Origin of the sequence: Wenzhouxiangella sediminis, assembly GCF_003410055.1 — a bacterium.
Lineage (GTDB): Bacteria > Pseudomonadota > Gammaproteobacteria > Xanthomonadales > Wenzhouxiangellaceae > Wenzhouxiangella > Wenzhouxiangella sediminis.
Map to the genome: position 1 here is coordinate 1 of NZ_QUZK01000045.1, position 43,365 is coordinate 43,365.

The following is a 43,365-nucleotide window of genomic DNA, read 5'->3' on the forward strand; positions in this document are numbered from 1 at the left end:
CCGGGACCTCCCCACCGAAGGCGCCAACCGATGGAAGGCCCCGGCTCAAGGCCGGGGCGACGATGTGGTTATCTTTTCCTGAAACCTGAAACTGACCCGAAGCGTCATCCCGGCCGCAGCGAAGCGTCGTCCCGGACCCCGCAATCCGACGCGAAGCGTCGTCCCGGACTCCGATCCGGGACCTTCCAACCAAAGGCACCAATAGATGGAAGGCCCCGGCTCAAGGCCGGGGCGACGATGTGGTTATCTTCTCCTGAAACCTGAAACTGACGCGAAGCGTCATCCCGGACCCCGATCCGGGACCTCCCAACGCCGCGCCAGCGGCCTACCCCCGCTCCACCGAAACCTCCTCGGCCTCGATCAACTCGGTCAGGGGCAGGTCCAGCCGCCCGGCCAGGGTCACCGGCTCCACCCACGGCGTGGGCTTGATGCGGCACCAGCCGTCGCGGCCTTCCTGCTTGACGTAGAGCAGGGCCTTGTCGGCAAGCGTCACGGTCTGGTGCCAGTCCAGGGCCGAGGGCGTGTCGCGGAAGGGCGGGTACTCGGCCAGGCCCATCGAGGCGGTCAGGCGCAGGATGCGGCCGCTGTCGATCACGAACTCGTGAGTGCCGATGGCCTCGATGATGCGCGTGGCCACCCGAGGCACTTCCTCGGCCGGCATCGGCCGGAACACGATCAGAAACTCCTCGCCGCCCCAGCGCACCACGTAGTCGCCGGTGCGCACCAGGTCCTGAAGCAGCTGCGCGAACTGCTGGAGCACTTCGTCGCCCACGTCGTGACCGTAGCGGTCGTTGAACTCCTTGAACAGGTCGATATCGACGATGGCGAAGGCCATCACGGAACCGCTGAACTGCGGCTTGGAAAGCTCGCGGTGGAAGTGCGCCAGGTCGGCCGGCAGCTGGGACTGGAGGTAGCGGCGATTCCACAGACGAGTCAGCGGATCGGTCATGCTCGCCGTTTCCAGGCGGGCGCTGTAATCACGCAGGTGTTCATTGGCCACGCGCAGTTCCTCGGTGCGCTCGGCCACCGTGGCCTCCAGCTCGCGCCGGTGGCGCTGCAGTTGCCGCAGCCGGTAGTTGAAGCCCAGCCAGATCAGGAACAGCACGATGAACAGCATCAGGGTCTGGAACCACACCGTCTCCCAGACATAGGGCTGGATGCGGAAGCTCAGCGCAGCCGGCTCCTCGATCCAGACGCCGGCGTTGTTGCTGGCGCGCACCTGCAGCGTGAACCGCCCGGCCGGCAGGTTGGTGTAGATCGCCTGGCGCTGCATCGGCTCGTCGAGCCGCTGCCATTCGTTGCGGAAACCTTCCAGGCGGTACTCGAGTTGCACGCTGGTCGGGTCCTGGTAGCTCATCACCGCAAAGCCGAAAGCCAGGTCGCGATGGTCGGCCGCCAGATCGAAGGACTCGCCCGGCTCGATCGAGCGCCACTGGCGCATTACGCGAACCCGGTCGACGTGCACCAGCGGCGGCTCGGGATTGCGGTGGATGCGCTCGGGCACCAGGTGCACGATGCCGCCGCGGGTGGGCAGCCAGAACTCACCGTCGTGCATGAAACCCTTGGCGTTGCCCGCGCCGTTGCAGCAATAGCCCTTCTGGGCGCCCGGCACGTCACCGCGCTCGTGCAGCACCATCCGCCCCGGCAGCGCGTCGATCTCGCCGTCGATGTAGCGCTGGATCGAGTCGAGTTCCAGTTCGTAGATGCCCCGGATACCGGCCACCCAGAGCCGGCCGTCGGCTTCACCCAGCGCAAAAGGGCTGTTGACCGGCAGGCCGTCGTCTTCGTCGAACTCCTGCCACGTCCCGTCGCGGCCCACGTAGAGCTTCTCGTCGAGCGTGCCCACCACCATGCGCCCGTCCGACATTTCCTGGATGGCCGTCACGTCGCGGCCCTCGGCCACGCCGCGCATCTGCAGGAAGCGCCCGTGGTGCCAGTACAGCAGCCCGCGCCGCGTGCCGGCCAGCAGTTCGCCGTCCCGGGTCTCGTAGAGCAGGCGCACGTCGCGACCGCCCAGGTCGCCGCTGGGCGCCATGCGGTGCATCGCCTCGCCGTCCCATCGCCAAACGCCTTCGGTGGTGGCCAGCCAGTACTCGCCGTCGCGCGGAATGATGCCGTTGACCTGCGCGCTGTCGAGCACGCCGAAGGCCGGCGGCTTCTCGACGCGGGCCTGTTCGCGGTTCCACCAGTACAGGCCGGTTCGCGTGCCCACCCACACCCGCTCCTTTTCGGGCAGCAGGGTGTAGGCGTGCGGATGCGGCTGTTCGCTGCCGGCCACCAGTTGCTCGAAGCGTCCGTTGCGCATCACCGCCAGGCCGTCCATGGTGCCGGTCCAGACGCTGCCCTGCTCGTCGCGCGCTACCGACCACACCAGGCTGTTGTGCAGCCCCTCGGGCTTGTCGTAGCGGAACACCCAGCCGTTCCACAGCCGCGCCAGGCCGTCCCAGCGCGAGCCCAGCCAGAGATTGCCCTCGTGGTCCTCGGCGATGGCCAGTACGCTGCCGTGCGCGTAGGCCGTTTCGTCGGAGATCGACTCGACCAGCTCCCGGCCCTGAATGCGCAGCAGTTGCCCGGCCGCGCCCAGCCAGAAGTTGCCGTCGCGGTCGACGTGCAGGGTCTCGATCACCAGGTCCTCGAGACGACCGGGCACTTCGAAGCGCTGCCAGGCCTCGTCTTCGTCGAGATAGAGCAGGCCGCGCGTGGTCGCCGCCCAGATCCGGCCGTCGTAGTGGGCGAAATCGTTGACCAGCGCCGAATCGAGCGCCCCGTCCAGCGGAATCGCGCGCCACTCGCCGTCGCGCAGGACATGAATCACGCCATAGCCGCCGGCGAAAATCCTGTCGTCGTGTGTGAACACCGAGCGCAGCGGATCCCCGGGATCGCCGGCGAGCTGCTTGAAGGCATCGCCGGCCAGGCGCATCAGGCCCTGGTCGGAGGCCAGCAGGAGCTCGCCGTGCATCGTCTCGGCGAACTGGAAGACGTCGATCTCGCGCCCGAAACCGTCGTCGACACCGTGAAAACCGCCGTCGCGAAACACCGCCGCGCCCTTGTAGGTGCCCGTCCAGATGCGGTCCTGCGAATCGACGAACAGCGCCTGGATGAACATGCCCGGCATATCGGGCGAGGAACGCGGATCGTAGCTGGTGAAGCGCACGCCGTCGAAGCGCGCCACGCCGGCCTGCGTGCCTGCCCAGATATAGCCGTCCGGCCCCTGCACCAGGGCGGTCACCGAAATCTGCGGCAACCCCTCCTCGATGCTCCAGGTGTCACGAACGTATTGGTGAAAGGCCTTGTCGGGCGCCAGGGCATGTGCCGGCAGGCAACCCAAGGCCGCAACGATGCCCGCGAAAACCGCCAGCAATGACGCGAAAAACCGGACCAACCCTGGCTCCCCTCCAGACCTGTTGACCCCCTCACCCCGGCTGCCAAGCCGATGGATTGAGCATACCCCAAGCGGGAATCCCGCGCGAGGGCGCGGGGGAGGTTTCAGGGTTGAGAAAGGTTTCAGGTTTCAGTGTTCAGGTTTCAGGGGCGGGCGCCGATAGGCTTGGTGGGCGGCTTCGCCGCGAAAGCTTCCCACTCCGTCGTCCCGGCCCCCGAGCCGGGACCTTCCCACCGAAGGCGTCAACCGATGGAAGGCCCCGGATCAAGTCCGGGGCGACGAAGTCGATTGTTTTTCCTGAAACCTGAAACCTGAACCCTGAAACCTAAAGCAAGCGACTAAAGCTTGCTTTCCAACTCCGGCACCAACTCGAACAGATCCCCGACGAGCCCCAGATCCGCAACTTCAAAGATCGGCGCTTCGGGGTCCTTGTTGATGGCCACGATCGTGCCGGCGTCCTTGATGCCGGTGAGGTGCTGGATGGCGCCGGAGATGCCGATGGCGAAGTACAGGTCCGGCGCGATGATCTTGCCGGTCTGGCCCACCTGCAGTTCGTTGGGCACATAGCCGGCGTCCACCGCCGCGCGCGAGGCGCCCACGGCCGCGCCCAGCTTCTTGGCCAGCGAGTAGATGATGTCGAAACCCTCACTGGATCCCATGGCACGGCCGCCGGAGACCACGATCGGCGCGGTCGACAGGTCCGGGCCTTCGCCCTCGCCGCCTTCGACGCCGATCCAGCGCGTGTGGCCCGGGTCTTCGGCCTGGGCATCGCGCGATTCGATCTCGGCCGAGCCGCCCTCGCCCGCGGCGGCGAACGACGCCGTGCGGATGGTGGCGACCACCGGCTGACCCTCGTCGACCTTGACGGTGACGATGGCGTTGGAGGCGTAGATCGGGCGCTTGAAGGTGCGCTCGTCGATCACTTCCTGGATGTCGGAAACCTGGTTGACGCCGATCAGCGCTGCCGCGCGCGGCAGCACGTCCTTGCCGTAGGTGGTCGACGGCATCAGGATGTGGGAATAGTCCGCAGCCAGCGCCTTGATTTCCGGCGCCAGGCGCGCGGCCAGGAAATGCTCGAAGTCATCATGGTCGATGCTCAGCACGCGCGTCACGCCCTCGAGCTTCGCGGCCTGTTCGGCCACGCCCGACGGGTCGGCGGCAAACACCGCGATATCGATATCGGAAACACCCAGGCCCAGCGCCCCGGTCAGGGTCTTGGCCGTGGCCGGGCTCAGGTTCTCGCCGTCGTGTTCGGCAATGATCAGTACTCTGGACATTACAGCAGCCCCTTCGACTTGAGTTCGGACACCAGCTCGTCGACGCTCTCGACCACCTTGCCGCCGCCGCGCTGCGGGGGCGGTTCGTAGGACACGGCCTCGATGCCGCCGGCGCGTTCGACGCCCAGGTCTTCCAGCGACAGGGTCTCGAGCGGCTTGCGCTTGGCCTTCATGATCTCGGGCAGCTTGACGAAGCGCGGCTCGTTCAGCCGCAGGTCGGAAGTCAGCACCGCCGGCAGGTCCACCTCGATGGTCTCCAGGCCGGAATCGACCTCGCGCGCCACAGTCGCCTTGCCGTCGGCCAGCTCGACCTTGGAGGCGAAAGTGGCCTGCGGCCGGTCCCACAGCGCGGCCAGCATCTGGCCGGTCTGGTTGGCGTCGTCGTCGATCGCCTGCTTGCCGAGGAACACGATGCCGGGCTCTTCCTTCTCGACCAGCTTGAGGAAGGTACGCGCGGCGGTCAGCGGCTGCACGTCGCCATCGGCCGAAACCTGGATGGCGCGATCGGCGCCCATCGCCAGGCCGGTACGCAGCTGCTGCTGCACCTCGTCGCCGCCGATCGAGGCCACGATCACCTCTTCGGCCTCGCCACGCTCCTTGATCCGCAGCGCCTCTTCCAGCGCAATCTCGTCGAACGGGTTGATCGACATCTTCACGCCGTCGGTCTCGACACCGCTACCGTCGCTCTTGACCCGCACGCGCACGTTGTAATCCACCACCCGCTTGAGGGTGACCAGAATCTTCATGGGCGTCTTCCTGTTTGGGCTCGAAACTTGGGAAGCGCACATTGTAACGGCTTGGCGTTGAAGAAGGTTTCAGGTTTCAGTGTTCAGGTTTCAGGCGGCACGTTGGGGGATGCGGGGCGGCTTCGCCGCGAGGGCTCATTGACCGCCGTCCCAAACGGATCAACCACGACGACCCCATCCACATCCTGGCCGCTCTGGAGATCTTCCGACAGTAGGTAATCGCAGCGCAGGTGGCAGGCGGCGGCGAGGATCATCGAATTCCACCACGAGAACCCGTATCGATCCTCGATGGACCAGGCTTGCTCGAGCACTTCCGCCGACACGTCTAAGGGGCGCCAGGTCAACAGGTCGCGGATGTCTGCGCGGGCGTCCTCTCGAGACAGCCCGGGATTCAGGCGCCGGGTGACGACCTGGTAATACTCCTTGAGCACCTGTGTGCTCAGCCGGCCGGTTCCAGTGGTCCAGAGGTGCTCCACCCACTCGCGCGCTCGGCTGTGTCTGGCCGGCTCACTACAGTCGCGCGCGTAGACGAAGACGTTGGTGTCAACGAAGTACGTCGCGGTCATAGAGACTCTCGCGCGTGGGATAAGAATCTTCTGCACGCTTCATTCGCACCGGCGCGCGCCCCAGAAACCGTCGCCCCGCCGTCTCGAAGCGCTCTTCGAGCTCACGCCGCTCGCGCAGCATCTCGCCGACCAGCCTGGAAACACTCGTCCCCCGCCGCGCCGCCTCGATCCGCGCCCAACGGGCCGTCTCCTCATCAAGCGTAATCGTCACGTTCTTCATACACACGAATATAGTGCAACACGAATTTCGTGTCCATCGCCACCCAGGCCGACGCGAAGCATCATCCCGGCCCCCGCAAGCCGACGCGAAGCGTCGTCCCGGCCGCAGCGAAGCGGAGAGCCGGGACCTCCCCACCGAAGGCACCTGAACCGACGCGCAGCGTCGTCCCGGACCCCGATCCGGGACCTCCCCACCGAAGGCGCCAACCGATGAAAGGCCCCGGATCGAGTCCGGGGCGACGGCGTAGCCATGTTTTCCTGAAACCTGAAACCTGAAACCTGAAACCTGAAACCTGAAACCTGAAACCTGAAACCCGAACCCTGAACCCTTTCTTGAACCTAGCCACCCACCAACCGCTAATGTATTCTGTATGCGGCAAAAGGGTGATAACCAGGCAACACCGAGGGGCAGACCATGCAATATCAACGCCTGTGGCGGGCGGTTTTCTGTCGACCCAGCCAGGAGCGGCGGGCCGAAGCACACCTGGAAAACCAGGGTTTCGAGGTTTTCCTGCCGCGCATCCGAATGCGCACCCGATCGCGCGGGGGCTCGCGCCTGCGCGTCATGCCCATGTTCCCGCGCTACCTGTTCGTGAACCTTCGCGCCTACGCCGAGGACTGGAGCACCATTCGCTCCACGCGCGGCGCCATCGGCCTGGTGCGATTCGGCGACCGCGTTCCGACCGTGCCAAGCGAGTTCATCGACTACCTGATGGAAACCCACACCGACCTCGGCGCCGTCGACATGAGCCGCGCGATGGAAATCCGGCCCGACGACGAGGTCGAAATCACCGACGGCGCCATGGCCGGCCTGCGCGCCGTCTTCCAGGCCAAAAGCGGCCAGGACCGCGTCGTCGTCCTGCTCAAACTGCTCGAGCACGAAAGAAAAGTCGAACTACCGGCCGATACGATTCGGAAGGTGGTTTGAAGATAGGTTTCAGGTTTCAGGGTTCAGGTTTCAGGAAAACCAACGGCACACCCGATGTAGGAGCGGCTTCCAAGCCGCGATGCCAGGGGCAATGGGGCTTTGCGATCTGGAGATCGCTCCCACAACCCGGAGATCGCTCCTTCGGTTCGATACCGCTCCAAACCCAGCCCCCAGCCGCGATACACTTCAAAAATAGACGCGTTCAGCAAGGGGCAACGATCCGGACGACCCTCTAAGCTTTCATAGTGGCACTCCGCCCCCCTGAAACCTGAACTCTGAACCCTGAAACCCAAAAATTTTTCAGGAGAAAAATCTTTCATGTGCGGAATCGTAGGCGCCACCTCGGCGCGCAACATCACTCCCATCCTTCTCGAAGGCCTGCGCCGCCTGGAATACCGCGGCTATGACTCCGCCGGCGTTGCCGTGCTCGAAGGCGAGGCCATCGAGGTGCGCCGCGCCGTCGGCAAGGTCCAGGCCCTGGCCGACGCGCTCGAAGCCGATCCGCTGGAATCGCACACCGGCATCGCCCACACACGCTGGGCCACGCACGGCAAGCCCACCGAGGCCAACGCCCATCCGCACCGCTCGGGCCACCGCCTGGCGGTGGTGCACAACGGCATCATCGAGAACTACGAAGCACTGCGCCGAGAACTGAAATCCGCCGGCTTCCAGTTCGCATCCGAGACCGACACCGAGGTGATCGCCCACCTGATCGCCCGCGAGATGGACCAGCACGACGACTTCGCCAAGGCCTTCTCGCACGCGGTGGGGCACCTGGAGGGCGCCTACGCCCTGGCCGCGGTGACGCCCAGCGATCCCGAGGCGCTGTACCTGGCGCGCATGGGTTCGCCGCTGGTCATCGGCATCTCGACGGAGGAAAACTACATCGCCTCCGACCCCCTGGCCCTGCTGCAGGTCACCGACCGCTTCATCCACCTGGAAAACGGCGACCTCGCCCGCGTCGACCGCCAGGGCGCGCACCTGTTCGACCTCAAGGGCAAGGAACTGCAGCGCGAACCCGAGCGCTTCGCCCACGAAGACCAGGTGGCCAACAAGGGCGACTACCGCCACTTCATGCTCAAGGAGATCCACGAGCAGCCCGAGGCCGTGGCCAACACCCTGGCCGACAAGCTCGGTTCTCACGGCGTGCTCACCGAATCCCTGGGCCCGGAAGCCAACGCCATCCTGCCGAAGATCGAGAACATCCACATCATCGCCTGCGGCACCAGCTACCACGCCGGTCTCGTGGCGCGCTACTGGATCGAGTCGATCTCCGGCATCCCGGTCAACGTGGAAGTCGCCAGCGAGTACCGCTACCGCGAGCCCGTCGCGCCGCCCAACACCCTGTTCATCGGCATCTCGCAGTCCGGCGAGACCGCCGACACCCTGGCGGCGTTGAGATTCGCCAAGGAGAACGGCTACCTGCAGACCCTGGCGCTGTGCAACATGCCCGGCTCCACCCTGGTGCGCGAATCAGGCCTGCGGCTGCTTACCCAGGCCGGCATCGAAATCGGCGTGGCCTCCACCAAGGCCTTCACCACCCAGCTCACCGCCCTGTACTGGCTGGCCCTGGCCCTGGGCCGCGCCCGCGGCCGCCTGGACAAGGCCGACGAGGAAAAAGCCGTCGCCACCCTGCGCGCCCTGCCGCGCCACATGGAAGTCGTGCTCGAGCTCGAAGACGAGGTCAAGCACATCGCCGAGGAATTCGTCGACAAGCAGCACGCCCTGTTCCTGGGCCGCGGCACGCACTACCCCATCGCCCTGGAAGGCGCGCTGAAGCTCAAGGAAATCAGCTACATCCACGCCGAAGCCTACCCCGCCGGCGAACTCAAGCACGGCCCGCTCGCCCTGGTCGACGAAGACATGCCGGTCGTCACCGTCGCCCCCGACGACCACCTGCTGGGCAAACTGCGATCCAACCTCGAAGAAGTCCGCGCCCGCGGCGGCCAGCTGATCAACTTCATCGCCGAGAACGTCGACATGCAAGCCGGCGAAGGCGTCATCAACCTCAAGATCCCCGGCATGAACGACGGCACCAGCCCCATCATCGCCACCCTCCCCCTCCAACTCCTCGCCTACCACGTCGCCCTGCTCAAGGGCACGGATGTGGACAAGCCGAGGAATCTGGCGAAGTCCGTAACCGTTGAGTAGGTGAAGACGGGGTTGGGAAGAAGGTTTCAGGTTTCAGGTTTCAGGAAAAACACACCAGGCGTCGCCCCGGACTTGATCCGGGGCCTTCCGTGGATTGGTGCCTTCGCTTGGGAAGTCCCGGCTATGCGCTTCGCTGCGGCCGGGACAACGGATTGGGTTTTCCGGAACCCCGAACACCCCGCCCCAAAACCCTCGCGGCGAAGCCGCCCACCACTGGTCGACGGATGCCGCCTGAAACCTGAAACCTGAAACCTGAACCCTGAAACTGACGCGAAGCGTCGTCCCGGCCTCCGAGCCGGGACCTCCCCACCGAAGGCACCAACCGATGAAAGGCCCCGGATCAAGTCCGGGGCGACGCCGTAGTTGTTTTCCTGAAACCTGAAACCTGAAACCTGAAACCTGAGACGCGCAGCCGCCCACAATCGCGGACGGCTGCCAAGTCGGAAAACGCCGCCCCAGCGGCCGCAGGTCAGTTCCTCTGGAAAGTCGTCACCATATTCGCCGGATCGGCGATGGAATAGCCGGTTTCGGTGGCATTGTTCGGTGCATACACAGCTGCCGGGTCGTTGCCCGCCGAATTGTTGCAAGCGCCGTTCACATAGTCGAAGTACGACGCGTAGGCGAAATCAGGCGTGGCGGCCGCGTCGTCCACGTAGTACACCGTGCCGCTGGCCTGGAATATCTCGCCCGGAAGCGCGACCCCGCCAAAGCCCGCATCGGCATAGACGCGTACCGTTCCGGTGCAATTCGCCCCCGAATACAGCAGATAGGCTTCCTTGAGCGCGCCGTCGATGATCTCGAACTGATAGTTTGTGTTCGTCAGGAAGGCCAGACCGTCGCCGGTGTAGCCGATGTAGGCCAGGTCCTGCGAGGCATCGTCGATCGAGGTGCCATTGATGAGCACGTCGAAGTTGCGCCCGGACGGTCCCGTCGGGCCGGTCGGGCCGGCTGCACCCGTCGGCCCCTGCGGACCGGTCGGGCCCTGGGCGCCGGCGGGACCGGTATCGCCCTGCACACCTTGCGGCCCGGGCGGGCCCATGGGACCGATCGGCCCCGGCGGTCCGGGCAGGCCCATGGGACCCATCGGACCCATCGGCCCGGTATCGCCCGTCATTCCCTGCGGTCCGGTCGGCCCCTGAGCGCCGGCAGGGCCGGTATCGCCCTGAATCCCCTGCGGTCCGGTCGGGCCCGTCGGACCGGCAGGACCGATTGGCCCGGTCGGGCCCTGAACACCCTGCGGCCCCGTCGGGCCCATGGCGCCGGTCGGCCCCATTGGGCCCGTCGGGCCCTGCGCACCGGTGGGCCCCGTCGGGCCCTGCGCACCGGTCGGCCCCGTGGGGCCCATCGGACCGGTCGGGCCCGTGGGACCAGTCGGCCCGATTGCAGCGGTGGCGGTACACGGCCCGAGCACACCGGTGCCGGCCTCGAAACACAGCACGGAAGTCTGCTCGGTATCACCCTCGATGCCCGGCAGGATCAGCGTGCCATCGTCGTTGACTTGCAGATAGACGGTGTTGCCCGCCGAATCCTGGATCTGCACCGTGCCGCCCGGCGGCGCCTGAACGACCACGTCGTTCTGCGCGCTGGCGTTGTGGGCGAACAGGGCGGCGGTCATGGCTGCCGCCAGCGGGGTATAGCGCAAGGCTCGTTTCATGGAATCAATCCCTCTTTAAATCGATACGGGTCAGGCGCCGCCGCGGCGCAATAGCGCCACGCCGAAGAACGCCAGGATCAGGAGAATCAGGCCACCCAGCGACAAGGTGGGCACGGCCAGGATGCCGATGCCGAACCAGCCGAAGGCATTGCCGGTGCCGCCCTGGTTGCTCTGCTGGGGCGCCAGGTGCTCACCCGTGGCGTGAACGTCGGAAACCCCGACGTTGGAAATGTTCTGGCTGCCGCCGCGCTCGAGCACCAGCTCGGCCGCCTGCGGTGGATTGCTGCTGCGGATCTGCACCGGCGAGCCGCTGCCCTGGATGGTCAGCGAAGAGAGCACGCGCTGAGCCTGCCCGCTTTCGAGCACGAAGGCGCCGCCGGCCGAACTGGTCATCGACAGCGCATGGAAGGTCGAACTACCGCCCACCTGCGCGGTGGAACCGGTATCGTCGAGCAACTGCACCGAACCGGTGCCGGCATTGAAGCTGCCGTTGTTGATCCAGTCGCCCAGCACTTCGAGCGGACCGCTGCCGCCCTCGAGCGTGCCGTTGATCAGGACATTGCCGGCACCGAACACCGAGCCGCCGGCCACGTTGAACTGCCCGTCGATGGCCAGGTCGCCGCCGCCGAGATCGATTGTGCCCTGCCCCAGGGAAATGGAACCGCCACTGCCGACGGAAACACCCGCCCAGCAAGGCGCGGCAACCGACAGAGCGAGCGCGGTCGCCAGAATCAGAAATCGCTTGGTCAAGACTATCCCCTTGCGTTGAGTACCCTCTGCAATAAGACTATCCGAACCGACTCGACCAGACAAGACAACACGCAACAGCATGGCGGCCGCCCGACAACCCGACATCTGCCTGGTAATGATCGTGCGAGACGAAGCGCACGTCATCGAGCGCTGCCTGAAGTCCGTGCGCCCGCTGATCACGCGCTGGTGCATCGTCGACACCGGGTCGGCCGACGACACCGCGCAGATCATCGAGCAGGCCCTCGCCGACCTACCCGGCGAACTACACCATCGCCAGTGGGTCGACTTCGGCCACAACCGCAGCGAAGCCCTGGCGCTGGCCCGCGGTCAGGGCGACTGGCTACTGCTGATCGACGCCGACGAGGAACTGATCGTCGAAGACGACTTCGCCATCCCCGACGAGGCGCGCATCCAGGCCTGGCAGATTCGCCAGCGCCCCGGCGGCGGCAACGAGTTCTTCCTGCCGCGGCTGCTCCAATCCGGGCATCCCTGGCGCTTCGAGGGCGTGCTGCACGAACACCTGGCCAGCGACGAGCCCTTCGAACAGGCGCCCATCGAAGGCCTGGCGCAAGTGGGCCACTTCGACAGCGCGCGCAACCGCCAACCCAAGCGGCAGAAATACCTGAAGGACGCGGAAATTCTCGCCCGGGCCCTGGAGACCGAACCCGATAACGCTCGCTACCAGTTCTACCTGGCCCAGAGCCTGCGCGACGCCGGCGAAGACCAGCGCGCCCTGGCCGCCTACCGCAAACGCGCCCAAATGGGCAGCTGGGACGAAGAAGTCTATTGCGCCTTCTACGAGGCCGCCCGCGCGCTCGAACGCATCGGCGCCGCCCATGCCGAAATCGTCGAAGCCTACCTGGCCGCCTGGAACCAGCGCCCGCAACGCGCCGAACCCCTGGTTGAACTCGCCCGCATCCACCGCCAACGCAACCAGCACGCCGCCGCCCACCTCTTCGCCCGACGCGCCGCCGCCACCCCCCGCCCCGACGACATCCTCTTCGTCGACGCCGGCGCCTACCAATGGCGAGCCCACGACGAACTTGCCGTAGCCAGCTACTGGCTTGGCGACACAGAAACCGCCCGAACCCTCGCCGAACAACTCCTGAAAAACCCCAACCTCCCAGAAACAGAACGCCCCAGAATCCAAAAGAATCTCCAGTTCTTCCAAAACCCCTGAACCGACGCAAAGCGTCGTCCCGGACTCCGATCCGGGACCTCCCCCACCGAAGGCACCAACCGATGGAAGGCCCCGGCTCAAGGCGACGCACAGCGTCGTCCCGGACCCCGATCCGGGACCTCTCAACCGAAGACGCCAGCTTAGAGAAGGCCCCGGATCAGGTCCGGGGCGACGAAGTCAAATGTTTTCCTGAAACCTGAACCCTGAAACCTGAAACCTACCCACTCCATTGACACCCCAATCCCAGCTGCCTAAACTGAACCCGGCGCTGGAAAAAACGGGGGGACTTCCGAGTCCAGCGTTTTTCCTATTTCAATCAGAACATCCGCATATTCATCCCCCCGGTGTTACGCCCGGGTTTGTTCAACCTTGAACAAACCCCGAAAATTGCACACAATGAAGCTTTGCAAAACGTAGCGAGCGGGCGGCTGACGGTGGCCGCCGGAACGCAGGGACCGGAGTGTATGTAGAAATACATGAGGATCCCGAGTACCGCCGGACGCCGTCAGGCGCACGCGCAGTAGTTTTGCAGAGCTTCATTTCCGAGGGCCATTGGGGCCGCACCCAATGGCGGTAGCGTGCCCGAAAGCCCTTCCCCCAGTCCCGAAACCCGTTTCCAGATCCTCCGCGCCCTGTCGCGCCATCCGGAAATGACCCAGCGCGAGCTCGCCGGCGAGCTCGGCATCAGCCTGGGCAAGGCCAACTACTGCCTGCGCGCCCTGGTCGACAAGGGCCTCATCAAGACCGCCAACTTCCGGCGCAGCCAGCACAAGGCCCGCTACTTCTACCAACTGACGCCACACGGCCTCAAGGAAAAAGCCGGCCTGACCAAACGCTTCCTCAAACGCAAGATCAAGGAACACCAGGCCCTAACAGAAGAAATCGCCCGCCTCCGCGAAGAAATCACCGGGTAGGCGGATGCCGCGGAGGCACGCTGGTTGTCGCTTGACAACCCCCTTTAAGTGGCCTCACTATACGGATTGAGAAAGAGCCACCCCAACAAAGAGATCGAGCACGCCATCAGGCATGCCGAGTCACAAGGATGGCGCATCGAGCTGAGCAAAGGCGGCCACTGCTGGGGCCGAATGTTCTGCCCATACAACGACCCTGAGTGTCGCTGTGGCGTTTTCTGCATTGCCAGCATCTGGTCGACGCCGAGAAACCCGGCGGGCCACGCGAAACAGATTCTTCGAGTGGTCGACAAATGCACAGGATCGGATGAAGAGGAGCCAGACTCATGATGTACAACTTCTCACTGATCTACAGGCTTCCTGAGAAGCTCACCGAAACGGATGAGTTGATCGAGACCCTGGCAGAAGCGGGCTGCGACGATGCGATGATCGGCCTTGGGCACCCGGGCCGCATCGCGCTGGAATTCGATCGCGAAGCCAACAGCGCAATGGATGCCGTGAACTCCGCCATGCGTGACGTCGAGTCCGCACTTCCAGACGCAGAGCTCATCGAGGCGACCCCTGACTTGGTCGGCCTGACTGAAATCGCCGAAATCGCAGGCATTTCGAGACAAGCGCTGCGCAAGCTCATGCAGTCAAGGCACGACTTCCCGCGCCCGGCACATTGCGGCAACCCGTCCCTCTGGCACTTGGCGCCCATGCTGGATTGGCTCGATCATGAAAGGCGGTACGAAGTCACCGAGGCACTACGCGCCATATCCCAACAGACGCTTCGCCTGAATACGCAAATTCAGAACCAGCAAGCCCAGATTTACGCACCGCAACAAACCGCAACAGCCTGAAACTCGCTGACTCAGAAGAGCTACCTGAAGGCTTCGACGAAATGGGCCGCAATCAATTCGAACCGGGGGCGCTTTGACGTCAACACACTCTCCGGCAAAGCCAAAGGCGAGCCGAGCCTCATTTTCCGGAACCCCGAACCCGGAACCCCTGGTTTTTCTGAACCCTGAACCCTGAACCCTGAAACCTGAAACCTGAAACCTGAAACCTGAAACCTGAAACCTAACCCCGTGCCCAACCCGCACCACCACCCAACCGGCCACCAGCGCCCAGTCGAAGCCCCCGATGTGGACCTCGACCTAAGCCCCAGCCACCTCTGCGACCTGGAGCTGCTGACCAACGGCGCCTTCACCCCGCTGACGGGCTTCCTGAACCGGGCCGACTACGAATCCGTGCTGGCCGACATGCGCCTGGAAAACGGCGCCCTGTGGCCCATGCCGGTGATGCTCGACATCCCCGAGACCACCGCCACCCGCCTGGACGCCGGCCAGACCCTGGGCCTGCGCGACCGCGAGGGCGTGCTGCTGGCCACCCTGACCGTCGGCGACATCTGGCAGCCCGACCTGAGGGCCGAAGCCGATGCCGTGTTCGGCACCACCGACAGCAACCACCCCGGCGTGGCCCGGCTGCTCGAGCGCACGCATTCCTACTACGTCGGCGGCAGGGTCCACCTGGTCCAGCCGCCCCTGCACTACGACTTTCCGCACCTGCGCCACACCCCGGCGGAGCTGAAAGCCCTGTTCGAAAAACGCGGCTGGGAACGCGTCATCGCCTTCCAGACGCGCAACCCCATGCACCGCGTCCACCAGGAGCTCACCTTCCGCGCCGCGCGCGAGATCGAGGCCAACCTGCTGATTCATCCGGTGGTGGGCCTGACCCAGCCCAACGACGTCAACCACTACACCCGGGTCAGGTGCTACGAGCACATCCTCAAGCGCTACCCCGAGCAGACCACCGCCCTGTCGCTGCTCAACCTGGCCATGCGCATGGGCGGCCCCAGGGAAGCCCTGTGGCACGCGCTGATCCGCGCCAACCACGGCTGCACGCACTTCATCGTCGGCCGCGACCACGCCGGCCCGCGCAACCCGGCCACCGGCGAGGGCTACTACGGCCCCTACGACGCCCAGGAACTGATCACCGAGCACCGCGACGAGATCGGCATCGAGATGGTGCCCTTCCGCGAAATGAAGTACCTGGAAACCCGCGCCCAGTACGTCCCCGTCGACGAGATCGGCCCCGACGACCAGGTACGCGAGATCTCCGGCACCGAAGTGCGCCGCCGCCTGAGCGAAGGCCTGGACATCCCCGAGTGGTTCAGCTATCCGGAAGTCGTCGCCGAACTGCGCCGCACCCACCCGCCGCGCGCCCAACAGGGCTTTACCGTGTTCTTCACCGGCCTGTCGGGCTCGGGCAAGTCCACCCTGGCGAATGCATTGCAGGTCAAGCTGATGGAACTGGGCGGGCGCCAGATCACCCTGCTCGACGGCGATATCGTGAGAAAGAACCTCTCGAGCGAGCTGGGCTTCTCCAAGGAACACCGCAACCTCAACATCCTGCGCATCGGCTTCGTCGCCAGCGAAATCACCAAAAACGGCGGCATCGCCCTGTGCGCCCCCATCGCGCCCTACACCGCAACGAGACGCGAAGTGCGCGAAATGATCGAACCCCACGGCGGCTTCATCGAAGTCCATGTGGCCACGCCCCTGGAAGTGTGCGAACAAAGAGACCGAAAAGGCCTCTACAAGAAGGCAAGACAAGGCATCATCAAGGAATTCACCGGCATCTCCGACCCCTACGAGGAACCGGAAAACCCCGAAATGCAAATCGACACCACCGAAATGCACCCGGAAAAAGCCGTCCAGCAAATCCTCCTCAAACTGGAACACCTGGGCTACCTCGCTGTCGATACAAACCCATAACTCGTAGGATGCGTGAAGCGCAGCGCAACGCATCACCCCGGCAAAGCCGCAGGCGAGCCGAAGAGAAGTTCCTGAAACCTGAAACCTGAAACCTTCGCCCACCGGCGACACCAATGAACCAAAAAACCAAAACACCAAAAAACCAAAACACGCGCTCGCAACGAACGTACTCGTTGCGGAAGCAAATGGTCGTCACCGGCGGCGCCGGCTTCCTCGGCAGCCACCTCATCGACAAGCTGATCGCCCAGGGCCACGACGTGCTGTGCATCGACAACCTGTTCACCGGCACCAAGGACAACATCCGGCACCTGCACAACCACCCGCATTTCGAGTTCAAGCGCCACGACGTGACCTTTCCGCTCTACGTCGAAGGCGACGAAATCTGGAACCTGGCCTGCCCCGCCGCGCCCGTGCACTACCAGCACGACCCGGTGCAAACCACCAAGACCTCGGTCCACGGCGCCATCAACATGCTGGGCCTGGCCAAGCGCCTGAAATGCCCGATCTTCCAGGCCTCCACCTCGGAAGTCTACGGCGACCCCACCCAGCACCCGCAAACCGAGGACTACTGGGGCAACGTCAACCCCATCGGGCCCCGATCCACCTACGACGAAGGCAAACGCTGCGCCGAGACCCTGTTCTTCGACTACCACCGAGAACACGGCCTGGCCATCAAGGTCGCCAGAATCTTCAACACCTACGGCCCGCGCATGCACCCCAACGACGGCCGCGTGGTCTCCAACTTCATCATGCAGGCCCTCCAGGGCGAAGACATCACCATCTACGGCGAAGGCAGCCAGACCCGCTCCTTCTGCTACGTCGACGACCTCATCGACGGCTTCATCAAGCTCATGAACAGCCCCGCGGACATCACCGGCCCCATCAACCTGGGCAACCCCAGCGAAATCACCATCCGCGAACTGGCCGAAACCGTCATCGACCTGACAGGCTCCAAGAGCAAACTCGTCCAGGCCCCACTCCCGGCCGACGACCCCGTCCGCCGCTGCCCCGACATCACCCGGGCCAGGGAAAACCTGGACTGGCAACCCAAAACCGACCTCAAAACCGGCCTACGCCACACCATCGAATACTTCGACAAACTCCTGGCCGACAGCCAGGCGGCGGCCGGACCGGCGGCTTGAGCGAAAACCGTTCCAGACAATAGAACAGTCGTGCTAGAATTTAGAACACTATGGATCCGGCAGCATCAGTACTGTTCGGCAAGACACGACAAGCCGTGCTCTCGGCCCTGTTCGAGCGGGGCGCCGAGGGCATCTACGTGCGCGAACTCGAGCGGCAGACCGGCATCAGCACTGGCGCTCTGCACCATGAGCTTCGCCAACTCATGCAGGCCGACCTGGTGGAAAAAAACAAGGACGGCAATCGCGTCGTCTACCGCATCAATGACTCGCACCCGATCTACACCGAGCTGCGAGGGATCATCGAGAAGACATGCGGCGTCCCCGCACAAGTCCGAGCGGCACTCGGCGACCTGGAATCCGACATCGAGTTCGCGGCCATATTCGGTTCCACGGCCCGCGGTACAAGCCACGCCGGCAGCGATATCGACCTGCTTCTGGTGGGCGAATTGACCCAATCGAAGCTGATCGACCGCATCCAGCCCCTTGAAGAGCGGCTCCACCGAGAAATCGGCTTCCGCCTGTACACCCGGGACGAATTCAACAAACGGCGACAATCAGACCCGTTCCTCACCCGAGTACTGTCCAGACCGCTCATCCCGATCCTCGGAACAATCGATGACGGCCAGGAAGAGGCAATTTCAGGAGCAAGTCTCCATTGAAAATGGAGAGGTCGGACGTAGCCATGAAATACGCGATTGTCGTTGAATCTGCACTCGGCAACTACTCCGCCTACGTCCCTGATCTCCCGGGGTGCGTCGCCACAGGAAAGACCGTGGAAGACGTTGAACAGCAAATTCGCGAAGCAATCGAGTTCCATCTGGAAGGCATGCGAGAAGACGGCGACCCCATCCCGCCTCCGAGCAGCCACGTCGAGTATGTGGACGTCGCCTGACAACTCGCTCAACGCGGACGCCGGCGAAGCCGGCGCCGGTTAGCTCCAGTTCAAACATTTCGACACCTGGGTTCAATTGGTGCATGACCCCCATAACACGCTTTCAGGACATCCAGGCTTGGCAGGAAGCCCGAACACTGGTCTCCCAAATCTACAAGGCCAGCCAGTCAGGCCAGCTCGCAAGAGATTTCGGCCTCAAGGACCAGATACAACGATCGGGCGTATCCATCATGGCCAACATCGCCGAGGGATTTGGCCGTCGAGGGCGCCAGGAATTCGTTCACTTCCTCAAAATCGCGAGGGGCTCGTGCTCCGAAGTCCAGTCACACCTCTACGTTGCACTGGACAACGGTTCCATTGACGAACTGACGTTCCAGGACCTGCAAGCCCGCTCCGAAACAGTAGGCAGAAAGATCTCAGCCTTCATCGCACACCTAAAACGAACCACCAGTTGAAGGCGACAGGCACAGACCAATGAACAGCCACCCACCAAAAAACCAAAACACCAAAGCACCAAAAAACGGGCCGATCCTAGTAACGGGATCGGCGGGCTTCATAGGCTCCCACGTAACCCGAAGACTCCTAGCCGACGGACATGCCGTGGTCGGCCTAGACAACCTAAACGAATACTACGACCCCAAACTAAAGTCGGACCGCCTGGCCCTCTTCGCCAAGCACCAGAACTACAAACACGTCACCGGCGACCTGGCCGACCGAGACCTAATCGAAGCCGTCTTCGACAAACACCAACCGAAGCGAGTTGTCCACCTGGCCGCCCAGGCCGGCGTGCGCTACGCCGCCGAAAACCCGCACGTCTACGTCAGCTCGAATGTCACCGGCACTCTCCACATCCTGGAAGGCTGCCGCCAAACCGGCGTGGAACACCTGGTCTTCGCCTCGACCAGCTCCGTCTACGGCGCCAACACCAAAATGCCGTTTTCCGAGCACGACAGCACCGAACACCCGCTAACCCTGTACGCGGCCACCAAGAAAGCCAACGAGATGATGGCCCACTCCTACGCCCATCTCTACAACATCCCCAGCACGGGCCTGAGATTCTTCACCGTCTACGGCCCCTGGGGCAGACCCGACATGGCCCTGTTCCTGTTCACCAAGGCCATCCTGGCCGGCGAACCGATCAAGGTCTTCAACCACGGCAAACACAGAAGAAGCTTCACTTATGTGGATGACATCGTAGAAGGCATAGTCAGAATCCTCAAAAAACCGCCAAAGCCGACCGAAGACTCAACCAAAACACCAAAAAACCAAAGCACCAAAACACCCGACCCTGCGTCGAGCCGGGTCGCCCCCTACCGCATCTACAACATCGGCAACGAAGAGTCTGTAGAGCTAATGCGCTACATCGAGGTGCTGGAAAAGGAGCTGGGCAAAAAGGCAAAAATGGAAATGCTCCCCCTACAACCCGGCGACGTCCCCGACACCGAATCGGACGTCACCAACCTGACCGAGGCCATCAACTACAGCCCCCAGGTCAACGTAGAAGAAGGCGTAGCCAACTTCGTCAAGTGGTACCGCGACTACTACAAGGCTTAAAGACCGAAAAAGCTCCGCAGCCCCGTAGGATGCGTGGAGCAAAGCGCAACGCATCACCCCGGCAACGCCGCAGGCGAGCCGAACTTTGTTTTCCTGAAACCTGAAACCTGAACCCTGCAACCTTGTAAATTTAATGAAAAAAGCACTACTCACAGGAGTCACCGGCCAGGACGGCGCCTACCTAACCGAACTGTTGCTGGAAAAGGGCTACCAGGTCCACGGCATCAAGCGGCGAGCCTCGCAGTTCAACACCCACCGCATCGACCACCTCTACCAGGATCCGCACGAGCCCGATCCGCGGCTGGTGCTGCACTACGGCGACCTGACCGACTCCACCAACCTGATCCGCGTCGTCCAGGAAGTCCAGCCCGACGAAATCTACAACCTGGGCGCCCAGAGTCACGTGGCGGTGTCCTTCGAAAGCCCCGAATACACCGCCAACAGCGACGCCATGGGCACGCTGCGGCTGCTCGAGGCCATCCGCATCCTGGGGCTGGAAGACGAGGTGCGCTTTTACCAGGCCTCCACCTCGGAGATGTTCGGCAAGGTGCAGGAAACGCCTCAGCGCGAGACCACGCCCTTCTACCCGCGCTCGCCCTACGGCGCGGCCAAGCTCTATGGGCACTGGATCACCGTCAACTACCGCGAGTCCTACGGCCTGTACGCCTGCAGCGGCATCCTGTTCAACCACGAATCGCCCCGGCGCGGCGAGACCTTCGTCACTCGCAAGATCACCCGCGCCCTGGCGCGCATCTACTTGGGGCTCGACGACTGCCTGTACCTGGGCAACCTCGACGCCCTGCGCGACTGGGGCCACGCCCGCGACTACGTGGAAGCCCAGTGGCTGATGCTGCAGCAAGACCAGCCCGAGGACTTCGTGATCGCCACGGGCGAGCAGCATTCGGTGCGCGATTTCGTCAACGCCGCCGCCGCCCGGCTGGAGATTCAGATCGACTGGCGCGGCAGCGGCCCGGAAGAGCACGGCGTGCTCGCCAGCGCGCCCGAGGACTGCGCCACCAAGCCGGGCACCCGCATCGTCGCTGTGGACCCGCGCTACTTCCGCCCCGCCGAGGTCGACACCCTGCTCGGCGACCCGAGCAAGGCAAAGGAAAAGCTGGGCTGGCAACCGAAGACCACATTCGACGAACTGGTCTCGGAAATGGTGGAAAAGGACCTCGAACGCGCCCGGCGCGATGCATTGATCGAAAGCGAAGGCTACCGCGCTTACCGCTTCAAGGAATGACCATGGACCAAAACAGCCGCATCTTCGTCGCCGGCGGCCGCGGCATGGTCGGCAGCGCCATCTGCCGCGCCCTGGCCGCCAAGGGCTTCGACAACGTTCTCGCGCCCACGCGCGACGAGCTGGACCTGGGCAATCAGGCCGCCGTGGCCGAGTGGTTTGCCCAAAACCGGCCCGAATACGTCTTCCTGGCCGCCGCCAAGGTCGGTGGCATCCACGCCAACGACACATACCCGGCCGAGTTCATCCATGACAACCTGGTCATCGAGACCAACGTGATCCACTCGGCCTGGCAGAACGACACGAAAAAGCTGTGCTTTCTCGGCTCCTCGTGCATCTACCCCAAACACGCCCAGCAACCGATGAACGAAGATCAGCTGCTCACCGGCCCGCTGGAACCGACCAACGAGTTGTACGCCATCGCCAAGATCGCTGGCATCAAGCTGTGCCAGGCGTACCGGCGCCAGTACGGCTTCGACGCCATTAGCCTGATGCCCACCAACCTATACGGCCCCGGCGACAACTTCCACCCGGAAAACTCCCACGTGATCCCCGGCCTGATCCGGCGGTTTCACGAGGCCAAACAAGAAGGCCGCGAAAAAGTCGTCATTTGGGGCACCGGCACGCCGAAAAGAGAATTCCTCCACGTCGACGACCTGGCCGATGCCTGCGTTTACCTCACGCAGAATTACTCCGACGAACAGTTCGTCAACATCGGCGTCGGCGAGGACACCTCCATACTGGAGCTCGCCAAACTGATCGCCAAGGTCGTCGGCTACGAGGGCAAAATCGAAACTGACCCGAGCAAGCCGGACGGTACGCCGCGCAAGTTAATGGATGTATCAAGAGCGCACGAGCTGGGTTGGCGCGCAGCGACCGGTCTAGAGGAGGGCCTTAAAGAAACCTACGAGTGGTTCCTGGAAAATCAGAAGGCAGCGCGGCTTTAGGAGTTACGGAAGGTTCATCCCCAAAATGAAGTAGTTGCGTATTTATCCGACAGTCGCCCCTGCTGAGAGCTAGTCAGGGGCGACCACCGGGGTCTCCGGTAGACTCTATTGTATCCCGACAACGCATAGACAAGGAGAACACCCGATGACCATCGTTTCACAGAGCACCAAGAGGAAGCTTTCTTTGCTTCAACTGGCCCAGGAACTCGGCAACGGCTCGAAAGCCTGCCAGTCACGGACTACCACCGAGACACCTTCGACGAGGTCCAAAAGGCCTTCAAGGTTGGCGGTGTCGCCGCCCTGGTCGAGCAGCGCCGCGGACCCAGGAATCCGCACCCAAACCGGGTGCCGGAAGCGACCGAGAAGCGCATTCTTGAGTTCTGCCTGGCCAAGCCGACCTACGGCGCCCAGCGGGTTGCCAACGACCTGCGGCTGGAGGGCGTGGACGTCAGCCCTTCCGGCGTGCGCGGCGTCTGGCTGCGTCACGATCTGGAGACTCGATACAAGCGCCTGCTGAGGCTGGAAGCCGAGGCCCAGGAGCAGACCTTCGTCCTGTCCGACGAGCAGATCCGGCTGCTGGAACGCCATTCTCCGGAGTTCCGGATGCGCCACGTCGAAACCACAGCGCCCGGCGAGCTACTCAACCAGGACACGTTCTACTGGGGCCAGCTTAAGGGCGTGGGCAAGATCTACGTCCAAGTCGTGATCGATGCCTTCTGTTCCCTCGCCTTCGCCAAGGTTTACACATCGAAGATGCCGATCACCGCGGCCGATTTGATCTACGACCGCGTGCTGCCGTTCTACGATGCACTCGGTGTCACCATCCAGGCCGTCCTGACCGACAACGGCCGGGAGTTCTGCGGGAAGCCCGAGGGCCATCCCCACGAGCTGCTGCTGGCCCTGCACGACATCGAGCACCGCACCACCAAAGTCAGGTCGCCGCGAACCAATGGTTTTGTAGAGAGGATGAACCGCACGCTGCTTGACGAGCACTTCCGCATCAAAGGCCGAGAAAACTGGTACGAATCAGCCGACCAAATCCAGGCCGATCTCGACGAGTTCCTGGCCTTCTACAACCTCAAGCGCACCCACCAGGGCTATCGATTGAAGGGCCGAACACCGGCTCAGGCACTGCGCGATGCGTTGGGCCGAAAGAAGTTGCCGCCGATCGTTCCCAAGGAACCTACAACCGAGGTTGCTGAGGCGGCATAATCGGAGCTATCGCAGACCCCGAGTGTCGGGTAATTACTCAACTTGTACAGCCCCAAAACCCCGAATGAACCACTCAATCAAAGCCGACACGCTAATTCAGTTGCCTGGTAAAGATAGATTCCTTGCACGCAAATTCATTCAGGCCCTCGGCCTGCGCATTTGTGTCCTCTTGGTTGGCTTCGCGACATCCGTGCTCCTAGCACGAATCCTGGGCCCAACTGAATTTGGCTACTATCTCTTTGCTTTTTCCTTGATGACACTGATTGCTATTCCTGTTCAAGCCGGAATGCCAATGCTTATCACCAAGAAGCTCCCCCAATATGATCATGGAGAGCAACACCCGCTGATAAAAGGTCTCTTGATACAGTGCGCCTTCCTGATCGTTATCTTTTCCGCCATCGCCATTGCTGGGATAAACACCTTCAACCTTTGGTGGTTCAGAACTTCAGGCGGCTATGAAGGCATGGAAGTCGTAGTCTGGGGTTCACTGCTTATACCGTTAATTGCTTTTGCGACGCTCTCAGGCGCCGCGATCCGCTCGCTACAAAGGCATTTCGTAGGACAGGCAGTAGAGACGGCTCTCCGCCAAGCCCTTCTGTTAGCCTTGATCGGCAGCCTTAGCATAATATTTAACAGCGCATTCTCGCTTGACGCCACGCAAGCAATGATTCTCCACATACTTGCAGGCTTGGCAACAGCGCTAATTGGCTGGCTCGCCCTTGCCCACACTTTCACCTTTGACTGGCACAAAGTATCAGTCCATTTCAAAACCCGACAATGGCTCAAAAACCTGGCCCCACTTGCAGTCATCGCGGGTATGACAGTGATACTCGGAAAGACCGATATCATTATGCTCCGCATTTTAGCAGGAGCGGACGAGGTAGCCCACTATTACGTTGCGGCTCAATTTGGAATGCTCGTTTTTATTTCCGCCCAAGGCGTACGTCTGGTTAATGGACCACTCCTTGCCCGCGAAGCGAAAACTGGCAACCGCCCCTATATGCAACGGATATACAGCCAAGGAGCGCTGTTCGTATTTCTGACGACGATTCCAACGGCAATGATCCTCATTCTATTCGGACGCCCTATCATCGAACTTATATTCGGCGCCCCATTCATTGCTGCCTATGCAGCAGTCATCGTTTTTTCAGTGGGATACATGCTGCAGGCCTTGTTTGGAACAACGGAAATCATTCTCAAAATAATGGACCACGAGGCGACCATAGTGCGTGCGTTTGCGGTTGCGATTGTTGCCAACATACTCATCAACGCTATATTAATCCCACCCCTTGGGATATTCGGCGCGGCGCTCGCATCAATGACCGTCACCATCGCCTCGAAACTATATCTGTCACTGCAGATCTATAGAAAGATTGGTATCAGAGCATTCGCAATCATTCCGAGGGCGTCGCTTAGTGGGCCAGGCCAATGACTATAGCATTCCATCAGCAAAGCCCAAATCCCCAACTGCCTACTTCAAAGGCCATTAAGGGTCAGAAATACCTTACAAACGCCGCGTTATCGACGTCATTAGTAGCGATTGTAACGGCATTTATTTGGCTTAGTGCAATAGAGAGCTCCTCGGCACTGGTGAACACGATGAATGCTTTAGTGCCACTATATTTCCTGCTATTCTTCTCTATTTTTGGCTATCACATTCTACGCACCGACGCGACGTTAATCTGGACTCCCATTTTCCTATTTCTCGCCTATACCGCGTTGTTCAAAGGGCTCGGCCCGCTTGTTTATGTCTTTGGTGATTCAGAAACAACAGCCGCCATTGAACATGGATTGTGGGCTCGTACCGATGCTGAACAACTCCAAACCAATTTATTGAACTCTGTTGCAACCGCAGTCATTCTTTCAGTGATGGCGTTACTGCTGCGAACGCAATGGGCTCGGCGCATAGCCCTCGGGGAACCACGCAAACATATTTCGGACCGCAGCGTACCAATTGCAACTGTAGCTATCGTCTTCCTCTTGCTTGGCGCAATTATCCGCTACATATTTATTTTGCCGTATTCGTTTGGCATGACAGACTCTGTCCCGCCTGGATTAGCTATGACCTTTGGAAACCTGATTGATCTCGGGTTCGCGCTAATCGCTTACCTGGCAGCCACGCGTCGCGGTCGCTGGATGATCTTGTTCTGGATTCTTTTCCCACTACATGCAAGCACTCTCTTCCTCGAGTTCCGCAAATCTACCGTTGTTCTGGCTCTCCTACTTCCGGCCTTCACAGCCTTCCTTGCTCATGGAGACCGGAAGCGTCTTTCTGCCTGGTTAATTGCCACGTTGATGATCTATTCTGCAATGACACCGATCGCCAATTACGGTCGCGCGGAGATCGTTGAGAGGGGTGGAAACAATGTGTATAGCGCTACGTTCGTTGAACGTCTGGAGATCCTCCATCATGCGCTAACTCGAGACCGGGAAAGTATAATTAAAAACCGCGGGGGCGGGGAGCAGGCTAGCTGGCTGCGGCTTGACTACTCTGGCCCGATGGCCTTTGCAATGAACTCTTATGATCGTAGCTATACTAACCCAACCATCAAGGATGGGCTATGGCGCCTTGTCCCACGCGCCGTGTGGCCGGACAAGCCCACGATATCTGGGCCGGGCCGGGACTTCTATCAACTTGTATCTGGTACGGATCGACAAGCGCGCGTCGGAATCACGTACTACGCAGATGCATATTGGAACGGGGGATGGCCTATGGTAGTCGTAGTTTCGTGCCTGATTGGATTATTCTTTGCCATAGCAAGTGCGTACGCTTTGCGCTGGATTCGTACCAAGAACTTCGTGATGTTCCCCGCGATTCTCTTAGTCGCAGATTTCGCACTGCGCGGCCTCAATGGTTGGGTCCAGAATGGCTTTGCTCTAATCCCTTACCTGCTGGCCTATGCCCTTTTTATCCAAACGCTCCGTCTTTTCTATATTCACAAAGTCAAAAGAAACCTTGCTGCTGATAGGTTAAGCGTAGAACCGCATGCTAATCCCAGACCTTGAATGCGTCTTCGTGCATGTGCCAAAGACCGCTGGACAGAGTATCGAATCGGCTTTCCTGGAGTTTCTTGGCGAAACATGGTTGCACCGCGAGCCTTACCTTCTATTCGAAAACACCAATCCAGAGATTGGCCCGCCTCGGATGGCTCACCTTACGTCACTCGAATATACGACCCTCGGCCATGTCGGCGCAAATGAGTGGGAGCGCTTTTTTAAGTTTGGCTTTGTACGCAACCCGTGGACAAGGCTAGTGTCTGAGTACCGTTTCCGCGCATCAAGAATTCGCTCGCCGTTCCGGGAGTGGGTACTAGAGCATTTTCCTCAACCAGGTTGGAGTGACATGTGGCGACATGTGATGCCACAAAGTGACTATCTCTTTGATAGTCGCGGTCGCCAAATGGTAGATTTCATTGGTCGCTTTGAGAATCTCTTAGAAGACTACGGGCTTTTACAGGAGCATTTGGGTGTCGCCCTTCCAAAATTAAGGAAAGTTAACGCCACCAACGAAATTGGCTTCATGGAGCGCGCGCGAACTCAAGGCTTGGCGCACGGAATTCGGGGTGCATTGTCCCGACGTTTGGCCAAATCCCGCGTGAGGAGGCCAGCTGATTGGCGTACTTATTATGATAATGACACAAACGCGTTTGTTGAGCGCTTTTATGCTGAGGATATCGAACGGTTTGGGTATTCGTTCGATAGCTGACTAAATGGCAACGTAACTTTTCTCTCGGACACAGGTCATTATTGCCGTCTAGAACACAGCATAAATAGCAATGGGGTATAGCATGTGGGATTATGTGATGCCGCGTATTCCTCCGAACCTGCGCACATTCCTATCCGGCGATAGATAACTCACGCTAAAAAATCGAAGGCACTGTTATTATTCGCAGAGGCTCCTATTAGAGATTGCTTGAAAAAGTGCTAGACCAACTTAGCATCAGGATAGACGCCCCTCGAAAGGTCAAGGTCACCTGTTTGGAGAACTACTGCCTATACATTGTCCGAGGCAAATCTTGGGATTCAATGCCGGAAACTTGTCAGACGCAAAGCTGCTATGCCTTTCGTACACGTTTGTAGCCAACGACAATCAGTAAAATGACAGGGGATCCCGATGAAATGACAGAACCCGTCGACAGGCAACTCCCAAATTTTTTCCTAGTGGGCGCACCTAAATGTGGAACAACGTCGCTGGCGAGCTGGTTGAATGAGCACTCTGCCGTTTTTATGTGCAAGCCCAAGGAGCCGTTTTTCTTCAGCCGCGACATCCAGTCACCACGTGCTGCAGAAAGCTGGAGCGACTACAGGCGCCTTTTTAAAGGAGCGCAACCTGGCCACCTTGCAATCGGTGAGGCGTCGACTACATATCTTCGAAGCCAGGTAGCAGTGCCAGCCATTCTGGAGCGTGTGCCTTCTGCGCGATTTGTTGTTTGCGTACGAAACCCCGTGGAAATGGTATCTTCCGTTCACGGACAACTGATTCGAAGCGGGCGGGAGGATGTCTATGATCTACGCAAGGCTTGGAACCTACAAGGTGCCCGCCGTGCCGGCCAGGCCCTTCCCCCACTCACCACTGAGGTTGGGGATCTACTCTACGGCGAGGTATGTGCTCTAGGTACACAGTTGAAGCGACTCTTAAAATATGTTGATCGTGCTCAAGTGCTGGTGCTTTTTCTCGATGATCTCCGGCAAAAGCCGGATCGAGTCTGGAGTACATTAACTTCATTTCTCGGTATCCCTCATGACGGACGTCAGACATTCTCGAAGAAGAATGAACGCAGGATTCCAAGGTCGATGAGGCTCACTCGGTTCGTTGCACTGGCCCACCGGACTAAGAACTGGCTAATGCCTAGACGCACCTTGGGAATTGGACCATGGCTGAGAGAAGCACTCGTCCGCGCACCGAGTGAAAGTGAATTTTGTATTCCAGACGACCTTCGCCGCGAGTTGAGATTATTCTTCGAACCGGAAATCACAATGCTTGAGGATCTTACTGACAAGAATCTGTCGAGTTGGCGTCGAAACGACAAATGACCAAACCGAATTTCTTTATCCTCGGCGCACCGAAATGCGGAACGACTTCCGTGGCTACATGGTTGTCGCAACACCCTGAAGCTTTTGTATCAAACCCAAAGGAGCCACGCTACTTTAATTCGGACTGGAAGCTGCCCTTCCGGATCTCGGATGAAGCCTCCTACGAACGACTTTTTGAAAGTGCAGCGGGGTACTCTGCCATCGGAGAAGCGACAACCGGATACCTCGTATCGGACGTCGCAGTGCCTCACATTTTGAAGTATCGTCCAGATGCCCACTTTGTAGTCTGCTTACGGAATCCGGTTGATCTCTTTTTTTCTCTCCACGCGCAACGTCTCAAAGAAGGAATGGAGTCGTTGGCTGATCCCAAATCCGCCTGGGATGCTCAGACTGAGCGCATTCAAGGCAAGGCCATCCCCGTCGGTTGTCCAGAGCCGAAGTTGCTCCATTACGACCGCTATTGTCGATTGGGGACGCAGATGGAGCGACTGCTCGAGCAGATTGAGCGCCCCCGCCTCCACGTTCTGTTTATCGAGGATCTAAATGATAACGCAAACAGGGCTTATAGGCGGCTATGCACTTTTCTAGGCTTACAGCCCTATTCCCTACCCGAGTACAGACCGAGAAATCGCCGCAGCATTCCGAGATCTTTGCTATTAGCGCAGCTATTGCGTGTATCTGGGGTTCTCAAAAGGCGAGTTGGACTTCCACCACTGGGCATAGGAGAGCGCATCCGAAATTTGAATCAAAGAGATTCAAGAATTGCAGTCGAGCCACGGTTCCGCAGTCTACTGGTTGAACACTTCTCCGACGAAGTTACACGCTTGGAACGGCTATTGTCGCGAGATCTTTCGCATTGGCGCGAAGTCAGATCAGGTCCAGCTCTTCCTTATACTTCTCCTGATGAATGATCGGCTAGATGGGCCCGCCATGAACGACCTGCGGGTAACACAGTTTTCTCGGCGAAAAAGCTCCAGCACCTTCAGCATTGAGCGCGTATTTTCTGACGTCCGAAACGCAATGCCTGCGCATGTGATCGTGCGCGACGTGCGCAATGCTAATTTTTCCAAAGGCGCCATCCCTCGCCTTCGAGACGCCTGGGCCGCCCGTCGGCACGCTGGACATGTAAACCATATCACTGGAGACGTACATTATCTCAGCTATTTTTTGCCCAAACGGCACACGATCCTCACCGTGCACGATACGCTATTTGTTGAGCGAGCTCGAGGGATAAAGCGGCTCTTGTTATGGTTTTTTTGGCTATGGCTTCCAATTAGACGCTGTCAGCTTGTAACCGCAATATCTGAAGAAAGCAAACGGCGAGTCCTTCAACTCGTCAGGACTGAACCTGAACGCATTAAGGTTATACCTGATCCCGTCTCGCCCACCTTCAATCCTTGTGAGCCAAATAGACTCACAGGAGCATTCCGTTTGCTGCACGTCGGAACAAAGCCAAACAAGAACCTGGAGCGAATTATTTCGGCGCTCGAGGGGCTTGATATAGAGTTAACAATAATTGGGCGGTTGAATGATGTTCAACGACAGCTACTGGTGAAGCACCGCGTTTCGCATCGGCCATTGGCAAACTTGGACGAAGAACGATTGCACAGCGAGTACTGCCGATCAGACGCTCTTATTTTTGTCTCGCTTGACGAAGGGTTTGGTTTGCCCATCCTTGAAGCGCAGGCGACCGGCAGGCCAGTCATTACCAGCGGAAAGCCTCCCATGGATGAGGTTGCTGGGGACGGCGCTTTGTTTGTTAACCCAAAGAATGTTGCTGAAATACGAGCGGGCGTTGAACAACTGATGCACAATGCCGAACTGCGCTCAACCTTGGTAACCTCCGGATACAAGAACGTGGAAAAATACAAGGCAGAGAGTATTGCTGCTGCTTATGCAAGTCTCTATCAAAGTGTCTGGATTCAAGCCCAGTGAATGTTTTGCACATAGTAGCAGGACTACATCCCGAGAGTGGCGGCCCATCGCGGACAGTTGTTCAACTTTCTGACACTTTGGCAGAAATGCCCGGGTTGGCAGTCCAATTGGTTAGCCAGGGCCGGCCGGGCGATCCCCAAGTAGTTTCTGCACAGGCGGGGGTGTCCCGGCACATCGGCTTGGGAAGCCGACGAATTTCCGCAGGGCTTGCATTGCCCGGCCGAAGAGCGCTACATGATGCGATTGCGACCAATCCCCCACACCTGATGCACAATCATGGGATCTGGAGTCCGTTGAACCACTGGGCTGCGCGTGTTGCCAAGGATAAAGACATTCCGTTGCTGGTTCAGCCTCGAGGCATGCTGGAACCTTGGGCACTAGCCTGGCGCAGCTGGAAGAAAAAGCTCGCCCTGTGGGCATACCAGCGGCGCGACCTCGAAAGTGCCAGCGTTCTCGTCGCGACCGCAGAGCAGGAAGCGGAGGGTCTCCGATGGCTCGGTCTTCGGCAACCGATTGCCGTGATACCCAATGGCGTTGAGTTTGATTTCGCTTCGGCGCCTAGACAGCAGCACGAGAGGACAGGTTTAACAACGCCACGCAGGGCCCTGTTCCTGAGTCGCATTCACCCAAAAAAAGGGTTGTTGAACTTACTCGAAGCCTGGGCCTCCCTCGATTCGCCAGACTGGGTCCTTCAGCTCGCCGGACCGGACGAAGGTGGTCACTTGGCTGAAGTGCAACAAAGCATATCAGCCCTTGGTCTACAGAACCGAGTTCAATACCTAGGATCTATTGACGATAAGAACAAATCGACAGTTTATGAGGCGGCGGATCTCTTCATTTTACCGAGCTTCAGCGAGAACTTCGGAGTTGTGGTAGCTGAGGCGCTCTCTCACGGCTTGCCGGTAATCGCGACACATGGCACCCCTTGGCAGGGCCTAGAACTGCATCGATGTGGTTGGTGGGTAGAGCCCACAGTGAACGAGTTGGCTTCAGCACTGCGAGATGCATTCTCGAAGGATCCCGGGGAACTGTATGAGATGGGAGCTCGTGGGCGCGAGTATGCACTCGAGTTCGAGTGGGACAGCATTGCGCGCCAGACCGCAGATGTCTATCGCTGGATTCTTGGGGAGATGGGGCGTCCGGGGTGCGTGCATCTTGACTAACAGCCATAGGAGACCATGAGCAGGGTCCGCCTCAAACACCATCATATTTCCACGCGCAATAGAGCCGCACGCGTTGTTTGGCAGCTCGTTTGGTTGCTACTCTTTCGCCCAACACCCCGGGTGATGCACAAGTGGCGTCAATTCCTGCTCCGACTGTTTGGCGCACGAATCGCCGGGCCGTCCTATGTTTACCCGTCTGCGCGTATTTGGGCGCCTTGGAATCTAGAGCTTGGAGAGCATGCCACCATAGGTGAGAATGTGGACTGTTACTCGGTTGCAAAGATACGCATAGGCGCCTATTCCACCGTCAGTCAATACAGCTTCCTGTGCTCTGCCAGCCATGATTTCCGCGACCCTGCTATTCTCCGGGGCCCTGAAATGCCACTGGTAGCGGCACCAATAACGATCGGCGAACGGGCTTGGGTTACCGCCGATGTTTTTGTGGCACCGGGCGTCACAATTGGTGACGGCGCGGTCATACTAGCGCGATCTACAGTAGTCGAAGACGTTCCCGCATGGACGGTGATGGGGGGGAATCCGGCAGCACCGCAGGGCCCGCGCAAGCTCCGTTCTTCTACCCGCAGAGAGGATCTTCCAGAGTGAACTTTTCATCGCCATTTTTTGTGAAACTTCGAGCCGTAACCCGACGCCTTGGCCTGAACCGGCTTGCAGCGAGTGTGCTGTTTCGCGGAGACTACGAAGATCGCTTTGGCCCACGGCTGCTCGATGAGATTAGAGCATCTGATACGGTTTGGGATGTGGGGGCGAACGTAGGGCTCTACACATCACAGTTTGCGCAGCGTGCTGGGGACGATGGACGGGTCGTGGCGTTCGAACCGGTACCAGCGTGCTTCTCAGCTCTGGAGAAGGTAGCGATTGAGAGAAGAATAATCCATCCGGTGAATGCTGCCTTAGGCGCGGAAGATGGCTATTTGACAATGGCGCTGGAACCAGACGCGCTGGCGGCCACCCATAGAGTGGTAGAGGAGACGGGTGAGCGCGGCGATGGCGCGTTCGCCCAAGTACCTGTCCGTTCCGGCGAAGGCTATGCGGCACAGCACCCGGATTTCTTTCCCAATGTCATAAAGATTGACGTCGAGGGATTCGAAGGCGAGGTTTTCCAAGGCCTGAGAGCACTTCTCGACGACAAAAGGCTTCGTTGCATCGGAATTGAAATGCATTTTGGATTGTTGCAGCAGCGAGGAGAGTCGGACACACCCAGGAAACTTGAAGATGAGTTGAAAGAGCATGGCTTTCGGCTCGAGTGGACGGACCCCTCACATTTGCTCGCGCTTCGCTAGACGAAGAAATGCAACGAATCTCCCTCGCAGGCACTTCACTTGACGTTTCCCGTCTGGGCTTCGGCACGGCCTCATTGCACCATCTATTGCGGAGGAAGGATCGTGAAGCGTTGCTGGGTGCGGCGTTGGACAGCGGGTTTACACACTTCGATACCGCACGCATGTACGGGGAAGGCACGGCGGAGCGGACCCTTGGCCAATATTTGGGATCCAGGCGCCAACAGCTAACTTTGGCAACCAAGTTCGGAATCCCTGCAGATCCTTTCTTGGAGAAGGCGCCGATCCTCATTTATCCAAAGCGGGCGCTCGGGAGGGTGACTCGAAGAATTTCGCGACAGCGCGATCATAAATCTGTCCGCTGTCTCACGCGGCGATGCCTCGACGAAAGCCTCCGCTTATCGCTGCGTGCCCTGCAAACCGATTGGATCGACATCCTGTTTGTTCACGAGCCACGCCCAGAAGATCGCGAATCGCTGCTCGCTCTTGCTGAACACTTGGACCGCGTTCGAAAGTCCGGAATGGTACGTTACCTGGGACTTGCAGGGAAGGCGACTGACTGCGTGGAGATCGCGAATAGTGTGGAGGGGTTGTTTGATGTACTTCAGGTCGAAGATACGCTGGAGAATCATGAGGCGGACACACTTGGCCAGGCCGGCAAGCCCTTGCAGATCACTTACGGCTATTTGCGCAGAGCCGAGCACGTTCCCCGTTACGTCGGAGCTGGTGACTTGGTCAAGCGGGCACTTGCTAGAAACGCTCATGGATGTGTGCTGGTATCTAGCCGCAATCCCGAACGTGTGCGCGCGCTTGCCAGGTGCGCAGCATAGGTTTGGAGGCAGGAATCGATGCTTCATGACTTGGTAAAACTGACCGAAGCAGCGCCTGTCCAAAGAAAGGCCCAAATATGCATTATCGGGGCCGGAACAGCAGGCTTGTTCCTGGCGCAGCGTCTTCGTCAGCGAGGGATCCGGGTAGTACTGCTAGAAGCGGGAGGCCAGAAATCGAGCCCTCCCGAGGCTGTGGGTCAACAATGTGTGCAGCGTGGGCTCAAGTATCGTGGCGCGCAATCTGGCAGGGCTTTCGGCTTGGGCGGCACATCGGCGCTCTGGGGCGGCCAGTTCATCCCCTTGACACCCCAAGATTTCGGACCGCGGAAGGCCGTTGGTTTCGAACCCTGGCCTCTTTGTTACGACGATCTGGTGCCGTTTTTCAGCGAGGTGCGTGAAGTTCTTGGACTCTTAACACCAGGCCCGGCGCAGAAAGACGACCGCATCGAAAAACGGTTTCGACAGCTCTCGAAGCTGGATCCAGATCTTTTGTTGCGGGTGTCTGAATGGCTTCCTTTCGCCAAGCGAAACTTCGCCCAGCTGTTCGCGCAGAAGCTTAAGGACGACCCGGAATTGGAAGTGTGGCTGAATGCCACAGTCACCGTATTGGAGGTTGAAGCCGGAGATGCTGAATCCCGCTTGCGCGAGGTTCGCGCGAAAGGACCCCACGGACAGAGCCTTCGGATTTGCGCGCAACACGTGGTGGTGAGCGCGGGCGCGCTGGAAAGCACGCGCCTGATTCTGGAAATGAACGAAAGCGTGGCGGCGGGCGGCATGGACGAATCGTCACCACTCGGACGCCATTTTTCGGATCATTTGTCGGTAACTGCTGGCAAGTTCCGATGCGTTGATTCGCGCGGCTTCAATCATGCCATCGGGCCAGTGTTTCAGCGGGGCATCATGCGCACACCTCGGCTTGAGATCTCCCCCGCCGCACAGGCCCGGGAGGCGTTGACCAGCGCTTTCGCCCATTTCACGTTCGAGACCGATGGAACTTCAGGATTTGACCTCGTTAGGAGCTGGCTGCGCAAACGTCAGGGAGAAGCTTTAAATGAAGAGCTGACCCCGGCCAATTTAGCGAAGGCGAGCCGTGATATGGCAAAGCTTGGATTCTGGAAGACGGTCCACCGGAGACTGTGGATTCCGAATGAAGCCAATTTGTTGCTTCAAGTTGATATAGAACAAATCCCTAATTGGGAAAGCCGGCTGACCCTGGCCGATGAGCGTGATGCCTATGGTCGCAAGCGTCTTTCGATCGATTGGCGCATCCATCCGGAAGATATGGGGGCTATTCGACAAGTAGCACACAAAGTGTCACACGCTTGGCAGAACAGCTCTCTCTCACAAGTAGCTAATCTGGAGTTGGAGCCCCTCGACCAGATCGATGGCTTTGACTCTCTCTACGATGTCTATCACCCGACCGGAACACTGCGCATGGGCGTCAGCCCAAGAGACTCCGTAGTGGATAAGAACCTGCGCTTGTGGGGCTTTCAGAACTGCTATATCTCAAGCACTGCAGTATTTCCTTCTGCCGGTAGCGCAAACCCTGGATTTACACATCTTGCACTTACAGCACGTTTGGCAAAGCACCTTGCAGAGCGTCTCGACGCATGAGGGAGAAGAATGCCAATTGGCCGCTGGCTCTTACGGATAAACTTTTCCCTGCAAATGAAGGCTCTATCGGGGATTTTCTGAAAGTCTATGACTCCCGAGCCATTGAAGCATTTGCGACGCCGTGAACCTGACTGCCATCATCCTCACGCTAAATGAAGAACAGCACCTGCCGCGCTGCCTGGAAAGCCTGCGCGACGTTACAGATAGCGTGCTGGTAGCAGACAGCTTTTCTTCGGACAGGACCGTGGCGATCGCCGAGGCTCAAGGGGCGCGGGTGGTTCAGCATCCTTTCGTGAACCACGCCCAACAGTTCAACTGGGCCCTGGCGCAGCTGGATCCATGTACGGATTGGGTGCTGCGCATCGACGCGGACGAATATCTCACTCCCGAATTGGCGGTGGAGATTCGAGAGCGGCTGGAGGGCCTCAGGTCTGAGATAGACGGGGTGCTCCTCGAAAGGCGCATGACCTTTCAGGGTCGCATGATCCGATTCGGGGGAGTGTTCCCCGTGCAGGTGCTACGCCTGTTTCGTTACGGCCGTGGCGAGTGCGAGAATCGCTGGATGGATGAGCACATTAGAGTTTCAGGGGAAACAATCAGATTCGTTAGCGAATTAATTGACGATAACCTCAACTCACTCACTTGGTGGATTGACAAGCACAATCGGTATGCCAATCGAGAAGCAGTGGAAATGCTAAATCTGGAGTACGGTTTCATGCCAAGTGGCTCTGCCACTAACCTTCGGAGTGGCACGCAGGCCGGCCTCAAGCGCTGGCTTAAGGAGCGAGTGTACGCGAACTTGCCCGGCGGGGCTCGGGCGACATTTTATTTTCTCTACCGTTACATTCTCCGAGCGGGCTTTCTGGATGGACGGGCAGGCTTTGCTTTTCATTTCCTACAAGGTTTCTGGTACCGCTATCTGGTCGATGCGAAAGTGGCGGAGGTTCGGCGCCACATGGCAAACACGGGATCACCTATCCAGAAATCAATACTGGCTGTTTTAGAAATTGATGTTGGCCATCGGCCCAAGTCAGAATGAAGATTTCCGTTATCACAGCCACCTATAACTCGGCTGCAACCATCGACGAGTGTCTTGGCTCCATTGCTGCCCAGGATTGGCAGGATGTCGAGCATATCGTGATCGACGGCGGTAGCACCGATGGCACGCTCGAAGTGCTGGAGCGCACCGGCAGCCGGATTGCACAACTGGTCAGCGAGCCTGATGACGGCATTTATGACGCGCTGAACAAGGGCATCGGGCTGGCAAGCGGTGATGTTGTAGGGTTTCTCCATGCCGACGACGTTCTCGCGTCAGACGATGTGCTCTCGCGCATTGCTCGTGACTTTGAGGGTGGGAACTTCGGCGGGGTCTACGGGGACCTGCAGTATGTACGGAACGACGATTCCGGTGCCATTGTTCGTCACTGGGAGGCTGGCAGTTTCAGCTCAAGCCGGCTTCGGTGGGGCTGGATGCCGCCGCATCCTGCGCTCTACGTCCGGCGCGAATGGTACGAGCGGCTGGGCGCATTCAATACCCGCTTTCGAATCGCCGCCGACTACCTCTGTATGCTCAAACTTTTCTCCCACCCTGAGTTTCAGGCTGCCTACCTGCCAGATGTGCTTGTCCGCATGCGAGTCGGGGGCGCAAGCAATCGCTCGCTGAAGAACATCATCCGCAAGTCCAGAGAGGATCTGGAGGCGTTGAGAGCGACGGGAGTGGGGGCCTGGGGTGGATACGGTGCCCTGGCCTGGAAGAATCTTTCGAAGATTAAGCAGTTTTCTCGGGCTAGGAAGTTTCGATAGACAAGGTTTCAGGTTTCAGTAAGATTCTAGGGTCTAGGTGAATTTTTCTGTCACCAGCAGTGTGCTCGCTTTACGAGCCTCGAAACTTGGGCTTGCTTCGTAGGGGATCAAGACATTTTCGGCGGCTGATACTTGGGCGCCTTTTTCTGAATCGAGCGCGCCGGAGGCCAAGCTGAGTATTCTGGGTTGTTCATTACCTTCGAATGCCAGCGTTTCGCCTTCTTGGAGATTGATTTGGCGTAGTCGGAAATCTTTGCAATCGGCAATGACGCGCTCGCCGGATTCGGTAAACGGCTGCAACGGATCGGGCTCGATGTCTTCGAAGTCGGTGGATTGCAGGCTTTCTTTGACGTGGAGCTGGCGTGGCTTGCCGTCCAGGCCCTTACGGCCCCAGTCGTAGACGCGGTAGGTGGTGTCGGAATTCTGCTGGATTTCCAGGATCAGGTTGCCGGCGTCGATGGCGTGCAGGCGGCCGGATTCGAGGAGCATGGCCTGCCCTGGTTGAACATTGAATCGATGCAGCAGTGGTTCCAGGGCTTGCTCATCGATGGCTGCTTCGAAGGCTGTTCGGGTAACGCCCCTCTTGAGGCCGACGATCAGCGCCGCGTCGTCGCGGGCATGGGCGATGTACCAGCATTCGGTTTTCGCCTCGCCGCCGAGGCGGCGCGCGACTTCCTCCGGCGGGTGAACCTGTAGGCTCAGGCGCTGGCTGCAGTCCAGCCACTTGACCAGGATGGGGAATGGTTTAGAGGAATCGTAGCCAGGCCCCATGATGGCTTCACCGTCGCGCTCGAGCAGCTCGCGAAGCGTCAGGCCGGTTCTTTCGTCGACGGACTGGGCTTCGGGCCGGTCAACGATCTCCCAGGATTCGCCATATGGCTGGTGGTCCGGGAGGGTTCGGCCGAGCTTCTCCTCGAGGGCGCGCCCGCCCCATACCCGCTTTTGATAGACAGGTTTGAACTTGATGATATTCATGGTTTCTTGCCGTATACGCCACCTGTCATCGTAAACCATTCGACATGCGGTTTCGAGCCTTGTGGGTGCGGGGTTGCAACGGCCCGTGCTTCGGGGATATTGTTTTGTTGGCAGTAGTACTTTCCACATGGCAAAGGGGAAAGGTAGATGGGGATTAGTCTAAGCGCAGCTTTCGCTGCTGCGGTCGTATCAAGTGGGGTCATCGCGCTGTTTCGAAGAGTGGCGCACAGCACCGGGCTGGTGGATGACCCATGCGAGCGCAGGCGGCACAAACAGTCCACGCCGGTTGTCGGCGGGATCGGCATTGTGCTCGGCTACCTGGTGGCCGCTGCCCTGCTCGATCTGCCGCTTGCCAGTGGCTGGGGCACCTTCCTGGCCGGCGTGATCCTTCTGGGCACCGTGGGCGTTGTCGACGATGCCTTCGAGGTCAGCTCGCGGTTTCGGCTTCTGACCCAGTTCGGCGTCGTGGCCGCCGTGCTCTGGATTGGCGACCTTCAGATTAACCAGCTGGGCAATCTCACCGGCTTCGGGCCGATCGGGCTTTGGATCTTCGCGCCGGTGTTCACCCTGCTTTGCATGATGCTGATGATCAACGCCGTGAACATGCTCGACGGCGTGGATGGATTGGCCGGCGGCACCAGCCTGGTGACGCTGGCGGGGTTTGCCGCCCTGCTCTGGCTGGACGGTGCATCGGGCTGGCAGGCGCCCTTGCTGTTCTCGATGGCCGTTGTGGGGTTTCTTGCCTACAACCTGCGGGGGCCCTGGCGGAAGAGTGCCTCGGTGTTCATGGGGGATGCGGGGTCGACGGTGCTTGGATTTGTTCTGGCCTGGTTGGCGGTGTATGCCACGCAGGCCGAGGGGGCAACGGTTTATCCGGTGGCGGTGGCCTGGATGCTGGTGTTGCCGGCTGCCGACGCGCTCAGCCTGTTTTTCCGGCGCCTTGCGAAGGGGCGCAATCCGCTTTCGGCCGATCGCTGCCATTTGCATCATGTGCTGGTGCGGTCGGGGCTTTCGATGACGACTACGGTTTACCTGCTGATACTGGGGCAGACGGTGTTTGTCGGGATTGGCATTGTCGGGTGGCATTACCGGGTGTCGGAGTGGGTGATGTTTTGGCCGTTGGCCGTGATGTTCGCGGCGTACCAACTGGTGATGTGGCGGGCGGATTTGGTTTTGCGGGGGCTTCGGCGGAAGTTGAGGGGTAGCTGAGGTTTCAGGTTTCAGGGTTTCAGGTTTCAGGTTTCAGGTTTCAGGTTTCAGGTTTCAGGAAAACAAGCGACTTCGTCGCCCCGGGCTTGAGCCGGGGTCTTTCATCGGTGGGTGCCTTCGGTTGGGAGGTCCCGGATCGGAGTCCGGGACGACGCTTTGCGTCGGTTTGGTGGGCGGCTTCGCCGCGTTGGAGTTGGAGGCGCGGGTGTTTTGATTGATGCGTTTTACGCATCCTACGGTTGATACTTGCGGCTAAGGAAGGCCCCGGGAGGAGTCCGGGGCCTTCTTTGGCTTTGGCCGGTGGTTACGGCTCTGGGTTGTCATCATCGCCGTCGCCAGGACCGCCCGGTCCCGGGTTACCACCGCCACCGGATCCTCCGGAGCCGGCCTGGGCGGCGCAGGTGTCGGCAGGGTCGATGTTGCCGCATGAGAGGTTCATGCAGGCGTAGCCCGAGCCGCCGTTGCCGTCGCTGACATTCAGCATGAGGGCGCCGCCCTGGTTGGCCCAGCATTGGGCGCTGACGACCGGGCCGGAAGCCATGGTCAGGATCAGACCGCCCGTGGTGGACCAGGTGTAGTTGTGACTGGTGTCGAGCGGGTCGGCATTGCACAGGTAGTAGCCGCTTTGCGGCTCGCACTGGATGCTGACGTTGATGGATTGGGCCGAAGCCGTCCCCGAGAACAGCCCGAGGGCCATGAGGCCCGCTACCACGGGCAATAGACATGATTTACGCATTTGCAAACTCCTTTTGTTTATGCGTTTTTCCTGTCCCCTTCCCATGGACTTCTTGTAAGTTTTGCGTTGCGCAAAACGTGCAGCGGGTCACAGTTTTGTTTTTGTAGCTATCTGATTAGGCTGCGGTTTTTACCCTAGCGGGAGGGGATTCGGGAGTCAAGGTTTGGAGGGAGGTTTCAGGTTTCAGGGGTTCAGGTTTCAGGAAAACAGTTTGTTGCCCCGGGCTTGATCCGGGGCCGTTCATGACGCTGGCGCCTTCGGTTGGGAGGTCCCGGATCGGGGTCCGGGACGACGTTGCGCGTCGGTTCAGGTGGCTTCGGTTGGGAGGTTGTCCCGGCTCATGGGCCGGGACAATGGTTTGTGGGGCGGGATTGCGCCGGGTGACGCTTCAGAGTTTGTCGTATGGCTCTGGCTGCTTATCGGCGACGCGGGATAGGGCTTCTTCGAACTTCGCTCGGCTACCCGCGCTGGCGCGCTGCGCCAGGTAGTCCTCGGTGGACAGCGCAGAGATCTTTTCTGCGACAGCCGTCGTGATCAGGTGGTTGATGGACGTGCCCTCTTTTTTCGCCAACTCTCTGAGATGCTGGTGGAGGGATTCCGGAATTCGCAGGCTGATTGTGCTCATGGTAGCTCTCCGATGGCTTTCAGGAACTCTCGTGCTGTGACGATCGAAATACCGAAGCGCTCCGCGCCCCTGAAATCATTTCTGATTATGCCGCGGTATCAGTCAGGTTTCAGGTAAAGAAGGGGTTCCGGGTTCAGGGTTCGGGGTTCCGGAAATCACTCGTCGCCCCGGGCTTGATCCGGGGGCTTCTCTGACGTTGGCGCCTTCGGTGGGGAATAGGTTTCAGGTTTCAGGTTTCAGGTTTCAGGGTTCAGGTTTCAGGAAAGACGGCTACCCCGTCGCCCCGGACTTGATCCGGGGCCTTCTCTGACGTTGGCGTCTTCGGTTGGGAGGTCCCGGATCTGGGTCCGGGACGACGCTGCGGTTCGCTTTGCGTCGGTTCAGGTCTGCTTAGCCTTTGCAGGTTGGAGTGGGGTCGGTGCCGCAGTTGATTTGTACGCAGGCGCTTGCCTGGCCTTCGGGGGTTTTGGTTTGTAGCCACAGGGCGCCGGTTTGGCCTTCTTTGCAGCGGATGCTGGCCATGGGGCCGGAGGCCAGGTTGAGGGCCAGGTCGCCGGTGACGGACCATTCGTGCTCTACGGCTTCGCCCTGGGATCTTGCCTCGCAGAGGTGGTAGCCCGGGCGGGCTTCGCATTCGATGGTGGGTTGGGTGGTTTCCGTGGCGGCCAGGTTGGTGGTGGCGGCTGCCAGGAGGATGGCCGGGATGGCGGCCAGTTGCCGGTTTGTGCGCATGGTGGGCTCCTTGGTTGCGCAGTCCACCCCTTTTAAAACAACGTTCGTTCGTTAATTCGTTCTTTCGTTCTTTCGTTCGTCGCGGCTTGGTGGGCGCGACGGCTGAACGACCATAGCTTAACGGGCCGAAGGCCGGTGGTGATTGTGGAAACAAGGTTGATTGCGTGACGCATTTCTCATTATTGATGATTGGGCTCGCGGCGGCCGGCATTTTCGGGCTGGGATGGTGGCTGGCGGCGCCGGTGGCGTTTTGGGGACGTTGGGTGATTCGGGGTGTGTTGGCGGGGGTGCTGGCGGCGCTTCTGGTGCCGGCTTCTGCTATTCAGGTGCTCGAGGACTGGGTGAAGGCCTGGTTGCCGGTGGCGGCTTCGGCTTCTTCGGCGGCGGGGGCGGATTGGGTGGTGCATTTCTTTTCGTTTGCGGGCTTGGGTGCCCTGCTCTTTTACTTTCGGCGGGATGTTCCTGCGGCGGCGATCGGGGCCGGCTTGATTGGATTGGGCGGGTTGACTGAGGTTTTGCAGTATTTTGTTGAAGGGCGGTCCGCGGCTGTTGGGGATTTGGTGGCTGACGGGATTGGGGTTGGTGTTGGGTATCTGGTTGCCTGGGGGATGGCGGTGCGGCTGGAGCCGCGTTGAATAGGTTTCAGGTTTCAGGTTTCAGGTTTCAGGTTTCAGGTTTCAGGAAAGGCAATTGACCTCGTCGCCCCGGGCCTGATCCGGGGCCTTCTTTGACGCTAGCGCCTTCGGGTGGGAGGTCCCGGCTCGGGGGCCGGGACGACGCTTTGCGTCGGTTGGCGCCTTCGGTTGGGAGGTCCCGGCTCGGGGGCCGGGACGACGCTGCGCGTCGGTTCGGGGTTCCGGGAAAGACTTCTGGGTCGGGAGCGAAGGATTCAGCCAAGTTGCCTGGCTTGGTCGGCGACATGCTCCCAAAACTGAAGGAGGTCGGCTGCGCTTCGCACGAACTGATTTAGCGCAGCGGCCTTGAGCTCGGGAGCATCGGGATACTCGTGGGCGATTGTATTGCGCGCGATTCGGAGCTCGCGCCATTGTTCGGCCGACGGAATGATGCCGATGCGCTCCAGACGTTGGAGCTTTTGTGCAAACGGCGCGTCCAAGGCGAGTGGTTCTTCGGCCAGGTCAAGCAGCATGGGCAGTACCTGCTCCCCCAGGGTGGCCTGCAATTTCGTGAAGCGGTAGGCCATCTGGTCCAGCAGACGCAGCCGGGGCCTGGTCAGTGCCTCGATACTTGCCGCCGAATATGCGGGTTCACCGTGCTCGTCAAGATCTTCAGCGAGAATTTCCGCGTGCAGCCCGCATTCCCTGAGCGCGGATTCGAGCTTGCTCCGGGAGGACCCGCTCACAGCCGAACACCTTCACTTCTTGCGATCTGATCGATGGCCCGCGGTTCGCGGTGCAGCGGCGTGGAAAGCACGACGTCCACTTTTTCGCCTGCCAGAGCCGTGCTCCTGTCCAATTCGCAAAGAAATCTCAGCTTCGCACGGGTGAGCCAATCGGCGTCGTCGGAATCGCACTCAACGTACAGATCAAAATCGCCGCCCTTACGCTGGTCGTTCGTACGCGAGCCGAACAGCCGGACCGTCACGTTAGGCCCGAAGGCACGACGCGCAGCAGAGAGGATGGCCTGATGTTGCTGTTCGGTGATGCGCATGGGGCGATTATAGCGAACTGGAAAGACGGGTTCGGGGTTCGGGGTTCCGGGGCGGCAGACGAGAGGGTTGGTGGGCGGCTTTGCCGCGATAGGGGTTGGGTTTCAGGTTTCAGGTTTCAGGTTTCAGGAAAAGCAATTGACCTCGTTGCCCCGGACCTGATCCGGGCCTCCCATCGGTTGGCGCCTTCGGTGGGGAGGTCCCGGCTCGGGGGCCGGGACGACGCTTTGCGTCG

39 protein-coding genes and 2 pseudogenes are annotated in these 43,365 nt (G+C 60.1%); 28 read left to right on the forward strand and 13 right to left on the reverse strand.

What is annotated here, in order from left to right:
* Window positions 1–325 precede the first annotated feature (325 nt).
* The 5 genes from DZC52_RS12135 to DZC52_RS12155 form a co-directional block, all read right to left on the reverse strand.
* Window positions 326–3,382 carry a ligand-binding sensor domain-containing diguanylate cyclase gene (locus tag DZC52_RS12135; RefSeq protein ID WP_147307690.1) on the reverse strand — a complete coding sequence of 1,019 codons (3,057 nt, stop codon included), beginning with the start codon at window positions 3,380–3,382 and terminating at the stop codon, window positions 326–328.
* 338 nt (window positions 3,383–3,720) lie between these two features.
* The gene (locus DZC52_RS12140) at window positions 3,721–4,659 is read right to left on the reverse strand and encodes an electron transfer flavoprotein subunit alpha/FixB family protein (protein ID WP_116651418.1); all 939 of its coding nucleotides are present in this window, start codon (window positions 4,657–4,659) and stop codon (window positions 3,721–3,723) included.
* Window positions 4,659–5,405, reverse strand: coding sequence for an electron transfer flavoprotein subunit beta/FixA family protein (locus DZC52_RS12145; protein WP_116651419.1), 747 nt, complete (start codon window positions 5,403–5,405; stop codon window positions 4,659–4,661). Before DZC52_RS12145 ends, DZC52_RS12140 begins: the two co-directional genes overlap by 1 nt.
* 83 nt (window positions 5,406–5,488) lie before the next feature.
* Window positions 5,489–5,971 (reverse strand): PIN domain-containing protein, encoded by a 483-nt coding sequence (locus DZC52_RS12150; protein WP_116651420.1) that lies wholly within the window; start codon window positions 5,969–5,971, stop codon window positions 5,489–5,491.
* Window positions 5,949–6,191, reverse strand: a complete 243-nt coding sequence (locus tag DZC52_RS12155) for a hypothetical protein (protein WP_116651421.1) — start codon at window positions 6,189–6,191, stop codon at window positions 5,949–5,951. Before DZC52_RS12155 ends, DZC52_RS12150 begins: the two co-directional genes overlap by 23 nt.
* Before the next feature lie 414 nt (window positions 6,192–6,605).
* Here DZC52_RS12155 and DZC52_RS12160 point away from each other — a divergent pair, with 414 nt between their 5' ends.
* Both DZC52_RS12160 and glmS read left to right on the forward strand, forming a co-directional pair.
* The gene (locus DZC52_RS12160) at window positions 6,606–7,118 is read left to right on the forward strand and encodes a transcription termination/antitermination NusG family protein (RefSeq protein ID WP_116651422.1); all 513 of its coding nucleotides are present in this window, start codon (window positions 6,606–6,608) and stop codon (window positions 7,116–7,118) included.
* Between the two features lie 318 nt (window positions 7,119–7,436).
* Entirely contained in the window at window positions 7,437–9,269 is a 1,833-nt protein-coding gene (gene glmS, locus DZC52_RS12165; protein ID WP_116651423.1) for a glutamine--fructose-6-phosphate transaminase (isomerizing), read from the forward strand.
* 469 nt (window positions 9,270–9,738) lie between these two features.
* Here glmS and DZC52_RS15865 read toward each other — a convergent pair whose 3' ends face one another.
* Together DZC52_RS15865 and DZC52_RS12175 are read right to left on the reverse strand one after the other, a co-directional pair.
* The gene (locus DZC52_RS15865) at window positions 9,739–10,923 is read right to left on the reverse strand and encodes a collagen-like domain-containing protein (RefSeq protein WP_147307691.1); all 1,185 of its coding nucleotides are present in this window, start codon (window positions 10,921–10,923) and stop codon (window positions 9,739–9,741) included.
* A 30-nt stretch (window positions 10,924–10,953) separates the two neighbouring features.
* Window positions 10,954–11,673 (reverse strand): hypothetical protein, encoded by a 720-nt coding sequence (locus DZC52_RS12175; protein ID WP_116651424.1) that lies wholly within the window; start codon window positions 11,671–11,673, stop codon window positions 10,954–10,956.
* A gap of 79 nt (window positions 11,674–11,752) precedes the next feature.
* On the opposite strand from DZC52_RS12175, the gene DZC52_RS12180 reads away from it, so the two are divergent.
* From DZC52_RS12180 to DZC52_RS12305, 24 genes and pseudogenes are all read left to right on the forward strand, one after another.
* On the forward strand, window positions 11,753–12,853 hold the full coding sequence (locus DZC52_RS12180; protein ID WP_116651425.1) for a glycosyltransferase: 1,101 nt from the start codon (window positions 11,753–11,755) through the stop codon (window positions 12,851–12,853).
* A 578-nt stretch (window positions 12,854–13,431) separates the two neighbouring features.
* Complete coding sequence (locus tag DZC52_RS12185) at window positions 13,432–13,767, forward strand: MarR family EPS-associated transcriptional regulator (RefSeq protein ID WP_281268757.1); 336 nt, start codon at window positions 13,432–13,434, stop codon at window positions 13,765–13,767.
* A 323-nt stretch (window positions 13,768–14,090) separates the two neighbouring features.
* Window positions 14,091–14,606 carry a helix-turn-helix transcriptional regulator gene (locus DZC52_RS12195; RefSeq protein WP_116651427.1) on the forward strand — a complete coding sequence of 172 codons (516 nt, stop codon included), beginning with the start codon at window positions 14,091–14,093 and terminating at the stop codon, window positions 14,604–14,606.
* Window positions 14,607–14,900: 294 nt separating this feature from the next.
* Window positions 14,901–16,523: pseudogene (locus DZC52_RS12200) on the forward strand (bifunctional sulfate adenylyltransferase/adenylylsulfate kinase); the annotation flags it as partial.
* 185 nt (window positions 16,524–16,708) lie between these two features.
* Window positions 16,709–17,665: a UDP-glucuronic acid decarboxylase family protein gene (locus tag DZC52_RS12205; RefSeq protein ID WP_425451397.1), complete on the forward strand. Its 957-nt coding sequence runs from the start codon at window positions 16,709–16,711 to the stop codon at window positions 17,663–17,665.
* Window positions 17,666–17,715: 50 nt separating this feature from the next.
* Entirely contained in the window at window positions 17,716–18,324 is a 609-nt protein-coding gene (locus DZC52_RS12210; protein ID WP_116651430.1) for a nucleotidyltransferase domain-containing protein, read from the forward strand.
* 23 nt (window positions 18,325–18,347) lie between these two features.
* Window positions 18,348–18,557 carry a type II toxin-antitoxin system HicB family antitoxin gene (locus DZC52_RS12215; protein ID WP_116651457.1) on the forward strand — a complete coding sequence of 70 codons (210 nt, stop codon included), beginning with the start codon at window positions 18,348–18,350 and terminating at the stop codon, window positions 18,555–18,557.
* 83 nt (window positions 18,558–18,640) lie between these two features.
* A complete protein-coding gene (locus DZC52_RS12220) occupies window positions 18,641–19,012 on the forward strand; it encodes a four helix bundle protein (RefSeq protein WP_116651431.1) in 372 nt (123 codons plus the stop codon).
* 19 nt (window positions 19,013–19,031) lie between these two features.
* Window positions 19,032–20,111, forward strand: coding sequence for an NAD-dependent epimerase (locus DZC52_RS12225; protein ID WP_116651432.1), 1,080 nt, complete (start codon window positions 19,032–19,034; stop codon window positions 20,109–20,111).
* 133 nt (window positions 20,112–20,244) lie between these two features.
* Complete coding sequence (gmd, locus tag DZC52_RS12230; protein WP_116651433.1) at window positions 20,245–21,354, forward strand: GDP-mannose 4,6-dehydratase; 1,110 nt, start codon at window positions 20,245–20,247, stop codon at window positions 21,352–21,354.
* Between the two features lie 2 nt (window positions 21,355–21,356).
* Window positions 21,357–22,298, forward strand: a complete 942-nt coding sequence (gene fcl / locus DZC52_RS12235) for a GDP-L-fucose synthase (RefSeq protein ID WP_116651434.1) — start codon at window positions 21,357–21,359, stop codon at window positions 22,296–22,298.
* Between the two features lie 145 nt (window positions 22,299–22,443).
* Window positions 22,444–23,510 (forward strand): annotated as a pseudogene (locus DZC52_RS12240) (IS481 family transposase).
* A gap of 64 nt (window positions 23,511–23,574) precedes the next feature.
* On the forward strand, window positions 23,575–24,942 hold the full coding sequence (locus DZC52_RS12245; protein ID WP_181918932.1) for a lipopolysaccharide biosynthesis protein: 1,368 nt from the start codon (window positions 23,575–23,577) through the stop codon (window positions 24,940–24,942).
* A complete protein-coding gene (locus DZC52_RS12250; protein WP_147307692.1) occupies window positions 24,939–26,516 on the forward strand; it encodes a hypothetical protein in 1,578 nt (525 codons plus the stop codon). The genes DZC52_RS12245 and DZC52_RS12250 overlap by 4 nt, the downstream gene beginning before the upstream one ends.
* Before the next feature lie 10 nt (window positions 26,517–26,526).
* A complete protein-coding gene (locus DZC52_RS12255) occupies window positions 26,527–27,216 on the forward strand; it encodes a sulfotransferase family 2 domain-containing protein (RefSeq protein ID WP_181918933.1) in 690 nt (229 codons plus the stop codon).
* Window positions 27,217–27,608: 392 nt separating this feature from the next.
* The gene (locus tag DZC52_RS12260) at window positions 27,609–28,544 is read left to right on the forward strand and encodes a sulfotransferase domain-containing protein (protein WP_116651438.1); all 936 of its coding nucleotides are present in this window, start codon (window positions 27,609–27,611) and stop codon (window positions 28,542–28,544) included.
* Window positions 28,541–29,455 (forward strand): sulfotransferase domain-containing protein, encoded by a 915-nt coding sequence (locus DZC52_RS15970; RefSeq protein ID WP_116651439.1) that lies wholly within the window; start codon window positions 28,541–28,543, stop codon window positions 29,453–29,455. The genes DZC52_RS12260 and DZC52_RS15970 overlap by 4 nt, the downstream gene beginning before the upstream one ends.
* Before the next feature lie 19 nt (window positions 29,456–29,474).
* Window positions 29,475–30,479 (forward strand): glycosyltransferase, encoded by a 1,005-nt coding sequence (locus tag DZC52_RS12270; protein ID WP_181918934.1) that lies wholly within the window; start codon window positions 29,475–29,477, stop codon window positions 30,477–30,479.
* A complete protein-coding gene (locus tag DZC52_RS12275) occupies window positions 30,476–31,642 on the forward strand; it encodes a glycosyltransferase (RefSeq protein WP_116651441.1) in 1,167 nt (388 codons plus the stop codon). The genes DZC52_RS12270 and DZC52_RS12275 overlap by 4 nt, the downstream gene beginning before the upstream one ends.
* A 599-nt stretch (window positions 31,643–32,241) precedes the next feature.
* A complete protein-coding gene (locus DZC52_RS12285; protein WP_181918935.1) occupies window positions 32,242–32,943 on the forward strand; it encodes an FkbM family methyltransferase in 702 nt (233 codons plus the stop codon).
* Window positions 32,944–32,951: 8 nt separating this feature from the next.
* The gene (locus DZC52_RS12290) at window positions 32,952–33,770 is read left to right on the forward strand and encodes an aldo/keto reductase (RefSeq protein ID WP_116651444.1); all 819 of its coding nucleotides are present in this window, start codon (window positions 32,952–32,954) and stop codon (window positions 33,768–33,770) included.
* Window positions 33,771–33,788: 18 nt separating this feature from the next.
* A complete protein-coding gene (locus DZC52_RS12295; protein WP_116651445.1) occupies window positions 33,789–35,384 on the forward strand; it encodes a GMC oxidoreductase in 1,596 nt (531 codons plus the stop codon).
* A 121-nt stretch (window positions 35,385–35,505) separates the two neighbouring features.
* Complete coding sequence (locus DZC52_RS12300) at window positions 35,506–36,423, forward strand: glycosyltransferase family 2 protein (RefSeq protein ID WP_116651446.1); 918 nt, start codon at window positions 35,506–35,508, stop codon at window positions 36,421–36,423.
* Window positions 36,420–37,187, forward strand: coding sequence for a glycosyltransferase family 2 protein (locus DZC52_RS12305; RefSeq protein WP_116651447.1), 768 nt, complete (start codon window positions 36,420–36,422; stop codon window positions 37,185–37,187). The genes DZC52_RS12300 and DZC52_RS12305 overlap by 4 nt, the downstream gene beginning before the upstream one ends.
* Before the next feature lie 33 nt (window positions 37,188–37,220).
* On the opposite strand, the gene DZC52_RS12310 is transcribed toward DZC52_RS12305, so the two are convergent.
* Window positions 37,221–38,162 (reverse strand): type I phosphomannose isomerase catalytic subunit, encoded by a 942-nt coding sequence (locus DZC52_RS12310; RefSeq protein ID WP_116651448.1) that lies wholly within the window; start codon window positions 38,160–38,162, stop codon window positions 37,221–37,223.
* Window positions 38,163–38,381: 219 nt separating this feature from the next.
* Here DZC52_RS12310 and DZC52_RS12315 point away from each other — a divergent pair, with 219 nt between their 5' ends.
* Window positions 38,382–39,371 (forward strand): MraY family glycosyltransferase, encoded by a 990-nt coding sequence (locus DZC52_RS12315; RefSeq protein ID WP_181918936.1) that lies wholly within the window; start codon window positions 38,382–38,384, stop codon window positions 39,369–39,371.
* A gap of 304 nt (window positions 39,372–39,675) precedes the next feature.
* On the opposite strand, the gene DZC52_RS12320 is transcribed toward DZC52_RS12315, so the two are convergent.
* The 3 genes from DZC52_RS12320 to DZC52_RS12330 form a co-directional block, all read right to left on the reverse strand.
* Window positions 39,676–40,107, reverse strand: coding sequence for a hypothetical protein (locus DZC52_RS12320; protein ID WP_147307693.1), 432 nt, complete (start codon window positions 40,105–40,107; stop codon window positions 39,676–39,678).
* 388 nt (window positions 40,108–40,495) lie between these two features.
* On the reverse strand, window positions 40,496–40,732 hold the full coding sequence (locus tag DZC52_RS12325) for a toxin-antitoxin system HicB family antitoxin (protein ID WP_116651451.1): 237 nt from the start codon (window positions 40,730–40,732) through the stop codon (window positions 40,496–40,498).
* Between the two features lie 390 nt (window positions 40,733–41,122).
* Window positions 41,123–41,464, reverse strand: coding sequence for a hypothetical protein (locus DZC52_RS12330; protein ID WP_147307694.1), 342 nt, complete (start codon window positions 41,462–41,464; stop codon window positions 41,123–41,125).
* Window positions 41,465–41,628: 164 nt separating this feature from the next.
* On the opposite strand from DZC52_RS12330, the gene DZC52_RS15870 reads away from it, so the two are divergent.
* The gene (locus DZC52_RS15870) at window positions 41,629–42,099 is read left to right on the forward strand and encodes a VanZ family protein (protein WP_147307695.1); all 471 of its coding nucleotides are present in this window, start codon (window positions 41,629–41,631) and stop codon (window positions 42,097–42,099) included.
* A 254-nt stretch (window positions 42,100–42,353) separates the two neighbouring features.
* On the opposite strand, the gene DZC52_RS12340 is transcribed toward DZC52_RS15870, so the two are convergent.
* Window positions 42,354–42,824: a hypothetical protein gene (locus DZC52_RS12340; protein WP_116651454.1), complete on the reverse strand. Its 471-nt coding sequence runs from the start codon at window positions 42,822–42,824 to the stop codon at window positions 42,354–42,356.
* Window positions 42,821–43,132, reverse strand: a complete 312-nt coding sequence (locus DZC52_RS12345) for a nucleotidyltransferase domain-containing protein (RefSeq protein WP_116651455.1) — start codon at window positions 43,130–43,132, stop codon at window positions 42,821–42,823. Before DZC52_RS12345 ends, DZC52_RS12340 begins: the two co-directional genes overlap by 4 nt.
* Window positions 43,133–43,365 lie beyond the last annotated feature (233 nt).

Coding starts and splice junctions, on each gene's coding strand:
- DZC52_RS12140 (WP_116651418.1), bottom strand. CDS start 4,659: ATGTCCAGAGTACTGATCATTGCCGAACACGACGGCGAGAACCTGAGC.
- DZC52_RS12145 (WP_116651419.1), bottom strand. CDS start 5,405: ATGAAGATTCTGGTCACCCTCAAGCGGGTGGTGGATTACAACGTGCGC.
- DZC52_RS12150 (WP_116651420.1), bottom strand. CDS start 5,971: ATGACCGCGACGTACTTCGTTGACACCAACGTCTTCGTCTACGCGCGC.
- DZC52_RS12155 (WP_116651421.1), bottom strand. CDS start 6,191: ATGAAGAACGTGACGATTACGCTTGATGAGGAGACGGCCCGTTGGGCG.
- DZC52_RS12160 (WP_116651422.1), top strand. CDS start 6,606: ATGCAATATCAACGCCTGTGGCGGGCGGTTTTCTGTCGACCCAGCCAG.
- glmS (WP_116651423.1), top strand. CDS start 7,437: ATGTGCGGAATCGTAGGCGCCACCTCGGCGCGCAACATCACTCCCATC.
- DZC52_RS15865 (WP_147307691.1), bottom strand. CDS start 10,923: ATGAAACGAGCCTTGCGCTATACCCCGCTGGCGGCAGCCATGACCGCC.
- DZC52_RS12180 (WP_116651425.1), top strand. CDS start 11,753: ATGGCGGCCGCCCGACAACCCGACATCTGCCTGGTAATGATCGTGCGA.
- DZC52_RS12195 (WP_116651427.1), top strand. CDS start 14,091: ATGATGTACAACTTCTCACTGATCTACAGGCTTCCTGAGAAGCTCACC.
- DZC52_RS12205 (WP_425451397.1), top strand. CDS start 16,709: ATGGTCGTCACCGGCGGCGCCGGCTTCCTCGGCAGCCACCTCATCGAC.
- DZC52_RS12210 (WP_116651430.1), top strand. CDS start 17,716: ATGGATCCGGCAGCATCAGTACTGTTCGGCAAGACACGACAAGCCGTG.
- DZC52_RS12215 (WP_116651457.1), top strand. CDS start 18,348: ATGAAATACGCGATTGTCGTTGAATCTGCACTCGGCAACTACTCCGCC.
- DZC52_RS12220 (WP_116651431.1), top strand. CDS start 18,641: ATGACCCCCATAACACGCTTTCAGGACATCCAGGCTTGGCAGGAAGCC.
- DZC52_RS12225 (WP_116651432.1), top strand. CDS start 19,032: ATGAACAGCCACCCACCAAAAAACCAAAACACCAAAGCACCAAAAAAC.
- gmd (WP_116651433.1), top strand. CDS start 20,245: ATGAAAAAAGCACTACTCACAGGAGTCACCGGCCAGGACGGCGCCTAC.
- fcl (WP_116651434.1), top strand. CDS start 21,357: ATGGACCAAAACAGCCGCATCTTCGTCGCCGGCGGCCGCGGCATGGTC.
- DZC52_RS12245 (WP_181918932.1), top strand. CDS start 23,575: ATGAACCACTCAATCAAAGCCGACACGCTAATTCAGTTGCCTGGTAAA.
- DZC52_RS12250 (WP_147307692.1), top strand. CDS start 24,939: ATGACTATAGCATTCCATCAGCAAAGCCCAAATCCCCAACTGCCTACT.
- DZC52_RS12260 (WP_116651438.1), top strand. CDS start 27,609: ATGACAGGGGATCCCGATGAAATGACAGAACCCGTCGACAGGCAACTC.
- DZC52_RS15970 (WP_116651439.1), top strand. CDS start 28,541: ATGACCAAACCGAATTTCTTTATCCTCGGCGCACCGAAATGCGGAACG.
- DZC52_RS12270 (WP_181918934.1), top strand. CDS start 29,475: ATGAACGACCTGCGGGTAACACAGTTTTCTCGGCGAAAAAGCTCCAGC.
- DZC52_RS12290 (WP_116651444.1), top strand. CDS start 32,952: ATGCAACGAATCTCCCTCGCAGGCACTTCACTTGACGTTTCCCGTCTG.
- DZC52_RS12295 (WP_116651445.1), top strand. CDS start 33,789: ATGCTTCATGACTTGGTAAAACTGACCGAAGCAGCGCCTGTCCAAAGA.
- DZC52_RS12305 (WP_116651447.1), top strand. CDS start 36,420: ATGAAGATTTCCGTTATCACAGCCACCTATAACTCGGCTGCAACCATC.
- DZC52_RS12310 (WP_116651448.1), bottom strand. CDS start 38,162: ATGAATATCATCAAGTTCAAACCTGTCTATCAAAAGCGGGTATGGGGC.
- DZC52_RS12320 (WP_147307693.1), bottom strand. CDS start 40,107: ATGCGTAAATCATGTCTATTGCCCGTGGTAGCGGGCCTCATGGCCCTC.
- DZC52_RS12325 (WP_116651451.1), bottom strand. CDS start 40,732: ATGAGCACAATCAGCCTGCGAATTCCGGAATCCCTCCACCAGCATCTC.
- DZC52_RS12330 (WP_147307694.1), bottom strand. CDS start 41,464: ATGCGCACAAACCGGCAACTGGCCGCCATCCCGGCCATCCTCCTGGCA.
- DZC52_RS12345 (WP_116651455.1), bottom strand. CDS start 43,132: ATGCGCATCACCGAACAGCAACATCAGGCCATCCTCTCTGCTGCGCGT.